Here is a 55629-nt window from a genome sequence, read left to right on the forward strand (position 1 = left end):
GGGTCGGGGCGGCGGGGTGTCGGCGGGGCGGGAGCGCTTCTCGCGCTGTTCGCCGCGCGTGCGGATGCGCGGCGCACCCCGGCGCCCCCGCCCCGATCCGCCACCTCGGGCCCGGCCCCGGCGCCTAGGCCCGCTGAGGGCTCACGGCGCGCACGTGCAGGGCGCGGGATCCGCCGACGGGCCGCCAGTCGGACTGGACCTCGGTGAAGCCCGCCTCCTTGAGGGCGGGCAGCAGGACGTCGTCGTAGTGGGGACCGGCACTGCCACCGTCGTGCAGCACCGCCTGTTGGAGGACCGAGACGGCCAGACGGCCGCCCGGGCGCAGCACTCGGCGGACCTCGGCCAGGGAGGCGTCGAGGGGTTGCCAGAGCTGGACGCTGTTCGTGGCGCAGACTCCGTCGAAGGTGCCGTCCGGCCACGGCAGGTCGTCGGCGGTGGCCTGGCACAGCTCTATGCGTTCGCGAACCCCGGAGCCCAGCCGCCGCGTGCGGCGGCGGGCCGAGGTGAGCATCGGCTCCGAGGGATCCACCCCGGCGACCAGCAGATCCGCCGCGGCTCCGGCAAGCACCGCGAGCCCCAGGCCAGGGCCGAAGCCGATCTCCAGGACGTGCTCGCCCGCCGCCGGGGCGAGGTCGGCGACGCAGGCCCGGATCTGTGGGCCGTGCCGACGCGCCATCAGCGCGCCGACGAGAGCGCCGCCCAGGCCGCGGGGGAGAGCGAACTGCTGGTCCAGGTCCATGCCGACAGCCTGCACCGAGCCGGATGCCCGGCGCGGCTGTTCTGTCCGAAGCCGGGGTTCGATCAGGGTTGGCCCCTACGGGATGCCGTGTGGACCCCGAGGACGTCTCCGCGCCGCGTCGACGCCCCTACGCCCCTTGCGGGGCCTGCGACGGGCAGCGCGGCTCGGCACGCAGTCGGCGCGACACCTCGCCCAGGCCTGCCGCGATGTGGCCGAGCTGCTCGGGGGTGAGCACGTCGATCAGCGCCTGGCGCACCGCCTCGACATGGCCGGGCGCGGCGGACCGCAGCGCCTCGCGGCCCTGGTCGGTGATCTCCGCGAAGACCCCGCGCACGTCGCTGGGACAGGACCGGCGGGAGACCAGCCCGGCCCGCTCCAGCTGCGTGATCTGGTAGGTCAGGCCGCTCTTGGAGGTGACCAGCCGGTCGGCGAGCTCGGTCATCCGCAGTGCGCCGTCCGCTGCGGCGTTGAGCTGGACCAGCACCTCGTACTGGGTGTGGGAGAGCCCCGCGTCATCCTTGAGCTGCTGCTCCAGCCTGCGGTTGACCAGGTTGGTGGCGCTGAGGAAGGCGATCCAGGCGGCTTTCTCGCCCTCGTCGAGCCAGCGGGGTTCAGTCATGTGTCGACCATACTCCGTTGTTAAAATTTGAACCACCGGCGCGCGTGGTCCCCACGCGCCGCGGTCGGGCCGCCTCCATGGTGTCACCTTGATCCTGTCGCTTGCTGATTCCCGTTGTTCAAATTTGAAGCACGGTGTAGTGTCGGGGCGTCGCTTGGTTCAAATTGGAACGAAGCCAGAACGAGCGGAGCCCTCCATGACTGTGATCCCCGAGGCGACGGTCCGTACCCGCGTCCGCGTTCCGCTGCGGTTCGGCGACGGGTACAGCGTCGACTCCGAGCTGGTCACCTTCCACGGTCTGGCCGACGGTCAGGAGCACCTCGCCGTGGTCCTCGGTGATCCTGACGCCGCCGCGACCCCGTTGGTCCGGCTGCACTCCGAGTGCCTGACCGGCGACGTCTTCGGCTCCGCGCGCTGCGACTGCGGCCCCCAGCTGCGCGAGGCGGTCGAGCGCATCGCCCAGCGCGGCGGCTACCTGCTCTACCTGCGCCAGGAGGGCCGCGGCATCGGCCTCTACAACAAGCTCGACGCCTACGCGCTGCAGGACGAGGGCTACGACACCTACGCCGCCAACGCCGCCCTCGGCCTCCCCGAGGACGGTCGCGACTACACCGCCGCAGCGCAGATGCTCGCCGCCCTCGGGGTCGACAGCGTCGACCTGCTCTCCAACAACCCCGACAAGGCCGCCCAGCTCCGCGAGCTCGGCGTCCCGGTCCGCGACCGGGTTCCCACCGGCGTCCACGCCACCCCGCACAACCTCCGCTACCTCCGGGCCAAGTCGACGGGAACCGATCTCTCGTCGGCCCACGACCTGCTGGCAGGCCGCATCGCCTGACGGTCGCCGCCGGGGAGCCGGCGTGATCAGGGGGTGGCGCCGGGGAAGTCCGCCATCGGGCAGTAGGTCGGCTGGCTCGGATCGTACTGGTGGATCCCGATCGCGATGCCCGCCTGCGAGCTGCCCGTCAACGGGGTGTCCCCGACGAGCACCAGCGCGTGCCATCCGGTCTGCTTGGCCGTGTAGAGCGTGCAGTTGTCGACGACCTTGGTGCTCTGCGCGGCGGCGGCCGCGCTCCGGCCCTGCACGTAGGTCGACGACAGGCCCGGGGTGGCCTCCAGCAGGTACAACTCCTGCGCGGCGGTGGACGTCGAGGCCCAGAACGACTCTCCAGCGGTCAGGTAGAGGTCCGAGACGGTCACCACCTGGTTGCCGGGGAGCACGGAGAAGGCGATGTCCGGGTCGCCCGCCCCCGTCGTGCCGTGGTGGGTCGGCGTGGGGATGGTGGTGATCTTCGCGCCGTACTGCGCCTCGGCCCAGTAGGAGCCGGCGGTGTGCGGGACGATCTGCGTGTACCAGGTGCCGAACGGCTCCGTGCCGGAGTTGGAGTCAACCGCGACGAAGTTCGTCCGGTCCTGGCCCACGTCGCTGCCGCCCGCGAAGCCGCCGCCCGCGTTCAGCAGGGTGAGCCCGTCGTTCGCGCCCGAGGACGGCTGGACTGCGGACACGGACCAGTAGTCGTACGACGTGGTGTAGGCGTACCCCTGGGCCGCCGTCGAGGAGACCGCGGTGCCGTTCGGGAGCACGCCCCCGGCCCAGGCGGTTCCGGTGAAGCCGACGGCGAAGGCCGTCGCCAGCGCGCCGGCCGTCAGCCATCGTCCGGTCTTTCTCACATACACGAGCGCCTCCGGGCGCGTAGAAACGAAATGCCGTGGGAGAAGGTACGGACAGGCGGCCGACCGCGAATGAGTACTCACTACTCCACGCGGCTCGGCATCAGACCGCGCCGCAATTGTGAGTACCGATTACTCACGCAAGGCGACGACGGGGAGTCCTACGTTGAGGCGTCTTCCGCAGGGCCGCGCGTCCTGACCCCTCCACTCCTCGAACGGAGACCGTTCTTGCTCCCCGGGAAACCTCTACAGCGTGCCCGCGAAATCCTGACGGCCCTCTGGCGAAACGATTCCCTGCGGACGCTGGTCTGGGCCACGGGCACCATGCTCGTCGTCGTCCTGGTCGTCGCCGTTCGCATCTGAGGCACTCACATCATGCAGAGGGATCGCCGGCGATCCCCAGCGCGTGGGCGAGATCCTGGCGGCTTGCGATTCCGAGCGTCACGTAAGCGCGCTGGAGTTGGTTCTCGACGGTGCGCACCGACAGGGACAGCATTTCGGCGATCTTCTTGTTGGTCGCGCCGTTGGCCGCGAGCAGGGCGATTTCGAGCTGGCGACCGCTGACGGCCGTGTTGGTCTCGGCCGGAAGCAGCAGCGGAGTGCGCGCGCCTTCGCACTGCGCCGCCCATGAGCTCGCGCGACGGGCTGCCGCGGTGGCCGCGCGGGGGCGGCCGGCGCGGCGCAGGGAGACAGCGGCGGTGTTGGCGGCCTCGGCGGCCTGCAGGTCGGCGCCCAGGTCATGGAGCTCCGCCGCTGCGGCGAGCAGCAGCTCCGGGTCGTCGGCGGCCAGCGCCGAGGCCAGGGCCAGCCGCGCGCCGGGCCAGGCTCCCTGGCAGGTCGAAGCCAGCTCGCGCAGTCGGTCGACGACGTCGTGCGCGCCACCCAGGCGGGCGACGTCGGTCAGCAGCACCGCCTCGGTGGTCAGCATGCCGGCACCGGCGGCCTCGGCCGCCCCCTGTCGCAGAATGCGGCGGGCGGTGGCCAGTTCCCCGCTCGCCGCGGCCGTCCAGGCCCGGGCCAGGTACTCCGTGTCGCGGTACAGGGGCAGTCCCGTGTGGGTGTCCGCCTCGTTCAGGATCCGCCGGGCGGCCGCGCCGTCGCCGAGGACGGCGACACAGGCCGCGATGCCGTTCAGCGCCGTGTGCAGGGCGTTGGTGCTGCGCTGTGCGCGGGCCCGTGCGGCGGCCTCGGCGTACCAGCGTCGGGCGGTGGCTGGTCGCCCGGCCAGCCACTCGGTCAGGCCGAGGTTGACCGCGAGCCAGGTGGCGGGCACGGAGATGTCCGCCTCGGTCAGCTGCCTGAACGCGCGCTCGCCGACGCTGCGGGACTCCGACAGCCGCCCCAGGCTGCGCAGCGACGCGCTCAGGCCGATGAGCTGGGAGGCAGGGTGCGGATACAGGCTGCGCTGGTCGAGTCGCCGGTGGTGCTGGTAGACGCTCTCGGCGAAGGCGCAGGCCTCGGCGCTGCGGCCGGTCATGTCGAGGCCGGCCACCTTCATCATCGCCCCCGCCAGCCACGCGGCCGGGTCCGAGCCGCCGCCGTCCGGCCGGTCGCCGTCGCGATGGTCGCCCTCGTACGGATCGCCTTCGTGCTGGTCGATGTCGGGTTGCAGGTCGTGCAGCAGTTCCAGACCGCGCACGGGCTGACCGGCCGGGATGCGGACGGCGGCCTCGCTGTAGCGCAGCATCCGCAGCGCGTGCTCCCCGATGACCCGGGCCTGGGCCCGGGCGTTCACCGCCAGCGCCTCGTCGGTGCGGCCCGAGGCCCAGAACAGGTTCATGGTGCGCGCGATGGCCACGGCCACGACGTCGGGCTCGCTGGTGGCGGCGGCGTCGGCCTCGGCGAGCACCCCCTCGGCCTCGACGGTGTCGCCCAGCTCGAACAGGACCTCCCCGAGCATGTGCCGGGAGGCGACCGATCGCGGTCCCTCGACCTCGGCTGCGCGCAGCAGCTTGGCGGCCAGGGGATAGTCGTGCGCGTAGCGGGCCAGCGACGCGGCCTCCAGGAGCAGCGCGGGATCGGCGGTGCCCGTGGCGGCGAGCTGCCACGCGGCCAGACGACGCCTGTCGTCGCGACGGCGCGCGCCGCAGGCGGTGGTGCGGTCGATCTGGGTGAGGAGGTGGTGGCGTCGCCGCAACGGTGGGATGCCCGCTCGAAGGAGCTCCCCGTACAACGGGTGAGCGAGGGTGACTTCCGTTCTGCGCCGGTTCATGGCGGTGTGGATGATGCCTGCGGCCTCCAGGTCGGCCAGGACCGGTAGTTCGGCCAGTTCCTGCGCGTCCGCCAGCGGCACCGGTGCGCACAGGGCCAGCAGCTCCAGCACGGCACGCCCCTGCGTCGGCACCGCGCTCAGACGGGCGTCGACGAGTTCGGTCAACCGCGACGTCGTCTGCGGTTCCGCACCGGTGAGCGACCACAGCTCGCCGTCGAAGCCCAACCGGCCCGCTGCCGACGCCCCCTCGACCAGCTCGCGCAGGAACAGCGCGTTGCCGCCGGAGACGCGGTGCAGTTCCCAGACGGTGCGCTGCGCCGCCGGCGCGCCCAGAGCCTGCTGGAGCACCGCGTCCGTCTGCTGCGGCGTGAACGGGCTCAGGTCCACTCGACGGACCGAGGTGTCGCCGCACAGCGCGACAACGGCGGCACTGAGCGGCTGCCCGGTCCGGATGGTGCCGAGCAACCGTACGACGCCCGCATCCATCAGCTGCCGCAGCAGCACGGCGGAAGCCGAGTCCAGCAGGTGCAGGTCGTCGATCAGGAGCGCGCAGCGGCGTTCACGTCCCGGACCGGCCGCCAACCGCCGCGCCACCGCCGTGAACCCGGCCACCGGATCGGACAGGTCCACCCCGGGCGGAATCAGATGGGCGATCGCCGCCAGCGGCATCTCCGCGGCCGCGGCCGTCGCCGTCGCCCGACCGCCCCGGAATCCCGATCGCACCGCGCGCGCCAGGAACTCCTCCGCCAGCCGCGTCTTGCCGACACCGGCCGGGCCCGAGACCACCAGTCCCCGGCACGAGTTCCACGTCGCGTCGAATTCGGCCAACTGCTGTTCGCGCCCGGCCAGCGGCCACAGTGGGGCCCCGATGTCCATGAACCTCTCCTGAGCGGCTCGTGCGCACGCCACCGGTCCGGCTCCACGACTCGGCATCCCGGCCCCGCACGGTCCGGATCGAGCCACTGCCCGGTGACGTCGGGGCCGAGTGTACCGAGGCGGGCGACCTGGCACGCGTGTTGCCAAGCCGCCCCGCCTGACCGAAGGTGTGGGGATGGACGACCTGCCGGTGACGGATCCCGACGGCTGCACGAACGAGCGTGCGCCCCGCCCCGGGGCGGCGAACTGATGGCCACGCCGCACATCGGCGCCGAGCCCGGTGACTTCGCCCCCTGCGTGCTGATGCCGGGCGACCCGCACCGGGCTCGTCGCATCGCCCACGACCTGCTCACGGACGTCCGGCAGGTGACGGACGTGCGCGGCATCCTCGGCTTCACCGGCCGCTACCTCGGTGAGCCGATGTCCGTGATGGCCTCCGGCATGGGCGCGCCGTCCATGAGCATCTACGCCACCGAACTGTTCCGGTTCTACGGAGTCGAGCGCATCGTCCGGGTCGGCACGGCGGGCGCGCTCCAGGACTCGCTGAGCCTCGGTGACGTGATCGTGGCCTCGGCCGCGCACACCGACGCGACGACGGCCACGGCCCCGGTGCCGGGCGTGACCCTGTCCCTGGCGCCGTCGCCCCGCCTGCTGGTCGACGCGATCGCGGTCGCGGGTGACGCGGCCCGGGTGGGACCGGTGCTCAGCTCCGACTACTTCTACCTCGACCGTCCCGAGGTCCTCGACCGGCTCGCAGCGCTCGGCACCCTCGCGGTCGAGATGGAGGCCGCGGGCCTGTACGCGGTCGCCGCCGCCGAGCGGCGCGAGGCCCTCACCGTCCTCACCGTCACCGACCAGCTGCGCACCGGCGAGGCGATGGACGCGGCCACCCGCGAGACCCGCTACCAGCGAATGGTCGACATCGCCGCCCGCGCACTCCTCGCCCGCCCGTTCGGCGGAGCAACGGAACCGCACAAACCGGCCCAGGGGTGAGTCCGCTCGTCAAGGGCCGTGTTCTCGCGGACGGCCGGACCGAGCTGCTGGAGGTCAACGCGCGACCTGGGGGCCGCATCTACCGGGCCGCGATGCTCCACTCCTGCGGCGTGGACCCGTTCTGGGAAGCGATCATGATGGCGCTCGACGACGGCTACACGACGAACTGCGAGGGGATCGCGCAGAGCGCCAGCCCGGTCTTCGGGATGCGGCCCTTCGAGATCCAGGAGATCGGCCGGGTCGCCGAGTCCGTCACGCTGGGGGAGTGGGAACGGATCGACGGCGTCGACTTCGGCTACGTGCACGAGGGCTTCGTGGTGACGTCGCTGGCGAAGGAGAACGTCTTCGGCGAGGTTCTGCTGACGGCGTCGAACCTCGCCGAGCTGCGCGAGGTGGAGGCGCGGGTCGAGCAGAGGTTCCACGCCCGGGTGGAGCCCTTCGCCACCTGAGATGCCGAGTCCGGTGCGGGTCGGGTCGGCGCATTGGCCCTGGCCTGGTCGGATCGGGGAGACTGCCCGGGTGAACCCCGCCTGGCTCGACCTCCCCGTGCGCAGTGCCGTCCCCGCGCTCCGGCGTGCGCTGGGGTCGCGCGGGACGGCCGTGCTCGCCGCGCCGCCCGGGACGGGCAAGACGACGCTGGTGCCGCTGGCGCTCGCCGGGCTGGTGGACGGGCTGGTGGACGGGGGGCCGGCTCGGCGGGTGCTGGTCGCGGAGCCGCGGCGGTTGGCGGTGCGCGCCGCGGCGCGGCGGATGGCGTGGCTGCTGGGTGAAGCGGTGGGGGAGCGGGTCGGGTTCACCGTGCGCGGGGAGCGGCGGGTCGGTCCGGAGACCGTCGTCGAGGTGGTCACCACCGGCGTGCTGTTGCAGCGGCTGCAACGGGACCAGGAGCTCGCCGGGGTGGACCTCGTCCTCCTGGACGAGTGTCACGAGCGGCACCTGGACGCGGATGCCGCGCTGGCCTTCCTGCTGGACGTGAGGGCGGCGCTGCGCCCCGAGCTCGAGGTCGTGTGCGCCTCGGCGACCTCCGACACCGCCGCCTGGTCGCGCCTGCTGGGCGGTGAGAGCGACGAGCCCGCGCCCGTCGTCGAGGCGCACGGCATCGCGCACCCGGTCGAGGTGGTCTGGTCGCCGCCGCCCCGGCCGGTCCGGCCGCCGCAGGGGCTGCGCACGGATCCGGCCCTGCTGGAGCACGTCGCCGCGACCGTGCGGCGCGCGCTGCGCGAACGCGACGGCGACGTGCTGTGCTTCCTGCCCGGAGCGGGCGAGATCGCCAGGGTGGCCAGTCTGCTGGGCGCCCTTCGGGACACCGCGGACGTACTGCAACTGCACGGCCGGGCCGACCGCTCGGTGCAGGACGCCGCCCTCGCCGCCGGGCCCCGCCGCCGGGTGGTGCTCTCCACGTCCGTCGCCGAGTCCTCGCTCACCGTGCCCGGTGTGCGCAGCGTCGTCGACTGCGGGCTGGCCCGCGAGCCACGCACCGACCACGCCCGGGGCCTGGCCGGGCTGGTGACCGTCCGTTCCTCGCTGGCGACCGGGCGGCAGCGCGCCGGCCGAGCCGGTCGCGAGGCGCCAGGCGCCGTCTACCGTTGCTGGGCGGAGGCCGAGGACGCGCTCGCCCGTGCCCTGCCCACGCCCGAGATCCTTCAGGCCGACCTCACCGCTTTCGCGCTGCAGAGCGCCTGCTGGGGAGCGCCGGGCGCGCGCGGCCTCGCGCTGCCCGACGTGCCTCCGGCCGGTGCGATGGCCGCGGCGCTCACGACGCTGACCGCCCTCGGAGCCGTCGACGCCGAGGGCCGCGCCACCGCGCGGGGTGTGCGCATCGCCCGCACCGGCCTGCACCCACGGCTCGGCCGGGCGCTGCTGGACGGTGCGCCGCTCGTCGGCGAGCGTCAGGCGGCCGAGCTCGTCGCGTTGCTCTCCGAGGAGCCGCCGCGTGGGCTCGGCGACGACCTCGCCGCAGTCCGCCGCGCGGTGCGCACGGGCAGGGACCCCTACGCGGCGTACGCGGCGCGCTGGCGCGACGAGGTCCGACGGCTGCGCCGGCACCCGGATGCCGACGACCCGCCGCAGCAGGTCGGCGACACCGAGGCGGCCGGACTGATCGCCGGTCTGGCCTTCCCCGAGCGCCTGGCCAGGGCGCGCGGGCCCAAGCCCGAACCGGGCGCCGGGGCCGCCTACTTGATGGCCTCCGGCACGGCGGCCGCGACGACCACGGGCTCCGCCCTGTCGGGCGCCGAGTGGATCGCCGTGGCCGTCGCCGACCGCCCGGCGGGTTCGCCCTCGGCCCGTGTCCAGCTGGCCGCCGTCACCGACGAGGCCACCGCCCGGCGTTGCGCGGCACCACTGCTGACGGACCGTGAGGAGGTCCGCTGGGCCGTGCCGCCCGGGTCGCGCCGTGGTGACGTGGCGGCTCGCCGGGTCGCGGCCCTCGGCGCGGTCGAGCTCGCCGCCGAGCCCCTGACCGCGCCGGACCCGGCGCTGCTGCGGGCGGCCCTGCTGGAGGGGCTCGCCGCCGAGGGCGCCACCGAACTGCTGACCTGGTCCGCCGAGGCCGCCGGCCTACGGCAGCGGATGGCCTTCCTGCACCGCGTCATCGGCGAGCCCTGGCTCGACGTGGACGACCGCGCCCTCCTGGACCGGGCCGAGGACTGGCTCGAACCCGAGCTCTCCCGGGCCCGCCGCCGTGCCGACCTGGAGCGCCTGCCCACCGCCGCCGCCCTGGCCCGACTGCTGCCCTGGTCCGACGGCTCCGCCGGACGCCTCGACGAACTGGCCCCCGAGCGGATCACCGTCCCCACCGGCTCCCGGATCCGCGTCGACTACTCCACCGACCGACCCGTCCTCGCCGTCAAGCTCCAGGAGCTGTTCGGCTGGCAGGCCGCGCCCTCGCTCGCCGACGGCCGGGTCCCGCTGACGATCCACCTGCTCTCCCCGGCGGGACGCCCCGCGGCCGTCACGGCCGACCTGGCCACCTTCTGGCGCGAGGGCTACCGCGCCGTCCGCGCCGAACTCCGCGGCCGTTACCCCCGCCACCCCTGGCCCGAGGACCCCACCGCCGCCGAACCCACCCGCCGCACCAACCCCCGCCGCTGATCCTCTGCCTCGCCGGTCCGGCGTCAGTGCGACGGTCCCGGTCCGTTCTCGCTCAGGGGCGCAGGATGAGCTTGGCGCCCGGGGAGGCGGCCTGGGCGGTCCAGGCGTGCTCGATGTCCGCCAAGGGGTGGACCGAGAGGGAGGGGTGCAGGGCGCCGCTCGCGGCGAGGGCGGCGAGCTCGGCGTAGGCGGTGGCGATGCGGTCGGCGGGCAGGGCGGTGGCACTGAAGCCGGAGAGCCGCAGGTGGCGGTGGCGCAGTGCGGCCGCGTCGAGCTCGGCGGAAGCGCCTGCGGACTGGGCGAGGTTGACCCAGCGACCGGCGGGCCGCAGGGCCGCCTGGGCCAGTCGGGCGTGCGGGCCCCAGAGCAGGTCCACGACGACGTCGACCGCGCCGCCGACCTCGGCGACGGCCTCCGCGAGGGAGGCCGGGTCGAGCGCCGACGGGCCGTCCTCCAGCAGCAGCGTGAAGTCCGCCGCGTCGCCCAGCGCCTTCAGCCGGTCCGGGTTGCGCCCGGCGGCGACCACGGGGTCGGCGCCGAGGGCGCGGGCCAGCTGGACCACGGCCTGGCCGAGTGCGCCGGTGGCGCCCAGGACCAGGACCGACTCGCCCGGGCGCAGCCCGGCCTCCTCCCGCAGCGCGAGCAGCGCGCTCACGCCGACCACCCCGACGGCGGCGGCCAGGTCGTCGTCCAGGCCGTCCGGCAGCGGCAGGCAGGCTTCGTCGGGGACGGAGACGAGCTCGGCGAGGGTGCCGTCGACGAAGCCGCCGGGCACGGCGACGCGGACCCGGGCGCCAGGGGCGAAGCGGCCGCCCGAGACGACGGTGCCCGCCGCCTCGATGCCGGGCACGTACGGGACGGCCGGCGCGCCGGCCGGGTGGCCGCCCGAGGCGATGTGCAGGTCGACCGGGTTGAGCGCGGCCGCGGTGACCCGGACCAGGGTGTGGCCGGGACGCTCGGCCGGGTCAGGGCGCTCGCCGGGACGGGGTGCCTGTCCGAGCTGGTTCACGATCGCTGCGCGCACGGCGCTCTCCTTCGTCTCTGTACGCCTTTGTCGCCGTCCCGGCAGGGCCGGACGGCGCGCCGTCCCGGCAGGGCGGCGGTCGTGGCGAATCTGAATGACTGACCGGTCGGTCACCGTAGCGCAGGCTGCCGCGGCGCCGCCAGAGGGGGTCGTAGACTCCGGGCATGACCTCCCGAGCCGCCGCAGCCGAGCGCACCCGAGAAGCCCTGCTCGAAGCGGGGCTGGAGATCGCCGGTCGGCACGGGCTCGCGGCGATGAGCGTGAACCGCGTCGTCGCGGCCGCGGGCGTCGCCAAGGGCACCTTCTACGTGCACTTTCCGGACCGGGGAGCCTTCCTGGGCGCCATGCACGGGCGCTTCCACGCGCAGGTGGCCGCCGCCGTCGGCGAGGCGATGGCCGCGCTGCCGCCCGGACGGGAACGGCTGCGCCGGGGCATGGAGACCTACCTGGACCTGTGCCTCCGTCACAACGGTGTGAAAGCGCTGCTGCTGGAGGCCCGCAACGATCCCGACCTGTCCGACCAGGTCGCCATGCGGTCCGAGACCTTCGTCGCGCAGGCCGAACCGGACCTGCGGGCCATGGGCTGGCCGGACGCGGTCTCCGCCGCCCGCCTGGTGGTCGCCATGTCGGCGGAGCTCTCCGTCGCCGAGACCACGGGCGGCGCCGAGGACACCGCCGGCCGCGCCACCCTCTGGACGTTCCTCGACCGGCTCGACCTCAGCCGCTGACCCGACCGACCCGGGGGAGTGGCCGAACGGCACTGCCGCGCCCGGAGGTTCGGTCATCCCGCCCAGGCGCGCCCCTCGGTGGGCGCCGCGCATCGGTCGTATCGTGGCAGGGCGCCCGACCGGCCCACCGCCCGCGCACCGGCCGGTGCACCGACCCGGACGCCCGCGACGCCCGCGACTACAGAGACGCCAGAGACGCCAGAGACGACAGAGAGGCGGAGCCGGCATGTGCCGTCTGTTCGGCCTGAGCAGTGCACCGCGCCGCACCCGCGCCACCTTCTGGCTGCTGGACGCGCCGGACAGCCTCAGCGACCAGAGCCACCGTGACCCCGACGGCACCGGGCTGGGGTTCTTCGACGCCGACGGGACGCCGCAGGTGCACAAGGCGCCCGTCGCCGCCTACGAGGACCGCGCCTTCGCGGAGGAGGCCAGGACCGTGGAGTCGGCGACCTTCGTCGCCCACATCCGGTTCGCCTCCACCGGGGCGCTGGAGGTCCGCAACACGCACCCCTTCGAGCAGGACGGGCGGCTGTTCGCCCACAACGGCGTGATCGAGGACCTGCCCCGGCTCGACGCGCACCTCGGGCCGGACCGGTCACTGGTCGAGGGCGACACCGACTCCGAGCGCTTCTTCGCCCTGATCACCCGTGAGACCGCCGCCCGCGGCGGCGACGTGACGGCGGGTATCGAAGCCGCCGCGCGCTGGGCCGCGCAGAACCTGCCGATCTACGCCCTCAACATCATCCTCACCACCGCGGACCAGCTGTGGGCGCTGCGCTACCCGGACACCCACGACCTGTACGTGCTCCAGCGCCCTGCGGGCGGCCGTCACGGCGACCGCCATCTCGACCACAGCGGCACGGCGGGACGCCTGCGCGTCCACTCGACGGACCTGGCCGGCCACGGCGCGACCGCGGTCGCCAGCGAGCGGATGGACGACCACCCCGACTGGCAACTGATGGAGTCCGGGGAGCTTCTCCACGTCGGCCCGGACCGCACCACCACGCGCCGCATCCTGTTGCCCGACGAGCCGGTGCACCGGCTCACCCTCGCCGACCTGCACCCGGCGGCCGCCGCCTCCCAGGCCTCCGCCTGAGCGGTAGGGCGTGGGGCGGAGCGATGTTGACGCGACGTCAGGTGGCAGGTCAGTCGGCGCCCTGGTCGAGGGTGATGCCGAACAGGTCGCGGAGGGCCTCGGCGCCGCCGGTCGTGACCCGCAGGGCACGGCCGGTGCCGACGCGGCGGAGCCAGCCCGCGTCCATCGCATGCGTGCACAGTGCCGCGCCGAGCACCCCGGCGAGGTGCGGGCGGCGCTCGGTCCAGTCCAGGCAGCTGCGCACCAGCGGGCGGCGGCCGTGGCGCAGCGCCTCCACGTCGACGCCGACGGTGGTGGTGAGCCAGGCCCGGCCCGGCACGGTCACGGCCAGCCCCGCCTCGTCGGACACCACGCCGCGCGCCAGCAGGGAGTCGGCGACCGCGACGCCGAGCCGGCCGGCGAGGTGGTCGTAGCAGGTCCGGGCGCGCGCCTCCGCGCTGCGGCGGACGCTTTCGCGCAGGTTGCGCGGCGCGGGCGCGGGCGTCGCCGCGGATCCCGGCTGCGTCGCCGCGAACGTGGCCAGGTCCTCGACCAGCGCGGCGGTGCCGGGACCGGCCAGTCGCAGATAGCGGTGGCGGCCCTGCCGCTCCTCGACCAGGAGGCCTCCCGCGACGAGCCGGGACAGCTGTTCGCTCGCCGTCGACGCCACGATGCCCACGTGGTGGGCCAGTTCGCTTGCGGTCCAGGCGCGGCCGTCCAGCAGGGCGAGGCAGATCGCGGCGCGGGTGGGGTCGGCCAGCAGCCCGGCGAGCCGCGCGAGGGGTTGTGCGGACATGTGGCCATGATGCCCCCGCGACGGTTCGGCGCCCGCCGAAGTGTCCCGCGCCTAGCGTGGCCGTATGACGATCTCCGAACCGTCCTCGCGTCCGCCTCGTCCGGCAGGCGTCAGCGGCACCTTTGGGCCTTCCGGCGCGGCTCGCTTCCGCGCGCTGCACCGGCCGTCCGGCGTGCCCCTGCTGCTGCCGAACGCCTGGGACCACGCCTCCGCCGCCGCGCTGGCGGCGGCGGGCTTCGAGGCTGTGGGCACCACCAGTCTGGGGGTCGCCGCCGCGGCCGGGCTGCCGGACGGGACCGGCCGCACCCGGGCGGAGACCCTCCGGCTCGCCCGCCTGATCGGCGATGGCGCCTTCCTGCTCTCGGTCGACATCGAGGGGGGCTTCAGCGACGACCCGGCCGAGGTGGCCGACCTCGCCCGGGAGCTCGCCGAAGCGGGCGCCGTCGGCGTCAACCTGGAGGACGGCCGCGCGGACGGCGACCTCACCCCGCCGCGCCTGCACGCCGCGAAGATCGCCGCAGTCCGGGAGGCCGTGCCGTGGTTGTTCGTGAACGCGCGCACCGACACCTACTGGCTCGGGCAGGGCGGCGAGGCGCAGACGGCATCCCGGCTCGCCGCCTACGCGGACGCGGGCGCGGACGGCGTCTTCGTGCCGGGCGTGACCGACCCGGCCGGCATCGAGGCGGCGGCAGCCGCGACGGAGCTGCCCCTCAACGTCCTCGCCTCTCCGGACGGGCCCGCACTCGCCCGCCTCGCCGAACTCGGCGTCCGCCGCGTCAGCCTCGGCTCGCTGCTCTTCCGGGTCGCCCTCGGCGCGGCGGTCGACACCGTCACCGCCCTGCGCACGCACGGCGCGGTCCCACCCCTCCCACAGGTGCCGTCCTACGCCTCCGTTCAGGACCTCACCGCATCGAACTGAACGGCATCACCCGGCGCGGGCGGGGAGCACGCGCTCGCCCGCCGTGCAGTGATAGCAGCGGGCGACGCGCCCGTCGTGGTTGAACCACTCGTGCGCTCCGCAGTCGCGCGGGCCTTTGCCGAGGAAGCCCCGGTCGACGAGGAACCAGGGCAGGTGCCTTCGCACGCGCGTGCGCCATCGGTAACGCCCGGTCCCAGCCATCCCTGGAGGGTACCGGCGGCGCCTCGCGGCGGACGGGCGCGCGTCAGCCCGGGGCGCTGCCGTCCCGTGCCGCGGCGGCGAGGATCGGCTGGAGGCGGCGGGCCACGTCGACGTGGTCGCCGGTCCAGATGACGCGCACGGCCGTCGCGGTGGCCTGGCCGTCCGGGTCGACGAGGTCGGTGCGGACGGACTCCACGAGGCGGGCCGCCGCCTCCGGACGCAGCAGGACCGGGGCCGGGACGGGCGTGTGGTCGGCGAGGCTGCCGGCCAGGCCGCGGTACCAGTCGGTGACGCGGGTGGTCAGGCCGAGGATCGCGCGGTGAGCCTCGGTCTGGTCGGCGTTGGTGCGCGTGAGGGCGCACTGCTGCCAGAGGGAGACCACGGCGTCGGCCGCCAGGCGGAGGCCGACGACGCCGGTGACCAGGGTGGTCGTGTCGGCCAGCGACAGCGGTTTCGCTCCGCGTTCCGCCAGGTAGCTGCGGAACGCGTCGTCCAGGCGGCGCGCGGAGGCGGCCGCCTCGCGGCTCTGCCGCACCGGCTCGTCCGGAGGGGCCGCGAGGTCGGGGGCGCCCGGGGCGCCGCAGTGGCCGAGGGCGAAGTCGACGGCGCCCGACAGGTAGCCGGCGCTGTCGTTGTACGCCTGCGCGAGGGCCCGGTCGACGGCGGCCCCGGCGCCGCGCGGCCAGAAGAACAGGGCGACGAGGATGCTGACCGCGCAGCCCAGCGCGATGTCCTCGACCCGGAGCAGCGCGATGTGCCAGTCCGGGTTGTGGCCGATGTTGAACAGCACGACCAGGGTGACGGTGAACGCCGCCTGCCCGGCGGCGAAGGAGATCGCGGCGGGCGCGATCCCGGCGAGCAGGATGGCGAGCGGCAGCACGAACCACAGCACGGTGCCGTGGTGGCCGATCAGCACCAGCAGCCCGGCGCCGACGAACGAGCCGACCACCGTGCCGAGGACGGCCCGCACCGCGTTCTCCCCGGTGTTGAGGGCGTTGGAGCGCAGCACGGACAGCGTCCCGAGCAGCACCCAGAACGAGTGCTGGAGGCTGGTCAGGTCCGCCAGGAACACCGCGATGCCCAGCCCGACCGCGCCGCGCAGACTGTTGTGCAGCCACACCGAGCCCCGGCCCAGATGCGCGGCCGCTCGCTCGCGTGCCGAGGCCAGCGGTGCGGTCAGCGCCCCGGGCTCGCGGCCGAGCAACCGCGCGGGCCAGCTGCGCTGCCAGGCGGTGGCGGCCAGGTCGACGTTCTCGGCGACCTGCTGGACGGCGAAGCCCAGTTCCTGCGCGCGGAAGGAGAAGTCGAGGGTCGCGATGAAGCCGTAGACCTCCTCCGAGCTCTCCCCGGGAGGGCCTGCCACGGGCAGCCGGGCCGTGGAGCTGTCAGCCATCGCGGCCATGGTCACCCGCAGGTCCTGCACGGCGTCGCGCAGCGGGCCGACATCGCCGCGCAGGTCGGTGAGCAGGTCGGCGGCGCGGTCCAGGACGTCCGCGGCGGCGAGGCGCACGGTCCGGGCGGCCGGATCGCAGGCCGGCGGCTCCTCGGTCCAGGCGGGCCGGTCCGCGAGGATCGCGCTGAGCCAGGTCAGCTCGTCGACGAGGCGGACCAGCGTGCGCGAGGTGATGGACAGGCCGGTCGGCCGGTAGGGGGTCGCGTCGAAGGCCCGACGCAGCTCCGCGCTCGCCGTGGACGTCCGCTCCGCCACGGCACGGCACTGGGCGGCGTCCGGACGTAGTCCGGCCTCGCCGTGGCGCGCGGCGTCGGTGCGCAGCCGCGCGGCCGCCGCGCGGCAGACGCGTGCCGCCGGGGCGCCGAGCGGATCGGCGACCGGGCGCGGCCACAGCAGGGCGATCGCGGGCAGCGCCGCCGCTGCCGCCAGCCCCGTGCCGGCGAGCCGGTCGGGAAGCTGGGACAGCGGCACCGGCGTCGCGACCGGCAGCACGAACCCGAGCAGCAGCGCCGTCGTGCTCCCTGCGAGTACCGAGCTGACCACACCGGAGAAGAGCACCACGAAGGCGACCACCAGGGTGACCAGCACGGCGAGCCAGGTCCGGTGCGCCGCCAGCGTGCCCAGGCAGAGCAGCGCGGCCCAGGCGACCGCGAGCTCGGCCTGGGCGCGCAGCCGTTCCACCATCGGGCCGGAGTAGTCGACGAGCAGCAGCATCGAGAAGGACCCGAACGCGGCGAAGCTCGCCGTCGCCGGGGCGTGCAGCACCTGGGTGCACAGCGCGAAGAGGGCCGGCATCACGATGGCGGTGCGCCCCGCCCGACGCGTCGCCGCGAGCCCGGGGTCGTGTGTGCGCAGCCAGCTCAGCAGCCGCGACCCGGGCCGGGGCCGCGCCCGGACCGGGGGACCGGCGTCGGACCGCGACCGGGGCTGGGGCCGGCGGAGCGGATCGCGCAGGGACATGCGCACCTCCCGTGGACACGGCAGCGGCGGGCCCTGGCGCCGCACTTCGTTCACCACCATTGGCCTGCACCGCGGACGGACCCGCCACACCAGCTTATTTCGAGGTTGTTCCGACCTCAGTCCAAGGGCCCGCAGGCCCCGGAACCGGAAAACGGGTTGGGCGGGTCGCGCTTCGCTGATAGCGTGCGAGGCACCGTGACAGGACGCGAGGAGGTGAGACCCGTGAAGAAGGTTTTCCAGTGGGTGCTCCCTCATACCCTCACGGCGGGCGAGTGACGTAGGTGTCCTCAGGAGTGCCTCCGACAGCACGGCACTCTGCAAAGGGGATACGCCATGAACTCTTCACCTTTTTCTTCCGCTTTCCCTTCCGGCACGGGCAGTCGTCCCGTGACGGTTACGCGGGCCGCGCCGACGCAGTGGCTCGCCCTCGCCGACGGCCAGAAGCTCGGGAGGGGCGACGCCTCGCGCAGGCCCGACGGGCGGATGTTCGTCAGCATCGACACCTGGCACGAGGACGTCTTCGACCGTCTTGCCGCCGCCATGCCGGCGGAGCTGCCGGGGCCGCTGCACGCGGTGGTCCACGAAGGCGACTCCGACACCAGGGCCGCCTGGGAGCGGGCCGGCTTCACGGTCGCCCGCCGCGAGCGGGAGTACGTCCTGCCCACCGACCCGCGGGTGACCGGCCTCGACGCCGTGCGGCCGCCGTCCGGTGTGACGGTCGTGCCGCTCGGCCGGGCCGAGGAGGGCCCGCTGCGCCTCCTGGACCGGGCCGTCCGCGCCGAGGTCGAGGCCACCGTCGGCTGGCGGACCATGCCGGCCGAGGTGTTGCCGCGACCCGACGGGGTCACCGTCGTGGACCCGTCGACGTACGCGGTGGCGGAGCTGTCCGGCCGCTACGTCGGACTGGTCCGGGTGGTGTCCCGGGGGCGCGAGGCGCGGATCGGGCTCGTCGCCGTCCTGGCCGAGCAGCGGCGCCACGGCATCGCCCGGGCCCTGCTGGCCGACGTCCTGCGCGCGCTGCACCACTCCGGCGTAGCGGCGGCGCGGGCCGAGGTGGACGAGTCCAACAGCGGTGCGGTGCGCCTCTTCGAGGGCCTCGGCGGCCAAGGCCGGGACACCATCCTCGAGTTGGTGCGCCCCTGAGCGTCACCGACGCGCCACCTGGACCGAACGATCACATGCACACCATCACCGACTCGACGAAAGAGTGAACTTGCCGAAGACATCGAACGGCATCGAAATCGAGGGCATCGTCACCGAATGCCTGCGCAACGCCACCTTCACGGTGGAGCTGCAGAACGGGCACAAGGTGCTCGCCCATATCAGCGGGAAGATCCGGAAGAACTACATCAAGATCCTTCCGCAGGACCGGGTGCTCGTGGAGCTCAGCCCGTACGACCTCACCCGCGGCCGGATCCTGTACCGGTACCGGACGTGAGCACTCTCACCCGCTTCCGTGCAGGTCGGGCGAAACGGGGCGATTAGGCTGGCTTGATGCGCTTGACAACCATCCTCCGCCGACGTTCGAAGCTCCCCGTTCCGCCCGATCTGGCCCGCCTCCAGGCTCGGGCCGCCCACCTGCGCGGGGAGATCTTCTACCTCCGTCCGGCCTACACCCAGCAGCTGCGCTGGGTGTAGGCCGGACTGGAGCGTCGCATGCAGGAGATGGAGGCTGCCGCCCTCTCGGCCCTGCCGATGCAGGCCGGCCCGGTCGACTGACACGCCGCGGAGCCAACATCCGGACGACGTCCGGATGTTCGTTCCCATCCTGGGCCCACCGCTGCGGTGCGGCATGTAACAGAACGTCTACAGGCCAGGGGCAGGACCGGAACATTCCCGGAGGTCACATACGATCTCCTTGCCGCCGTTCCGTCCAGCTCCTCGGGGAGATCATGCAGCGCGACCTCGACACGCCCACCTGGTCGGGGAACCAGCCCGTCGGGCCGGAGCCCACGCCGCCGGGCCGGAACCGGAAGTGGCTGATCGCCGCGGTGGCCGGGGTCGCCCTCGTCGGGGCGGGCAGCGCGGCCGTCTACGCCTACGCGGGCTCCTCGAAGTCGACGTCCGGCCCCGACGCGCAGAAGCACGTGCCGGTGATCACCACGCCGACCGTCGCGCAGGCCACGGCCGCGACCCAGCACTTCCTCACCTCCTGGGCCGCCGCGGACCTGAACGGGGCCGCACAGACCACCGACCAGCCCTCGTCCGCGCAGTCCGCGCTCGGGACCTTCGCCTCCGGCCTGCACGCGTCCAAGATCGCCTTCACCGGCGTGGCCGCAGGCCCCGCGGACCCGGCCGTGGCCCACGCGCTGCGCACCACCTTCCACACCACCGCGACGCTCACCGGCGGCGGCAGCTTCGCGTATGCGGGCTCCGCGGACGTGCTGGTCGTCGATGGCAAGCCGGAGGTGCACTGGGCGCCGTCCGTGCTGTACCCCGGACTGAAGCCCGGCCAGACGCTGGCCTTCGGCAGCATCCCGGCCACCACCGCCAAGGTCGTCGACCGCCACGGCGCCGCGCTGACCGGCCAGACCTTCCCCTCCCTGGCCGGCGTCATCAGCGAGCTGCAGACCCGCGACGCGGGCAAGGCCACGCGCACCAAGGGCCAGGGCGTGGAGATCGCCGACGCGAGCGGCAAGACCGTCAAGGTCCTGCACGTCGTCCAGCCCGCCGTGGCGGGCACGATCCGGACCACCCTCGACGCCGGTCTGGAGGTTGCGGCCCAGAAGGCGGTCAAGGACTCCCACATCGGCACCATGCCCTCGGACGTGGTGGCGATCGACTACACCACCGGCGAGATCCGCGCGATGGCCTTCCGCGGCGGCGACGCGGCCTTCAACGGCGCGGCAGCGCCCGGCTCCACCATGAAGATGATCACCTCGGCCACGCTCTTCGACAAGGCCGGGATGCGTCCCTCCGACAAGTCCGCGTGCGTGAAGCAGACCGTGATCAACGGTCAGACCTTCCACAACTTCCAGAACGAGAGCGACCCCAACGCGGACCTCACCAAGGACTTCGCGATCTCCTGCAACACCGGGTTCATCGACGCGGCGACCAAGAACCTGCACTCCGGTGACCTGCGCGAGGAGGCCCGCGACGTCTTCGGCATCGGCGACTGGAACATCGGCGTGCCCACCACCGACGGCAACGTGCCCGACGAGAAGGGCAGCACGAACCAGATCGCGGCCCAGTCCATCGGGCAGGGCCAGGTCACGATGAACACCCTCGCCATGGCCTCCGTCGCCGCGACCATCGCGGACGGCGCGTTCCACCAGCCGATCATCGTCCCGGGCCTGCCCCAGCAGGCGGCCGCCCGCCCGATCTCCGTCGCCACCGCGACCGCGCTGCGCCAGATGATGACCGTCACGGCCAACGCGCCCTACGGCACCGCCGAGCCCCGCATGACCGGCATCCCCGGCGGCGCCAAGACCGGCACCGCCGAGACGGCGAAGGGCACCAACGGCTGGTTCGCGGCCTACGACACCACCAACCACCTCGCCGTCGACGCCCTCGTCATCGGCGGCAAGGAAGGCGTCCTCTCGGCCGGCTACGTCGCCCGCGACGTCCTGACGGCCGGCTGACCACCGAACCCGCGTGCGCGGGCCGGGGCTGAAGCCGCCGTACGCACGGCAGACGGCCCTGGGCCCCGGCACCGCTCGCGCGTGATCCGGTGCGGCCTTTCTGGCAGCATGGCGACCATGGAGCGTGTCGTCATCCTCGGCCGTGGCGGCTCAGGGAAGTCAACCCTGGCAGCCATGCTCGGCACGGTTACCGGCCTTCCCGTCATCGAGCTCGACAAGCACTTCTGGGGACCGGGCCTTGAAGCGACTCCACCCGAGGAGTGGGCCACCGTCCAGGGTGAGCTCGCCCGGGCGGACCGATGGATCATGGACGGCGATCTCGGCCCCTACGACGTCCTCGACATCCGCCTGCGGCGAGCCGACACCGTCATCCTGCTCGACTATTCATTCTGGCCCTGCGCCTGGCGAGCCGTGCGCCGCTCACGGGAGCGGCTCGATTTCTGGCTCTGGCTCTGGTCATGGCGGCGTCGGAGTCTGCCGCTTCTGCTGAAAGCAGTCGCCGGTCCGGCCGGTGACGCCACGCTGCACGTGCTCCCGAACCCCCGCGCAGCAGCAGCCTTCATTGCGGTGGTCAAGGCTCGCCAGGAGGCAGAGGCAGGCACTTCATGACGACAGCAGCCTCGCCGGTTGGCCTGAGCTGGTGATCGAACTCAGGGAACCGATGGCCGTGGCGGAGATCCGCTGGCTGCCGGAATCGCAGGGCGGCCGCGACTCGGGCCCACCGACCGCACCCGTCTACGCGGCGACGGCCACGTTCCCAGGTTCCAGCGCGGCGCTTCACAGCATCCTGGTGCAGCACACCGGTTTCCTGCCTGACGGCTTGGCTCGCGCCAACATCGGCTTCTCGTCCCCGAGCTGGCCGGACCGCATCTCTGCGTCGGAAGTGAACTCCTGATCACTGAAGGCCCCACGATCGTCGCTCACGCTGTCATCTGCGACTTGCTGCCCACCCGGGGCTCGCAGATCTGACACGGCAGCAGTTCCTTCGCGGCACGCCTCAGTACGGGGTCGCGCTGCAGATGGACTGGGACCAGGGCGAGACGCCGTGCGAGTTGACGGCGCGGAGCCAGAGGCAGATGTCGTCGCCGGACATCTGCGAGCTGATGGTGCGGCTGCTCGCGTCGCCCGCGGAGATGACGGTGTCCGTCTTGTCGTTGGGGTTGCCCTTGCCGTCGTTCGTGTAGTGGATCTGATAGCTGGTCGCGCCCGCGACCTGGGTCCACTTCACCAGGAGCGGGTACTGGCAGCTGCCGAAGCAGTAGCCCTGGAAGTACGCGCTCCAGGCCGTGACCGTACCCGGCGCGGAGCCGGACGGCGGGTGGGTCTGGCTGCCGGAGCCTGAGCCGCCGGAACCCGAGCCGCCCGAGCCGGAGCCGCCGCCGTTGCCTGCCGAGGCGCCCTCCGAGGCGCCGTGCGTGGTGCCGGAGGAGCCGCCCGCGGCATGGCCGTTCGTGCCGGGGCCGGCGCCGGTGCCGCCGGTGCTGGGGGATGCCGTCGGGGTGAGGGACGGCCGCGCGGTCGCGGAGGTGGACGCTCCGGCGGACGCGGTCGGCGGGAGGGCGCCGACGGGAGCCGAGGTGAGGGCGGAGGCGGAGGCCGACGGGCTGCCGCCCGCGCTCGCCGACGGCGAGGAGACGCCGGGCACCAGCTCCACCGCGACCGTCGCGCCGGTGGCCAGCACGACCGGCAGCATCACGAAGAGCAGCCGCGAGCGGCGGCGCGGACGCTCGGCGGACCCGCCCATGCGTACGAACGTGGTGTCGCCGACCTGCCCGGCCACCTCGGCCGCCTGCGGCACCTCCGCCACGGCCGGGAGCGGGATCTCCGGTGCTTCGAGTCGAGCGAAGGCCGAGCGCCGCTCCAGGGCCTGCATCACCGCCTGCGGCCAACCGGGCTGCGGCGCACCGCACTTCTGGCGGCCCAGCTGGTGCAGCCGGTCCGCACTGGGCCGGGCGAGCGGGTTCTTGTCCAGGCAGGCGGCGACGACCTCGGCCAGCTCCGCGTCGAGCGCCCGCAGTCGCTCCAGATCCGGCTCGGTGTGCACGATGCGGTAGAGCAGGTCCACGCCCGAGCCCTCGCCGAACGGCGGCTCGCCGGACGCCGCGTACGCGATCAGCGCGCCCAGCGCCCACACGTCCGTCGCGCCGGTGAAGTGCTTGGAGCCGTTGGCCTGTTCCGGGGACATGTAGGCGGGCGTGCCCAGCATCATCCCGGTGCGGGTCAGCCGGCTCTGGTCGGCCGCGCGGGCCACGCCGAAGTCGATGAGGGTGACGCCCTCCTCGGTGAGCATCACGTTCGACGGCTTGAGGTCCCGGTGCACCATGTCGAGCGCATGGACGGCCTTGAGTCCGGCGGCCGTCTCGCGCAGCAGCAGCCACAGCACCGGGACGGACAGCGAGCCGCCGTGCAGTTCGATGACCTGGCTGAGGGTCAGGCCCGGGATGTAGGCGGTGGCGAACCACGGCGGGCGCCCCGCGCGTTCGCTGGCCAGCAGCGGCGCGCTGACCTCCGCCGGAAGCCGGCCGAGGTTGTCCAGCTCGTGGCCGAAGTGGCGCAGGAAGTCCTGGTCCTCGGCGAAGGCGGGCAGCACCTGCTTGACGGCGGCGTAGCGGCCCTCGAACACCCCGAGGTAGACGCGGCCCATGCCGCCGGAGCCGAGCCGGCCCAGCAACGGGATTCCGCCGATCACGCGCGGGTCCTCCGCCTCGAGCGGTACGGCCCCGCTCCCGGAGAGGTCGAACCGCGTCTCCCCGTTCCCCGTTTCAGCCACGCAGCGTGCTCTCGCAATCCAGGACGGACAACCGACCTCGCAGACTCGGCCGCGCCCCCGAGGGCACGACAAGAACGGCCAGTTGCGGTTGTGTCAGCTGGCCGTTCCTGCCAAGTCTTGCACGAAGCGATGCGGTGCCGCTGTGATCCCGACAAGGGGAGCGGGGGATTCAGCTGGGCAGGGTCCACTGTTGGTTGGCGTTGCCGGAGCAGGTCCAGATCTGGGTCTGGGTGCCGGGGGTGGTGGACCAGTTGGTGTCGTCCAGGCACTTGCCCGACTGGGGGTTCAGCAGGGAGCCGTTGGCCTGCGGCTGCCAGATCTGGGCGCCGGTGCCGTTGCAGTCGTACAGGTCCACGGTCGTGCCGTCGGCGGTGCCGGCGGCGTTCACGTCCAGGCACTTGCCCAGCACCCGCAGCGTCCCGTCCGAGCCAGGAGTCCACTGCTGTGCGGCGGTCCCGTTGCACGTGTACACCTGCACCGGGTTGAAGTTCGCCGTCGAGGCGGACCGGTCGTCCAGACACAGACCCTGATACCCCGTCACCTGACCGGTGTGGCTGCCGCCGCCACCGCTGGAGCCGCCGGTGAGGGCGTTGAAGGTGGAGGCGAACTGGTACGTGCTCTGCTGGGTGCCGCTGCACGTGTCGGAGTAGGTGCCGACGGAGGCGCAGGCCTGGTCGCGGCCGAGGGACCAGTAGGAGAGCTCCTGGATCCCGTTGGCCTGGGCGAAGCTCTCCAGGCTGGAGGCGTCGCCGGTGGTGAAGACCTCGTTGGTGGAGTCGTTGACGCCGAGCATCGGCGTGTTGCCCTCCATGGCCCACAGTTGGGCGGAGCTCTTGCCGGTCCAGATCTGGCCGAGCTGGCTGTGCAGGCCCTGCGCGGCGCTGATCGCCGCCTGACCCATCTCCTCGTTGGGGCCGTAGTCCATGGTCATGATGTTGACCAGGTTGACGTTCACCCCGTGGCTCTTGGCGTTGTTCAGCAGGCTGAGCGCGTCGGACTCCAGGCCGGTGGTGTCGACCGGCAGCGTGTAGTCGACGGTGAGAGTGCGGCCCTGCGAGGCGTAGTACGACTGGAGGTTGGCCAGCGCTTGGTTGCGGCGGTCGTTGGCGGCCGTGTCGTCCAGGGTGGCCCCTTCGACGTCCAGGTCGATCCGGGTCAGGTTCAGCGTGTCGACGACGCGCTGGTACTGGGCCTGGAGGGACGCCACCGAGGTGCAGGCCTCGGCGAGTTCGGTGCCGGAGGCGCCGCCGAAGGAGACGATGGCGTCCCCGCCCGAGGCACGCAGCGTGTTGACCGCGCCGGTCCAGCCGGAGTCGCTGATCGCGGTGTCGCCGTTGAAGGTGGCGTTGCAGCTGCCGTTGCCGTTGATGACGAAGGCGAGCGTGTAGTACTTCAGGCCCGTCGCCGACTCCGCCGCCGCGATGGCGCCCGGGGAGTTCCAGGTCTCCACGTAGGGCGCGGCGTAGTGGGCGGGGAAGCCGGGGCCGGGGTTGGCCGCGGCGTGTGCCGTCGGCGCGGCGAGCAGCATCGCTGACGCGGCGGTCAGCAGTACGGCGGACGGTGCGCAGGCATGCCGAAGACGCATGGGGACTCCGTGGGGTGGGGCCGGAACGTGGGGGAGCGGCCGGACGACGGGAGTCAACTAGAGGTCATGACAGGGCGTCAAGAGAGAACATTAGTAAACCTTCCTGACGAACTGTGCGGCCAGGAGTCGGATGTGCACATCCGTCATGTCTGACCTCTGTCTTCGAGTTCTGATCACAGGAGAGCGTTCTCTCAAATTCTGCACGTGCATTGACGTTGCCATGACTTCAAGAGTTCAATCAGCGAGCTTCCACCAACCCCCACCGAGAGGTCTCGCCATGCTGTCTTCCCGCGGGCGTCCACGCGGCCGCCGCCCCGTGATCGTGGCCGCCGCTGCCCTGCTCCAACTCCCGCTCGGGGCCGTCGCCCTGCACCCCGCCGCCGCGGCCGCGCCGGGCGGGACGGGTCAGGTGACGGGGTATCAGGGTCTGTGTCTGGACGACCGGTCCGCCTCGACGGCGAACTTCAACCCGGTGCAGGTGTACACGTGCAACGGGACCGCCGCACAGCAGTGGACTCCTGGCTTCGGACGGGACGCTGGCGGGTGCTGGGCAAGTGCCTGGACGTGAACGCCGCCGGCACCGCCGACGGCACGACCGTGGACCTGTACGACTGCAACGGCACCGGCGCCCAGGATCTGGCAGCCGCAGGCCAACGGCTCCCTGCTGAACCCCCAGTCGGGCAAGTGCCTGGACGACACCAACTGGTCCACCACCCCCGGCACCCAGACCCAGATCTGGACCTGCTCCGGCAACGCAAACCAACAGTGGACCCTGCCCACCGGGACGACGTCGGGCAGCAACCCCTTCGGCCCCAACGTGCTGGTCTTCGACCCCTCCATGTCCGCTGCCACCATCCAGAGCCAACTGGACTCCGTCTACAGCCAGCAGCAGTCCAACCAGTTCGGCACCAGCCGCTACGCGCTGCTGTTCAAGCCGGGCAGCTACAACGTCAACGTCAACGTCGGCTTCTACACCCAGGTCCTCGGGCTCGGTCAGTCGCCCGACGCGACGACCATCACCGGCGGCGGCGTCCACGCCGACGCGCAGTGGAACGGCGGCAACGCCACCGAGAACTTCTGGCGCGGCGTGGAGAACCTGGACATCGACCCCAGCTCCGGCAGCACCGAGTGGGCCGTCTCGCAGGCCTCGCCGATGCGCCGGGTGCACATCCAGGGCAACGTCGTCCTCGACGACAACGGCGGCTGGTCCAGCGGCGGCTTCCTGGGCGACGCCAAGGTCGACGGGCAGGTCAACTCCGGCAGCCAGCAGCAGTGGCTCTCCCGCAACGACGAGCTCGGCAGCTGGACCGGCTCCAACTGGAACATGGTCTTCGTCGGCGACACCGGAGCGCCCGCGCAGAGCTTCCCCAAGCCGCCCGACACCACCGTCGGGCAGACGCCGACCAGCGTGGAGAAGCCCAGCCTCTACGTCGACGGCTCCGGCAACTACAACGTCTTCGTGCCCGCCCCGCGCAGCGACTCCACCGGCACGGACTGGAGCAACGGCCGGACCCCGCCCGGTACCTCGCTGCCGCTCAGTGCCTTCTACATCGCCACCCCGTCGGACACCTCCACGACGCTGAACGCGGCGCTGGCCCAGGGCAAGAACCTCATCTTCACCCCGGGCGTCTACCAGCTGAGCTCCACGCTCCACATCACCCGCGCCGACACCGTCGTCCTCGGTCTCGGTCTCGCGACGCTGGTGGCGGACAACGGCGCGACCGCGATCAGCACCGACGACGTGGGCGGCGTTCGCATCGCCGGATTGGTCGTCGACGCGGGCACCGCCAACTCGCCCTCGCTGATGCAGATCGGCCCGGCCGGCGCCTCCGCCGACCACGCGGCCGACCCGAACGTGCTCTCCGACGTGTACTTCCGCGTCGGCGGCGCGACCCTCGGCAAGGCGACCCAGACGCTGCAGGTCAACGCGAACAACACCATCGGCGACGACCTGTGGCTGTGGCGCGCGGACCACGGCAACGGCGTCGGCTGGACCAGCAACACCGCGAACAACGGCCTGGTCGTCAACGGCAACGACGTGACGATGTACGGGCTCGCCGTCGAGCACTACCAGCAGTACCAGGTGCGGTGGAACGGCAACGGCGGCCGGACCTACTTCTACCAGTCCGAGATGCCCTACGACCCGCCGAACCAGGCCTCCTGGATGAACGGGAGCAGCGACGGCTGGGCCTCCTACGAGGTCGCCCCCGGCGTCACCGACCACCAGGCCTACGGCCTCGGCGTCTACTGCTACTTCAACGCCAACCCGAGCGAGGTCGCCGACCACGCCATCGAGGTGCCGAGCACCTCGGGCGTCGCCCTCCACGACTCGATGGACGTCTCCCTCGGCGGCACCGGCACCATCGACCACATCGTCAACGGAAGCGGCGCGACGGTGAACAGCGGCAGCACCGTCGCCGACCTGACGTCGTACCCCTGAACGGCCAGACTGGAGGGGTATGGCGAGGTCGGTGAGGCGGTGGTGAGGAGATGGCGCGGCTCACGGTCGACGACGACGCGCTCGTGCTCGTCCCGGGCCTGCGGGACAGGCTGGCGACCCGGGTCGGGAAGCTGCGGGTGCCGCTGGCCTGCGTGGTGAAGGCCGAGGTCCTCGCGGAGCCGTGGCGCTGCCTGCGCGGGCGGCGCGAACACGGACTGGACGTGCCCGACGTGGCGTGGAAGGGCGTGTGGCGGCATCCCGGCGGACGGGACCTGATCCTGGTGCGGCCCGAGCACGGGCCGTGCGTGCAGGTCGACCTGCGGGCCCCGGCGGACTTCGCACGGATCGCCGTGACCGTCTCCGATCCGCAGGCCGTCGTGGAGCGGCTGCGCTCGGCCCTGGGCGCGTGGGAGGTGCGGCAGGCGGCGGCGCGTCACGCGGCCTGAGCCCACAGGCCCTACCGCGAGGGCGGCCGTTCGACGAGGGTGTAGCGGGCCGGTTCGCCCGCGGCCAGAACCCGGCCGAAGCCCCAGTCGGCGTCCCCGGCCGCGCAGGCGGCAACCGTGACGTAGCGGGTTCGGGCGGCCCAGTCGCCCGTGTCGGCGAGGTCGCCGGTGACGTCGAGACGGTGGACGCGCGTCTCCTCCACGGGCGGGAGGTAGACCGGCGCGCAGTCGTACAGCTGCGCCCGGAACACCTGACCGCCGGGAGTGATCCGCACCGAGCCGACGGCGGCCAGGCCGAGCGCGGCCGGGCTCCAGGCGGTCAGTCCGGTGTCGTCGAGCCGCCGCGAGGCGCCCCGGAATCCGGGTTCCTGGTAGAGGACGACACCGGGCTCGTCCATGGGCTCTCCCCTTTCGGGACTCCGGGATTCCGGGGCTTGGGGCTTCGCGACCGCGGGAATCCGGGACTCCGGGATGTTCGTCAGTTCGCGACCCGTCCTGCGCATGACCGCGCCGGGCGCGGGCAAACGCACGTCGGTGGTGTCCGGGCACCCACGGAGGGGTCGCCCGGGCAGACGCGGAGGAGACTGGAAGGAGCGCGTGCGAGCAGGCCGCAGGCCAGCCGAGGAGGGGGAGGAGGCGCGATGGATCGGGACGGCGGTTCCCCGCACGGACCCGGCGCGGAAGACGTCGGCAGGCTCGCCATCAGGGCCTCTCTCGATCTCGCCGAGGAGCTCACCCGTACTGAGGGCCGGCATCTGCTCGATGTCGCCATCGGTGTGCTGGTCGCCCAGCAGGCGGTGGAGCCTTCGGTCGCGGCCGAGTCCCTCGAACGGCTGGCGGCCGGCGCCGGGCTCACCCCTGCGGATCTGGCCGCCGACATCATCAACGCCGCCTGCGGCGCGGAGGTCGAGCAGCCCGGACAGCGCACACCCGCGCTGCCCGGGCCCCGCGTCCGACGACAGGTCGCCAGCGCTGCCGAGGCCGGTGTCGACCTGGACGAGGTCGCCGCGACCGTGCTCGAGGAGCTGCGGCCGCTCGGCGTCCGCGGGTTGCTGCTGTGGCGTCGCACGGCCAGCGACTGCCTGCGTCTCGTCGCCGCGGCGGGGTTCTCGCCCCTCGAGCGTGCGCAGTGGGCGCAGATCCCGCCGCAGTGGCGGGCGCTGCCGCAGCAGGTGCTCTCGGACGAGGCCCCGCGCTGGCTGCCGGGGGGCGTCGCCGACGCACGCGAGCTGCCGGGACCCGACCGCGAGGCGGCGCGTGCCCTGCTGCCGCTGCGGTTCGAGGGCCGTTCGGCGGGGGTGGCCCTGCTCACCTGGTGCGAGCCGCGGGAGCTGGACCTCGAGCTGCGGCGCCGGGTCGTCAGCCTGCTGGAGGTGCTGGCCCGCGTGCTCGCCGGTTTCGAGCACCTCACCGATCCGGGAGCCACGCTGCCGGTGCTGTCCGCCGCCCTCGACCTGCTGGCGGAGCCGGCCATGACCCTGCGTCGCAGCAAGGGCGCGGTCGACGGCGAGGAGCCGCCGCTCTACGTCGAGCACATGAACGCGGCCGCACACCGGATGAGCAGCGGCGTGCCGAGGCCGGTCGGCCGCCCGCTGGCACACGTCCTGCCGGCCACGGCCGACGACCTGTCCGCGCTGGTCGCCGACGCGTACCGGCAGGGGGCCGTCAGACGCGCCGAGCGACTGCCGACGGTGCGGCAGCGCGACGGCGCCACGGTGCCGCCGATGCTCAACGTCCGGGTGCTCGCGGTGTCGTCCGACCGCTGCGTCGTTCTGTGGCATCCCGAGGGCCGCGACCACACCTTCTCCGTCCTCAAGCGGGCGGGCCGCCTCGGCTCCCTCGCCGCCTTCGAGGACGACACCGCGCGCGGCATCACCCAGTGGAGCGAGCAGGTCGCGCCGCTGCTCGGCCTGCCCCACGACGCGGAGCCCGTCTCGCTGGAGCGGATCGCCGGCCTGCTCGTCGCCGACGACCGGAGCGTGCTGACACACATGCTGGAGGCGCTGACCAGGCGACTCGAAGGCGTGAGCGGGGTGCTGCGGGTGCCGCGGCCCGACGGCGGGGTGCGGCATGTCCGGCTGATCGCCGAGCCGCTGCTCACCCACGGCACCCTGACCGGCCTGACCGGCTTCTTCCAGGACGTCTCCCAGCAGCATCAGACGCAGGCGGCGCTCGCCGCCACGTTCGACGCCCTCGGCTCGGTGCAGGAGCAGGCGGCGATCCGCCACCGTCTTGCGCTCCAGCTGCAGCAGGCGATCGTCCCCGAGCAGTCGGACCTCGGGGCCTTCGACGGCCTGCAGGTCGCCGCCCGCTACCGGCCCGCGGCGGAGGAGTACCGGGTCGGCGGCGACTGGTACGACGTGCTGAGCCTGCCCGACGGACGGGTGATGATCGCGGTGGGCGACGTCGCCGGCCACGGCATCGACGCGGCGACCGGCATGGTCGCGCTCCGCAACGCCCTGCGCGGGCTGGCCTGCTCCGGCGACGAGCCCGGCCCTCTGATGCACACCCTCAACGAGGTGGCGCTGCGCACCAGCGGCCGTCCGACGGCCACGGCCCTGTTCGCCCACTACGACCCTGCCGACCGGTCGCTGCACTGGACCAGCGCCGGCCACCTGCCCGCGCTCCTGCTGCGCGACGGCCGGGCCCGGCTGCTCGAGTCCGCGCCCAACCTGCTGCTCGGCGCCGTAGCGCAGACCCACTACGCGGAGTCACGGATGGCCCTGCACTCGGGCGACCTGCTGCTGCTCTTCACCGACGGACTGATCGAGCGTCGTCATGCCTCCCTCGACGACGCCCTCGCGCTGCTCGCCCACTCCGTCGAGGCTCTGGAGCCGGGCTCCGACCTGGAGGCCCAGGCGGACGCGCTCGTGGCGACGGCTGTCGGCGACACCGACGACGACGCCAGCCTGGTGCTGGTCCGGCTCGACTGAGCGGCTGTCGGCGCGGCCGGACCGAGCGGTCCGGCCTCACTCGCCCTGTGGCGCCCCGCCGCCCGCGTCGTCGAAGGGACCGTGGTCCGGACCCTCCAACGAGGGCCAGGTCCACGCCTTCTCCCGCAGGTGGCGCAGGGCGGAATCCATCTCCTCCCGAAGCCGCCGTGCTGCGGCGTCCAAGGAGTCGTCGCCGGCCCGGTCGGAAGCCCGATGGCTGTGGGCGTTCACCCCCGTCGCTCCTCTCACCCGTTCACGCGTCGCATCGCGCGAGCGTCTACCCGGCTCTTCCGGAGCCATGCCTGTCTCCTGTCACAGCTCACGGCGGAGCCCGGCCCACTCATCCGGCCGGGGCGCTGCGCTGCAGGATGCCGTGGTCCTCGTCCCACGCCGCCGTCGCCGCCGGGGACCCGGCCGCCTCGCCGTCCCAGACGCGGACCTCGACCCGGTACGGCATGGGCCGTTCCTGCACCCAGCGTCCCTGGAGCTCCGCGAAGAGATGCTGGTTCGCACAGCCCTGGGCGGTGGCGAACGATTCCTCGTCCGTGGTCGGGGCCAGGACCCGGACCGCGTCGCTGACGCGTTCCTCGGTGATGCGCACCTCGCTGTGATACGTCATGGTCGCGACCTCCGATCGACGTCCTCGGTGTTCCCGGGCTACTGCCCCGGAACACCCGTCGCACACGTTTCTGGTCGAAGCCGTGTTTGAGGCGGCGGATCCGGGTGAGAAGCAGAGCGCACCGCCCCGCGGCTCACCGGTGGCCACGGGGCGGTGACCACTGCCCGACGACCGGGCGAAGCTCAGCGCAGATGGCGGTGCACGCGGTCGAGCAGCTCGTTCGAGTCGACGGGTTTGACCAGGTAGTCGGTGGCGCCGGCGGCCAGGATCTCGTCGCGGTCGCCGGGCATCGCCTTCGCGGTGACCGCGATGATGGGCAGGTCGACGAAGCGCGGCATCGCCCGGATGCGTCGGGTGGCCTCGTAGCCGTCCAGACCGGGCATCATCAGGTCCATCAGCACCACGTCGACGTCGTTGCGGTCCTGGAGCATGTCGACGCCCTCCTGCCCGTTGGCCGCGCGGACGACCCGGGCGCCGTGCAGCTCCAGCACGCCGGAGAGCGCGACGACGTTGCGCTCGTCGTCGTCCACCACCAGCGCCACCCGGCCCTGGAGGTCGTCGCCCAGCCGGGCCTCCCGCTCGGAGGCGGCCGGATCGGCGGCCTGTTCGCCGGGGGCCGGGGCGGGGGCGTCGGGGGAGCGGACCGGCAGCAGCAGGGTGAAGGTGCTGCCCTGGCCGAGGGTGCTCTCCGCCCGGATGACGCCGCCCAGCAGATGCGAGATCTGGCGGCTGATCGACAGGCCGAGGCCCGTCCCGCCGTAGCGGCGGGACGTGGTGCCGTCCGCCTGCTGGAAGGCCCCGAAGATCGAGCCGAGGTGCTCCTGGGCGATGCCGATCCCGGTGTCCTCCACCCGGAAGGCCACCACCGGCGCCCGCCCCGCGAGCTCGCGCGGCAGCACCTCCACGGGAACCGTCTCGACCCGCAGCTCCACGCTGCCGGTCTCGGTGAACTTGACCGCGTTGGACAGCAGGTTCCGCAGCACCTGCCGCAGCCGCTGCTCGTCGTTGACCAGATCGGCAGGCAGGTCCGGGCCGGTGCTGACGCGGAACTCCAGGGCCTTGTCGGTGGTCAGCGGCCGGAAGGTGTTCTCCAGCGAGTCCAGCAGCGGCCGCAGCGCGAACCGTTCCGGGCTCACGTCGAGCTTGCCCGCCTCGACCTTGGACAGGTCGAGGATGTCGTTGATGAGCTCCAGCAGGTCCGACCCCGCGGAGTGGATCACCGTGGCGTAGCCGACCTGCTTCTCCGTCAGGTTGCCGCCGGGGTTCTGCGCCAGCAGCTGCGCGAGGACCAGCAGGCTGTTGAGCGGCGTGCGCAGCTCGTGGCTCATGTTGGCCAGGAACTCCGACTTGTACATCGACGCCGTGGACAGCTGCTGGGCGCGCTCCTCCAGCTCCTGCCGGGCCAGTTCGATCTCCAGGTTCTTCGCCTCGATGTCCGCGTTGCGGTCCGCGAGCAGGCCCGCCTGCTGCTGGAGTTCGGCGTTGGAGCGCTGCAGCTCCTGCTGCCGCTCCTGAAGCTCGGCGGTCAGCCGCTGCGACTCGGCGAGCAGCTCGTCGGTGCGGACGCTGGACAGGAGCGAGCCGACGTTGACCCCGAGCGCCTCGGTCACCTGGTTCAGGAAGTCCCGGTGGACCTGCGCGAAGGGGTGCAGTGAGGCGAGTTCGAGGACGCCGAGCAGCTGCTCCTCGGTGGCGATGGGCAACAGCAGGAGCGAGGCGGGGGCGGCGCTGCCGGCTCCGGAGGCGATGGTGAGGTAGCCGTCCGGCAGGTTCTCGACCATCAGCGTGCGGCGGCTGCGGGCGCACTGGCCGACCAGGGACTCGCCGATGCGGTAGCTGAGCTTCTGCCCCTCCGGTGCGCCGTAGGCGCCGACGCGGATCAGCCGCGTCCCGTCGGCGGTCTCCCGCGCCAGGTAGAACGCGCCGTACTGGGCATCGACCAGCGGCGTCAGCTCGTCGAGCACCAGCTCGGCGATGGCGGCCAGGTTGCGCGGCCCCTGCATCAGGGCCGAAACGCGGGCCAGGTTGGACTTGAGCCAGTCCTGCTCGAGGTTGAGGCGGGTGGTCTCGCGCAGCGATTGCACCATGGCGTTGATGTTGTCCTTGAGCTCCCCGACCTCGCCGGGCGCCTCGACAGTGATCGAGCGGGTCAGGTCGCCCTCAGCGACGGCGCTGGTGACCTCGGCGATGGCGCGCACCTGCCGGGTGAGGTTCCCGGCCAGCTCGTTGACGTTCTCCGTGAGCCGCTTCCAGGTGCCGGAGACGCCCTCCACCTCGGCCTGGCCGCCGAGCTGGCCCTCGGTGCCGACCTCGCGGGCGACGCGGGTCACCTCGGCGGCGAACGAGGACAGCTGGTCGACCATCGTGTTGATGGTGGTCTTGAGCTGCAGGATCTCACCACGTGCATCGACGTCGATCTTGCGGGTCAGATCGCCGCGCGCGACGGCGGTGGTCACCTGGGCGATGTTGCGGACCTGGTTGGTCAGGTTCGTCGCCATCGAGTTGACGTTGTCGGTCAGGTCCTTCCACGTGCCGGCCACGTTGGGAACGCGGGCCTGGCCGCCCAGCACGCCCTCGGTGCCGACCTCCCCGGCGACGCGGGTGACCTCGTCGGCGAAGGCGGAGAGCATGTCGACCATGGTGTTGATGGCGTCCGCGAGCGCGGCGACCTCGCCGCGGGCCTCGACGGAGATCTTCCGGGACAGGTCGCCGCGCTCGACCGCCTGGGCGACCTGCGCGATCGAGCGGACCTGGCCGGTCAGGTTGGACGCCATCACGTTGACGTTGTCGGTCAGGTCCTTCCAGGTGCCGCCCACGCCGCGGACCGTCGCCTGGCCGCCGAGCTTGCCCTCGGTGCCGACCTCGCGGGCCACGCGGGTGACCTCGTCGGCGAAGGCGGACAGTTGGTCGACCATCGTGTTGATGGTCTCCTTCAGCTCCAGGATCTCCCCGCGCGCGTCGACGGCGATCTTCTGGGTCAGGTCGCCGCCCGCGACGGCCCCGGCGACCTGGGCGATGGCCCGCACCTGGCTGGTCAGGTTCCCGGCCATGAAGTTGACGTTGTCGGTCAGGTCCCGCCAGGTCCCGGCCACCCCAGGCACCCGCGCCTGCCCGCCGAGCCGGCCCTCGGTGCCGACCTCGCGGGCGACGCGGGTGACCTCGTCGGCGAAGGCGGAGAGCTGGTCGACCATCGTGTTGACGGTGTTCTTCAGGGCGAGGATCTCCCCGAGCGCGTCGACCTCGATCTTCTGCGTCAGGTCGCCCTTGGCCACCGCCGTGGTGACCTGGGCGATGTTGCGCACCTGGTCGGTGAGGTTGCGGGCCATGCCGTTGACGGAGTCGGTCAGCTCCCGCCAGGCCCCGTTCACACCGGGCACCTGGGACTGACCGCCGAGGCGGCCCTGGCCGCCGACCTCCTGGGCGACGCGGGTCACCTCGGAGGTGACCAGGGTCAGCTGGTCGAGCATGCCGTTGAACACCTGGGCGATCTCGCCCAGCAGCCCGTCGGCCAGCCCGTCGGCGCCGGGCGACAGGCGGGCCGAGAAGTCGCCGTCGCGGACGGCGGTGAGGCCTGCCAGCAGCTGGCGCAGCCCCTCCTCCGCGCGCTCGCCGTCGCCGCGTTCGTCGTTGCCCTGGGAGGGAACCCGGCCTGTCGGATCAGGTGACGAGGGAACCTGCATACCCGCCTCTCCACCACTCGCGCGGACCGCCGGCCTGCTCGGCGGGCCTGGGCGTCAGAGCTTGGCCCACCATTCATCGTTCCACTCGGGCGGCGCGGATGCAGCCGTCTCCGTGTTCTTGGGAACCGCCGTGTTCCCGGAGGACTGGCGCGTTCCGGAAAGCCGCCGCCGGGCTGCATGCCTCGCGGCCCGCTGGGCAGACGCGCGTCGACACGGACACGGCACCGGCACGCGCAGCGAGGAGGTGCGTCGTGGAGGCCAGGCACGGCCCAGGACTCTCCGAGCGCGAGCAGCAGGCGCTCACCGGCATCGAGGAGACACTGCGTGAGGACCATGTCCTCGACCAGCGACTGCGGACGATGCGGCCGCACCGCCTGCGACGGCTGCGCTGGGGCCGGCGACGCGACATCGGCGGCCGCGGGAGTGCGGGCGGGAGCGTGGGGACATGAGCCCGTCGCAGCCCCCCGAAACATGGCAGCCGGAGACGGGCGGCGACCGCTTCACGGTGACGCACGACCCGGGCGCGGGCGAGTGCGTGCTGCGGCTGCGCGGGGAACTCGACCACGACACCGCGCCGGCCCTGCGGGCCGAGCTCAGGCGGTGCGAGGGGGCCGGGTCCACGCGCGTGCTGGTGGACTGCTCCTCCCTCGGATTCTGCGACTCCACCGGGCTCAGCGTGCTGCTGGACGCGAGGGCGCGGGCCAACGTGCGCGGGGCGGCGATCGTCCTGGTGGGCCTGGCCCCGGTGGTGGCCCGGATCTTCGAGATCACCGGGGCGGACTCCCTGTTCCCCCGGTACCGGACCGTGGCGCAGGCCCGCGCAGCGGGCTGATGGCCGGCGGGCTGAGGGCAGGCGGGCACGAGCCAGCGAGGCGACGTGCGGCGGACTGCGTAAGGAGGCGGGGCACGGTGGAACGGGTGGTCGTGGACCGACTGGTGTTGACGGGCGCTTCCGGCCCGGTCGGGCGCTGTCGTGACTTCGTACGCGGCGCTCTGAGCGCGCGCAGCTGGCTCGACGTCGGGGCCGACGACGATGCGCTCGCCCACCCTGCGCTCGCCGACCCTGTCTTCGACGCTGCGGTCGCGGACCGGCGCGCGCTGGTCGAGGACGTGGTGCTGATGACCTCCGAGCTGGTCACGAACGCCTGTCAGCACGCCGGGGGACCGGTCGAGCTGACGGTCTCGGACGCGGGGCGGCGGCTGCGCGTCGAGGTCGTCGACGCGAGCCCGCAGCCCCCGCGGCTGCGGCCGCTCACGACCGCATCCCGGCCCGGCGGCCACGGGCTGCGCGTCGTGCAGGCGCTGGCGTGCCGGTGGGGGAGCGAGGCCCGGCCCGCGGGTAAGGCGGTCTGGTTCGAGGTGTCGCGGCCCGGGACCGGTCGGGTGGAGGCGATCGGATGAGCCCTTACGAACTCATGGCGGAACACCACCCCGGAGAGCTGGCCCCGAACCGGCGCCGCTGGCACGTGGTCCGCCGCGGCCGGGTCACGGGCCTGTGCGGGCTGCTGCTGTCGCCGGTCGGCGAGACGGGTCCGCTGGTCGCCTGGGCCGACCTGGCGCAGTCCGGCCGTTGCCTCGCGTGCTGGAGGGCCTACCGTGGGCGGGCCACGGCCGCCTGACGATGCGCGAAGGTGAGGACTCCCGCCCCACCCACCGCCTGTCGGCGCGTCAACGGCAGGCGGTCCTGGCCCGGCCGACGGCGGGATTCCGGCTCTTGCCGGACGAACATAGCAGTCCAGAGTGCGGACACGTGCAACGCGACTCCGTCCGACACCAAAACACCTCCAATCATGCACAACTGATTACCAGTCAGGCGTCCGGGGTGGAATCCGGAATCGCCCGTGTGATGTGATGGACGTGTCATTAGTTGTGCTTGCTTCCAACGCGCATGCTGCTGCGCCGAACAGTGGGGATACGTGTCCACACCGAACACCCCTGAGGCCATAGCCGGCGGCGCTGCCGTGTTCCTTCTGCTGGTGCTCCTGGCCTGGCAGCTGCGGACCCGCAGAACCAACCGGCGCGAGCTGGCCGCCCGCAACTCCGCGATGGACGGGCTGCGCCGCGCTTATGACGACCTGGAACGCGCCTTCGGGACGGCGCAGCAGCACAACGCACGGATGACGCAGGAGCTCGAGGACGCCGCCGAGGAGCTGCGGCGCAGCCGCAGCGAGGGCGGCGAGGTACTCGCCAACCTCGCGCTGCGCTCCCTCGCCCTGGTGGAGCGCCAGCTCGGCAGTCTGGAGGGCCTGGAGGAGATGGAATCCGACTCCGTCCGGCTGGAGCAGCTCTACGGACTCGACCACCTGGCCACCCGGATGCGCCGCAACAGCGAGAACATGCTGCTGCTCGCCGGGGCCGAGCAGCACCGGGCCGGCCGGCCCGGCGCGCCCGCCGCGCTGCTGGACGTGCTGCGCGCCGCCCTGTCCGAGATCGAGCGGTACGAGCGCGTCCACCTGACGGCGCTTCCGCAGGTCTTCGTCCGGCCCGAGGTGGCCGACGACCTCAGCCACGTCCTGGCCGAGCTGCTGGACAACGGGACCGCCTTCTCCCCGCCGACCGAGGCCGTCACCGTCACCGCCTGGCACCTCGACAGCGGCGAGGTCATGGTGTCCGTCGCCGACCGCGGCATCGGCATGACCGACACGATGATGCGTCAGGCCAACGCCGCGCTGGCCGAGCAGGGCGACGGCCGCCAGGTCGGCCACGGCACCGGCCGCTCCCTCGGCCTGCGCGTGGTCACCCTGCTCGCGCGCCGCCTCGGCCTGCGCGTCCAGCTGCGCGCCAGCGCCAGCGGCGACGGCACCACCGCCCTGGTCGCCCTGCCCGCCGGGCTGCTGACGGAGGCTCCGGTCGCCTCCACGCAGCAGCTCCCGGCCGGTATCCCCGTCCCGGCGTCCGCCACACCGACCCCGGTCGCGGGCCGCCCGCGCGGCCCCGGCCTCGCCGCCGTCCCGCAGCCGGCCGGGGGCGTCCGGACGGCGGTCCGGGCCCCCGCTGCCACGCTGCCCAAGCGCGTCCCCGGCGAGAGCGGCCAGCTGGCACAGATCACCGACCCCGCCCCCGGCCCGGAGGCTGCGACCACCGCCCGGCCGCAGAGCGCCGGTTCCGCCGCCGACGAGCTCCGACGCCGCCTCGGCGGCTTCCAGAACGGACTGCGCGCGGCCGCAGCCCCGCGCAAGGAGGACGAGAAGGCATGACCCAGGCGAACCCGCAGCTGCGGCTGCGCTGGCTGCTCGGAGACGTGCTCATGGGCACGGCAGGTCTGCGCGCGCTGGCGCTGGTCTCCACCGACGGACTGCCCCTGGTCGCCGTCGACGAGAACTGCCCCGCCGAGGAGCTGGCGACCTTCGTCGCCGGCATCAACGGACTGGCCGGCGGTCTGACGGCGCTGCTGGACTACGGGCAGCTCAAGCGGACCGTGGTCACCCTCGACGAGGGCACGCTCATCCTCATGGCCGTGGACCGGACGGCCTGCCTCGCCGCCTACACCGCCGCCGACTGCGACCTGAGCGTGGCGGCCTTCCAGATGGCCCGGCTCGTCGACCAGGCCGGCCATGTGCTGACCCCGCACGTCCGCTCAGAGATCTCAGAGGTCCAGGAGGCGATCCGGTGACTGTCCCCGCGCGCTCGCTCCGCGTGCGTCCCTACGCGTTGACCGGCGGCCGGACCCGCTTCGGCCAGGTGCTCCTGGTCGAGACCCTGATCTCGGCCGTCGAGCAGGGGTCGGCGTACCCCGCGTGGCAGGCGCAGGCCGCGTCCACGATGCCCGAGCTGGAGCGCATCTGCGCCCTGTGCGAGGGTCAGATGCGGTCCATCGCCGAGGTCTCCGCCCTGCTGAGACTGCCGCTGGGCGTGGTCCGCGTCTGGGTCAGCGACCTCATCGACGCCGGCCGGATGCGCGTCCACGGCGGGACCGTCGCCATGGGCTCCTCCGGCTCGCCGATCGGCGTTCCCGGCCGCCCCAACCGCGTGGTGCTCGAAAGAATCCTCGGAGGCCTCCGTGACCTGGCCTGACACCCGCACCGACGTCGCGCCCCGGGTCGGCGCACAGGGCGTCGGCGCACCCGGCGGCGCGGTGGCCACCCCCGGCATACCGCTGACCGAGCTGCCGGTCACCTCCGCGAAGATCGTGATCGCGGGCGGCTTCGGCGTCGGCAAGACCACCATGGTCGGCTCGGTCTCCGAGATCACGCCGTTGCGCACCGAGGCGATCATGACGGACGCCGGCAGCAGCACCGACGAGCTCGCACCCGACAGCGGCAAGACCACCACCACCGTGGCCATGGACTTCGGCCGCCTGCGCATCGCCGACGACCTGATCCTCTACCTCTTCGGCGCGCCCGGCCAGCGGCGCTTCTGGTTCATGTGGGACGACCTCGCCCGCGGCGCCGTCGGCGCGGTGGTCCTGGTCGACACCCGCCGGCTCGCGGACGCCTTCCCCGCGGTCGACTACTTCGAGAGCAGCGGCCTGCCCTTCATCGTGGCCGTCAACGAGTTCGACGGGGCCCCGCTGTACCAGGAGGCCGACATCAGGGACGCCCTCAGCCTCCACGACGGCGTGCCGCTGCTGCACTGCGACGCCCGCTCCCGCGCCTCCTCGGCGCAGACGCTGGCGGCGCTGGTGCAGCACACCCTCTCCGTCACGGACATCTGACCCACCATCGCGGAACCATCGACACCTGGAGCACAACTTGGCGAGAATACTCGTCGTCGGCGCCGGCCAGGCCGGCCTGCAGATCGCCCTCGGCCTGCAGAACGACGGCCACGACGTCACGGTGATGACCGACCGCACCCCGGACGAGGTCCGCGCCGGCCGGGTGATGTCGACCCAGTGCATGTTCCGCACCTCGCTCGCCCACGAGCGCGACCTGGGCATCAACCTGTGGGAGGCGGACGCCCCCAAGGCCCTGGGCCTGGGCGTCTCGGTCAGCGGCCCCGAGGCCGCCCGCGTCATCGACTGGGTCGGCCACCTCGACGGCTTCGCCCAGTCCGTCGACCAGCGCGTCAAGATGCCCGGCTGGCTGGAGCTGTTCGCCCAGCGCGGCGGCAAGGTCGTCGTCAACGGCGTCACCGTCTCCGACCTCGACTACCTCGTCCGCGGCTACGACCTGACCCTGGTCGCCGCGGGCAAGGGTGAGCTGGTCTCCATGTTCGCCCGCGACCCGGAGCGCTCCCCGTACAGCGCGCCGCAGCGCTCGCTGGCCGTCTCCTACGTGCACGGCCTCGGTCCGCGCCCGGAGCACGACTTCCCGGCCGTGCGCTGCAACCTGGTGCCCGGCGTCGGCGAGTTGTTCGTGATCCCCGCCTACACCCTCTCCGGCCCGTGCGACATCCTCTTCTGGGAGGGCATACCCGGCGGCCCGCTCGACGTCTTCGAGCCGGCCCTGGAGCCCGAGGAGCACCTGAACCGCACGCTGGACCTGATGCGCACGTACACCCCGTGGGAGTACGAGCGCGCCCGCGGCGTCGAGCTCACCGACGCGCGCGCCACCCTGGCCGGCCGCTACGCCCCCACCGTCCGCAGGCCCGTGGGCGAACTGCCCGGCGGCGGCGTGGTGATGGGCGTCGCCGACGTCGTCGTCGCCAACGACCCGATCACCGGCCAGGGCTCCAACACGGCGTCCAAGTGCGCCGCCCACTACCTGGACGCGATCCGCGCCCACGGCGACGGCCCCTTCGACCGCGCCTTCATGGAGCAGACCTTCGAGTCCTTCTGGGCGAGCGCCGCGGGCGACGTCACGGCCTGGACCAACGCGATGCTGGCCCCGCCGCCGGAGCACGTGCTCAACCTGATCGGTGCGGCCGGTCAGATCCAGCCCGTGGCCGACCGCTTCGCCAACGGCTTCGACAACCCGTCGGACTTCCCCAACTGGTTCTTCACCCCGGACGCGGCCGCCGCCTACCTGGGCTCCTTCACCCAGGCCTGAGCCCGCTCCACGTCACGACCCGTCGGCCCGGCCCGGCCCCGCCCACAGGCGGCGTCGGGCCGGGCCGACGGCCATACGGTCGTCTCCGGCAGGAGCACAGCGGGCTCGCTGTGCAGACCCACACCGGAGGGGCCACGTCACCGTGCACACAGGTCCTTCGCTTCACACGCAGTCGTCCAGGGTTGCCTGCCTCCGGAGGATTGCCCCGGCGCACCGTGCTCGGCGATTCTGATACTGCCTCACCGCCCTCGCCTGCTTTCGGCGACGGGCGCCAGACGGACGGGGGGACGTCGAGGATGGATCGACCTGAACACTTCGCCTACGCGGAAGACCACTGCGCGCTGGATCTTCGCCTGCTGGCCATGGGTCTCTACGGACCCGTCGCTCTGTTCGTCCTGTGCCTGGTCCTCGGTTTCACGGCCGGCTCGAACTGGTTCGTGTACGCGGCCTTCGCTCCGGTCTTCTGCATGGTCAACATCTCGTTGCTGTACCGGAACTGGGCGACCGGCATCAGGGTGGACGAGCGGGGCGTCCGGATCGGGGCGGTCGCCTCGAAGGGGGCGGAACGCCGGAACCCGACTGTCACGCACCAGAACTGGGCGGTGTTCTCGTGTCCCTGGTCGGGCGTCCGCGAGATGTTCGTGGTCACCGATCCTGGCCAGGTGAGGCGTCTGCGCACGTCACCCGAGTACTACACGCTCAGCAACCGGTGGGCGAAGCCGAAGACCATGGTCTGGTGCATGGCGGGCGTGCTGGTTTCCCCGCTCATGCGGTCGGCGCTGGTGGTACGCATCGACCCTGCTGTGGCAACCGTGCCCACGTTCCGGTCCGCCCTGTTCTTTTCGAACTACACGGATCCCAGTGACCCGCACCTCAGCCGCCGTCTCCAGCCCAGAGTCGGCGACACGTGGGTGGTGCCGACCCGCCACCCGGAACGTCTTCGAGCGCTGATCAAGGACCAGCTCCACCCTGTCGTCCCGACGCCGAAGCAGAAGCCGCAACAGCTGTGAGCTGATCACTCGCCCCGGTTCCACACGCCCGCGACCTGACGACCGGAGTCGTCAGGTCGCTGCCGTCGGAGAAAACCCCGCGGGGCGTCGGCAGGGTGAAGCAGCCTCAGGGCGTGACGACCGGCTCCTCCTCGGCGGAGCCGGGGGGCGTGGCGGACGCGGCTCCCTGCCGGCGGTCGAGCCACGAGGCCATCTCCGCGTAGGCGTGCTCGCGGGCGTCGAGGTCGGAGAGGACGACGTCGTGGCGGGCGCCCGGGATCGGGACGACGGTGGTCTCGTGGCCGAGGCAGCCGGACCAGCGGGCGATCTGGTCGACGTCGAGGACGGTGTCGGCGCGGTTGGCCTGCTCGGACCAGGTGGAGGCCCAGTGGCTGCTGTCCGAGCGCAGCACCAGCGAGGGCACGCCGACGTCCAGGCCCCGGTGCAGGCGGGCGTGGCCGCGGCGGACCGCGTTCAGCCAGCCGTGGGTGACGGGGAAGCCCGTGAGCGGTTTCAGCTCGGTGTCGAAGTCCCACTCGCCCTTGCGCCCGGCGTACACCGAGTCGCCGTAGACGGTGCTCGGCGGCAGCTTCAGCGGGCGCATCGGCGCCACCCGGGCCAGCACGCGCAGCGCCTGCGTCAGCGGGCCGCGCTGGAAGGCCTTGCCCTGAAGGTCGAACCACGGGCTGTTGAGGATCAGCCCCGTGACGGGCGCGACGCGGCCGGCCGCGCGGCGGCGGTCCAGCCACAGCGGCAGCACCAGGCCGCCGGTGGAGTGGGCCATCAGGACGACCGGCAGGTCGGGGTGCGCGGCGGCGACGACCGCCAGCGAGCGCTCCAACTCGGCGTCGTACAGGGCGAGATCGGAGACATAGTGCGCGGTCTGGCCGGGACGGCGCGCGCGGCCGCACTTGCGCAGGTCCAGCGCGTAGAAGGCGAGGCCGCGGGCGGCGGCGAAGTCGGCCAGCGCCGTCTGGAAGAAGTAGTCCGAGAAGCCGTGCACGTACAGCATCGCGCCGCGCACGTCCTCGTCGGCCCGTGGCTCGCGGCGCACCAGCACCGCGGTGACCGGGCCCTCGCCGTCCGGGTCGCCGCCCAGGTCGAGAGTGGTCTGGGCGTAGCCGTCGCCGAGGATGTCCGGCTGCCAGTCGGGTCCGTGCATGAAACTACCTCCGGGGAGTTGAAACCGGGTTCACTTTGGCCGACCGGCGGCCTTCAGGACAAGGCCCAGCAGCGTGGAGTAGCGGGCGGGGAACAGGCGGGCGACCAGATCGGGGACCCGGGCGCTCAGTGCGATCAGCAGGCGGGGCCGGCGCCGCTCCACGGCGGCGACGATCTCCTCGGCGGCCCGCTCCGGGGGATAGGTGAGCAGCCGGTTGAAGCCCGAACGCGCCGCGGCCTGCTCGGCGGTCGGCACGCTCGCCGCGAAGCGGCTGCTCTCGGCGATCCGGGTGCGGATGCCGCCGGGGTGCACCACCGTCACCCCGACCTGGCCCGCGAGCTCCGCTCGCAGCGCCTCGGTGAACCCGCGCACGGCGAACTTGCTGGTGGCGTAGGCGACCTGGCCCGGCGGCGCGATCAGGCCGAACAGGCTGGAGAGATTGACCAGGTGCGAGCCCGGGTTGGCCCGCAGCACCGGCAGCAGCGCCCGCGTCAGCGTCACCACGGCCCGGTAGTTGACGGCCATCAGCCAGTCGAACTCCTCCTCGCTGACCTGCTCGAAGGTCCCGCCGAGCGCCACGCCCGCGTTGTTGACCAGCAGCGCGGCGTCCGGGTGCGCGGTCGCGAGCGTGTCGCCGAGAGCGTGCGTGGCCGCGTCGTCGGAGAGGTCGACGACGTAGGTCGCGACGGGGCGGGCGGAGATCTCGCCGACCGCCTTGGCCACCCGTCGCAGCCCCTCGGCGTCGCGGTCCACCAGCGCGAGCGCGCTGCCGCGCCGGGCGAGCGCGTGGGCCAGCTGCTCGCCGATGCCCCCGGCCGCGCCGGTGACCACGGCGGTGCCCCGGGTGAAGTCGAAGCGCTCCATCAGGCGGAGACCTCCTGGGAGGCGCGGGGACCGGCGACGGGACCTCCCGGGCTCACGCTGAACCGCAGCTCCGGGTCGGTGACCGGCAGGTGCCGCAGCAGCTGCACGTCCCCGGCGTAGTTCATCGAGGTCAGCCAGGGGGTGCGGTCGCCCTGGCGGGGCAGCTTGTCGATGGCGCGCTGGATGTAGCCCGCGCCGAAGTCGAGCAGCGGTCGGGTGGGCATGGCCGGGTCGGCGAGGACCGGCACGGCCGTGTCGTAGCCGAGGGAGTCCATGTGGGCGAGCAGTCGGCACAGGTGCTCGCAGAGCAGGCCGACCTTGAGCGTCCAGGAGGAGTTGGTGTAGCCGATCGAGTAGGAGAAGTTGGGCACGCCGGAGAGCATCATGCCCTTGTAGGCGACGGTGTCCGCGAGGCTCACCGGCCGGTCGTCGACGGTCAGTGAGATGCCGCCCATGGCCTGCACGTTCAGGCCGGTCGCGGTGACCACGACGTCGGCCTCCAGCTCCCGGCCCGACTCGAGGAGCACACCGCCCTCGGTGAACGTCGCGATCCGGTCGGTGACCACCGACGCCCGGCCCTGCCGGATCGCGCGGAACAGGTCCCCGTCCGGGACGGCGCACAGCCGCTGGTCCCAGGGGTCGTAGGGCGGGTTGAAGTGCTCGTCGACGGGATAGCCCTCGGGCAGCTGCTTGGCGTTGACGCGCCGGATCAGTCGGCGCGCCGCCTTCGGGTACTTCTGGAACAGGCGCCAGATCACCTGCTGGCGGGCGATGTTCTTGCGCCGCGTCAGCGCGTAGGCGCGGCCCTCGTCCAGGAGCCGGCGCAGCAGGTTGGCCACCTTGTCCTGGGCGGGCACCGGCATGATGTACGTCGGCGTGCGCTGCAGCATGGTCACGTGCGCGGCGTCGGGGGCCAGCGCCGGGACCAGGGTGACGGCGGTGGCGCCGCTGCCGATGACGAGGACCCGCTTGCCGGAGGTGTCGAGGTCCTCGGGCCAGTGCTGCGGGTGCACGATCGTGCCCGAGAAGCGCTCGCGTCCGGGGAAGTGCGGGGTGTAGCCCTCGTCGTAGCGGTAGTAACCGGCGGCGGCGAAGAGCCAGTTGCAGGTCAGCGTGGCCCGCTCGCCGGTGTCCTGGCGTTCGGTCTCCACCGTCCAGCGCGCGTCGGCCGAGCTCCAGGAGGCGCCGAGGACACGGGTGCCGTAGCGGATCCTGCGGTCGATGCCGTGCTCGGCGGCGGTCTCGCGCAGGTAGGCGAGGATCTTGTCGGCGCCCGCGATCGCGTCCTTGTCCCGCCACGGCTTGAACGCGTAGCCGAAGGTGTGCAGGTCCGAGTCGGAGCGGATGCCGGGGTAGCGGAACAGGTCCCAGGTGCCGCCGGACGCGTCGCGGGCCTCCAGGATGGCGTAGCGGCGTCCCGGGTGTTCGCGCTGGAGGTAGTAGCCCGCGCCGATGCCGGAGATCCCCGCGCCGATGATCAGCATGTCGAACGACGTGGCCCGCTGGTCCGGGGTTTCCTCTGTCGTGGTCTCGTCTGTCGCGGCCATGGCGCGGGCTCCCGTCGGCGTGGTGCGGAACTTCCGATGGCGATCATCGTCGGCGATGCGCGCGGCCCCGGCTATGGGCAGGTTGCACCTGAAGCGCTCCGATGTGCAGCACAGTGCACCAGCCCCGCCGTAGGGTGGGCGCATGCTGTGGGAACCGCCCTCGGAGAGGGTACGCGAGCTGATCCGCCAGGGCGCGGAGCTGGCCGTCCGGCCGCCCGAGGACTGGCTGCGGGAGCTCGACGCGGCCACGCTCTCCGGTCCCCACAACCGGCAGCTCGCCGACGACCCCGTGATGGCCGCCGCCACCCGCCGGGCCAACCGCTCGAACCTGCTGTTCTGGGCCGCCGCCAACGTCCAGGCCCCGGGCCACCGGGTGCCCGCCAACGTCGGCCCGCCGCAGCTGGACATCGCCCGCGACCTGGTCCGACGCGGCCTCAACGAGACCGCCCTGGACGCCTACCGCTCCGGGCAGGCGGTGGCGGTACGCCGCTGGACGGAGATCTGCTGCGGTCTCACCACCGACCCCGCCGAGCTGCGCGAACTGCTCGACGTCTCCTCCCGCTCCATCGCGGCGTTCGTCGACGACACCATCGCCGCCATCGCCGAGCAGATCGCCCGCGAACGCGAGGAACTCACCACCGGCAGCCACGCGGAGCGCCTGGAGACGGTCAGCCTGCTCCTCGACGGCGCCCCGATCCCGGTCGGCCGCGCCGAGCAGCGCCTCGGCTACCCGCTCGCGGGCGAGCACACCGCGGCCGTCGTCTGGACCGACGGCCCCGAGGTCGACCTCGCCGCCCTGGACCGGGCCGCCGAGCTGGTCGCCGCCGCCTGCGGCGACCGCCGTCCGCTCACCGTCCCCGCCGGGGCGGCGACCCGCTGGGTGTGGGTGCACGGCCGCCCCGACCCGGAGCTGCTGCGCACCCGCGCCGCCGCCCTCCCGGAGGTGCGGATCGCCGTCGGCTCGACGGCGGAGGGCCTCGACGGGTTCCGGCGCGGCCACCTCGACGCGCTCGCCGTCCAGCGGATGCTCGCGCGGCTCGCCTCACCGCACCGGGTGGCCACCCACGAGGAGGTCGAGCTGGTCGCCCTGCTGACCGCCGACCCGAAGAACGCCGCACACTTCGTGCGGCGCGTCCTCGGCGCGCTGGAGACGGCCGAGGCGGAGGTCACCGACGCCGTCCGCGTCTTCATCGCCGCCCAGTGCAACGCCTCGCACGCGGCCGCCCTCCTCTACGTCCACCGCAACACCCTGCTCCGCCGCCTGGCGCGCGCCGACCGGCTGCTGCCGCGCCCGCTCGCCGAGAACGTCGTCGAGGTGGCAGCCGCCCTGGAGGTCCTGCGCTGGCGTGCGTGACAGCGCCCGCGGTGGGTGGGCGCGGCGCGGCGCAGCAGCGGCGACCTGTGCAGCGACTTGAACGGCGACTGGAGTGGCGACGCCGTCGCGCATCGGTGAGGCTGGAGGCGCACGCGGCCGCGACGAGGCGAGGGACCCCGATGACCCAGGCAGAGAGCCGGACCGTCCGGGACGTGATGACCGCGGACGTGGTGACCGCGACGGGCCGGACGCCGTTCAAGGAGCTGGCCCGCCTGATGGACGAGCACCGGATCAGCGCCCTCCCGGTGATCGACGGAGCCCGGCACGTCCTCGGCGTCGTCTCCGAGGCGGACCTGCTGCTCAAGCAGGCCGGCCGCCGCCAGAAGCTGGGCATGCGCAGCGCCCTGCTCGACCCCGACCAGGCCGCGCGGCTCACCGCCCTCGTCGCCGACGACCTCATGACCGCTCCCGCCGTCACCGTCGGCCCCGACCAGACCGTCGCCGGTGCGGCGCGGATCATGGTGCAGCGCGGCGTGAAGCGCCTGCCCGTCGTCGACGACGCACGCACGCTCCTCGGCATCGTCAGCCGCGCGGATGTGCTGCGGGTCTTCCTCACCGACGACGCCGCGCTGGAACACGAGATCCGCGCGGCGCTGTCCCGCACGATCGGCGCCGAGGCGGCGGCCGACCTCACCGTCGCCCTCGCGGACGGCGTCGTCACCATCGGCGGTGTGCTCGGGGACTCCTCCCGGATCCCGGCGGTCGCGCTCGCGGTGGGCGGCGTCGACGGCGTCGTGGATGTGACCTTCGCCTTGCAGGGCTGACAGGGTCGCTGATTCGGGTGACTTGACAAGAAGCCAGTCCGTACCTGTTACTATGGAACGCAGCGGAGTGGATCTCCTCCGCCAGGCTCCCGCTCCCGCGATTCTGACCGCGGTAGAGCAAGCAGAGCAAGCAATCAATTGAGCACCTGAGCACCGCACCACGTATGACACCACGTCGTGCATCGCGTGACGACCCACCGCGATGCGCAGGTCCCTGGCGTCCACGCCCGGACCTCTCACACCACCTCAAGAAGTGGATCCCACCATGACCACCACACTCGAACCCACCACCAACGTCACGACACCCGGCAGCGTCGCCGCACCCGTCCTCGACGTGGACCTCGACCTCATCCAGGTCACCGGGGTCCTCGACCTCCGCGACGGCCACGCCTTCCTCCGCACCTCGGGCTACCAGCCCGGCCCCGCCGACCTGCACGTGTCGACGGCTCAGATCCGCGACCTCGGGCTGCGCCCCGGCGACACGATCACCGGGGTCACCCGAGCCATCGGCGGCGCCGGCGGCAGCAGGGGCAGGGGCGATCGCCGCCCCTCCCTCACCCGTGTCGACGCCGTCAACGGTCTCGCCCCCGAGCGGGCCCGCAAGCGGCCCGTGTTCGGTGAGCTGACGCCGCTTCACCCCGACGAGCAGTTCCGGCTGGAGACCGAGCCCGGCGTGCTCGCCACCCGCGTCATCGATCTGGTCGCCCCCGTCGGCAAGGGCCAGCGCGGCCTGATCGTCGCGCCGCCGAAGACCGGCAAGACGGTGGTCGTGCAGACCATCGCCGCCGCGCTCGCCCGCAACCACCCCGAGGCCCACCTCATGGTCGTGCTCGTCGACGAGCGCCCGGAGGAGGTCACCGACATGCAGCGCTCGGTCAGGGGCGAGGTCCTCGCCTCCACGTTCGACCGGCCCGCCCGCGAGCACATCGCCCTGGCCGAGCTGGCCATCGAGCGCGCCAAGCGGCTCGTCGAGCTCGGGCAGGACGTCGTCGTGCTGCTCGACTCGATCACCCGCCTCGCCCGCGCGTACAACACCGCCGCGCCCGCGACGGGACGCACCCTCACGGGCGGCGTCGACGCCACCGCCCTCCACCTGCCGAAGAAGTTCTTCGGCGCCGCCCGCAACATCGAGGACGGCGGCTCGCTCACCATCGTCGCCACGGCGCTCGTCGACACCGGCTCCCGGATGGACGACCTGATCTTCGAGGAGTTCAAGAGCACCGGCAACATGGAGCTGCGTCTCGACCGCAAGCTCGCCGACAAGCGCGTCTTCCCCGCCGTCGACGTCAAGGCGTCGGGCACCCGCCGCGAGGAACTGCTGCTCGGCCCCGAGCGCACCTCCGCCACGTGGACGCTGCGGCGGGTGCTGAACGCCCTCGACACGCAGCAGGCCACCGAGTTGCTGCTCACCCAGCTGAAGCAGTCCCCGACCAACGCGGACCTGCTCGACCGGGTCGCCGCCGGCCGACCGAGCGCCTCGTGACGTGCGCCATCGCCGCACACCCTGTGCCCGTCCGGGCGCTCAGTCGCCCAGCCGCCGCTCCTGGAGGACGATCCACTGCGTGGGCACGAAGTACGCCCACAGGCCCCAGACGGGCTGCGGGTGGCAGACGAAGCCGACCAGCTCGCCGTCCGCGACCATGAACCCGCGCCCCGGGCTCTTGCGCCGTCCCGCGCCGCGCAGCAGCAGAGTGTGGTGTCCGGGTTTCAGCTCCAGCTCCAGCCGCCCCCCGACCTGGATCGTCGCGACCTCCTCGGCGTCGAGCACGACCTTCCACGGGCCGCGGTCCCACACCGCGTAGGGGAAGATGCGCTGCAGCCTCAAGGTCGCGGTCATGGCCACCAGTGTGCGGGCCCCACCCCCTGGAACCGCCGCGCCGCGCCGGTACGCTGAGTGAGCCTCAGCCCCTCTCGCGGAACGGACCGGTCGATGGATCTCGTCTTCTCCGGCTGCGTGATCGAATGGCGCGGCCCGGCTCCTTACTACTACGTCCCCGTCCCGCAGGAGCAGGCGGCCGACATCCACGAGGTGGCTGCCCGGGCCAGTTACGGCTGGGGCGTCATCCCCGTATCGGCCCGCATCGGCGACACGGCCTTCACCACCTCCCTCTTCCCCAAGGACGGCGGCTACCTCCTTCCGCTCAAGGCCGCGGTCCGCCGCCCGGAGGGCCTGGCCACGGGCGACGTCGTGGCGGTGGAGATGACCGTCCGGCTGTAGCGGCCGGGGCCACCACTCCAGGTCATAGCCGGTTCGAGCCCGATTCCCCACGGCCGATGCTGCGTCGGGTCTCCGCGAGGTGCAGGCCGACGTAGCGCGCGAGCGAGAGCGCGTCCTGCGGGGAGTCGGCGCGGAAGCTGACGCGCCGCAGCAGAGTGACGGAGTCGAGCGTCACGCCCTCGCGGGCGAGGACGAAGACGACGGTGAGGAAGGCGGCGCGGGCATTGCCGTCGTCGAACGGGTGGAAGAAGCAGACATCGAGGCAGGCGCGCGCCGCTCGGGCGGTCAGCGGGAGCGGCTGCTTCAGGCCCGCCGCATCAGGTGCGCTCTCGGCCAGGCAGGCGTCGAGACGCGCGTGGGTGTCGGCGTCGATGCCGTAGCGTTCCCGCCCACCCTTGGCGAATGCAGGAAGGGCGCGGAACGGCGGCGGTTCGGTTGCCGGCGTGCCGAGCACGTGCCGCTGCCAGCGGCGCAGCGTCTCGAAGTCGAGCGTGGCGCCGCGAGCCGCGTCTGCCCGCACCGACTCCAAGGCGGTGAGCAGACCTTGTGCCCGGACGGGGTCGAGCGCTCCGTCGAACGCGCGGATGTCCTCGGCAGCGCCGTCGCGCGCGGGGATGAGCGGCTCGCCCGGGGTGGTGCCCGAGTCCGGCGCATCGTGCCAGGCGACCTCCTCGCGCACCGCGAGCCAGCGCCGGAGATGGTCCGGCGGGTCGAGCGGCGCCGCACCGGCTGTCGCCCGGGACATCGCCGTCACCGGCGCCTCGTCCGGCGCCGGCAGGGTCCTGGCCAGACGCTCCGCGACCTCCTCGACGGTGACGGCATCAGGGCCGCTCCAGCTCCGGAACCGGCCGCCGACCGCCTCGGCGACCAGCCCCTCCGCGACGTCGGAAGCGACGCCCCATCGGTTCAGGAACCAGCCCAGCACCTGTCGGCAGTGCCGGTGCCAGCCGCTGCCGCCGCCCGTACGATCCGCCACCTGAAGGATGAGCTTGCGAGCTGCCAGCTCCCAGAGGATCCGGTTCTCGACGGCGGACGCCAGGTCGAGCGGGTACGCGTCGAACGACCCCGCCAGGTCTTCCAGCCAGCCGCGCCATTCCAGCAGAGCGGCGAGCACACGTGGCAGCGTCTCCTGGGGGTTCGTGACGGAGTCCCGGGGGCAGCACCAGTTTCCGATCGGCCCGCCGTCGAAGTCCCCCTCGTCGTGCGACCAGCGCCAGCCGACGGTCCAGCGGCCGTAGCGCTCGACGAGCGCGTGCGACATGGCGTCGGCCCAGGGCTTCGCTGTGTCCGACGTCCACGCCGCCATCACCGGGTCCGCGAAGCGCACATCGGGTCGGCGGGGCACCCGTCGGGCCGGTCCGAGCGAGCGGATCACGTGCTCGGCGGCCGAGCCGTCGAAGGGATGTCGGGTCGGATCCACCTCGTCCCAGCTCAGGCGGCCGGGGGCAAGTTCGAACATCACCGCGCCAGCCTGCCCGCGCCGCAGCCCGCGTTTCAACGCGATTTCGGCCGGAGGAGAGGAGTAGGCTCGGAGATGTAGTTCAGATTTGAACCAGGAATGAGGAGAGTCATGACCACCGCCGCCCCGGGGCGCATGCCCGCCCTCTACCTGGGCCACGGCGCGCCGCCGCTCGCCGACGACGCCCTGTGGACGGGCCAGCTCGCCGCCTGGTCGGCGGAGCTGCCCAAGCCCAAGGCCGTGCTGATGATCTCCGCCCACTGGGAGGAGGCTCCGCTCGCCATCGGGGCCACGACCACCCTGCCGCTGGTCTACGACTTCTGGGGCTTCCCGCAGCACTACTACGAGGTCACCTACGCCGCCCCCGGGGCGCCCGAGCTCGCCGACTCCGTCCGCAAGCTGCTGCGCGGCGCCGGCACCCCGGTGCAGGACATCCCCGACCGCGGCCTCGACCACGGGGCCTACGTGCCGCTCGTGGAGATGTACCCCGACGCCGACGTGCCCGTGCTCCAGGTGTCGATGCCGACGTTGGACCCGGTCGAGCTGATGCGGATCGGACGCAGGCTCGCGCCCCTGCGCGACGAGGGCGTCCTCATCGTGGGCAGCGGCTTCTTCACCCACAACCTGCGCGCCCTCACCCAGGACGGCAGCGTCCACTCGATCATGACGGAGTTCGACGACTGGGGCCGCCGCGCCCTGGAGGCCCAGGACGTCGACGCCCTGCTCGACTTCGAGCGAAAGGCCCCCGCCGGCCACCTCGCCCACCCGCGCACGGAGCACTTCGCGCCGCTGTTCGTCACGCTCGGCGCGTCCGAGAACGAGCTCGGCTCCGGCCGCAGCGTGATCGACGGCTTCTGGATGGGCCTGTCCAAGCGCTCCCTCCAGTTCGGCTGAGCCCGCCGACCGCCGTTGCGAGCGCTCGGCGCCCGTCGTTCGCCCACCGCGCAAATTCTTCGCCCAGCGCAGAGCAGGTTTACGCCACGCCGGTCCGCCGAACAGACTTCTCGTCATGAAACTTCTCGTGATCGGTGGATCGGTGTTCGTGGGGCGGGCCTTCGCCGAGGAGGGCGTCCGGCGCGGCTGGGAGGTGACGGTCTTCAACCGGGGGCAGAGCCAGCACGACCCGGCGGGCGTCCGCTCGCTGCGCGGCGACCGGACCGACGAGGCCGACCTCGCCTCGCTCGCCGCCGCCGGCCCCTACGACGCGGTGGTGGACGTCTGCGGCTACGTCCCCACCGAGGTCGCCAAGTCCGCCGCCGCGCTCGCGCGCAGCGCGGACGCGTACCTGTTCGTCTCGACGATCAACGTCTACCCCGGCTACCCCGCCGAACCGACCGACGAGCTGTCGCCACGCCAGGGCGGCCGCGCGGACGCCGGCCCGGACGACGGCGACTACGGCTGGTTGAAGGACGGCTGTGAGAAGGCCGTCCGCGCCGCCTTCCCCGGCCGCGTCGTCGTGCTGCAGCCGGGCCTCATCGTCGGCCCGCACGACCGTGCCCGCCGCACCACCGCCTGGCTCCGGCGTGCCGCGCAGGGCGGCCGGATGGCCGTCCCCGGTACCCCCGACCGCGCCCTGCGCCTCATCGACGTGCGCGATCTCGCCGCCTTCGGTCTCGACCTGGTCTCCGCCGCGCCGCGCGACGAGGTCGAGGACTACATGGTCCCCGGGGCGCCGGACAACGGCAGCTGGGGCGACTTCCTCACCGCCTGCGTGGCCGCCACCGGCGGCAAGGCGGAGCTCGCCTACGTCGACGACCAGATCTTCGTCGACCACGAGGTGGAGCCCTGGACGGAACTCCCGCTGTGGCTTCCGGCCGGCCGCGAGGACTGCGCCGCCACCTGGGACGCGTCCAGCGAGAAGGCGCTGGCCGCAGGCCTGCGCTGCCGCCCGATCACGGACTCCGTCCACGAGACGGCCGAGTGGCTCTTCGGCCCCGGTGGCGAGCAGGAGGCCTTCGAGGACTACGGCAAGTTCAGCGCCTGGACGCCGTTCCTGTCCGCGGAGAAGGAGCGGGCCATCCTGGCGGCTCACGACGTCGAGAGCGCCTGAGTGCCGAGCGGGGCGCGGGAGACCGTGCCCCGCTCTCTGTGCCCTGCACCTGCGGACCTGCGGGAACGCCCCCGCGACCGCTACACCGGGAACGCGTTCGCCTTGGCGCGGTTCAGCTCGTTCGCAATCGCGACGAACGCGCGGCGCTCCGCGCGGGACAGCGCGACCTGCTCGTCAGGGTCGATGCCGACACCGCTGACGCCGACCGCCCACGGGCGGAACGCGGCCAGCCAGACGGCGCGCACGCCCATCAGGGTCCACAGGCCCGCGACGCCCAGCAGCGTGTACAGGGCGACTGCATGGAGGGGAGTCAGCTGCTGGTGCATACCCTGGACCGTCCTCTCGGAGCCGGACACGAGCGGGACACAGGCGGCTGGTCCGCGCTTCCGGCCTAGTTAACACCCCGTTCCGGATCTTCGGAACCTCGGGGTCGGCCGCGACTCGAGGACGGCGCGAGGACGGCTCGGGTTCAGGCGGTGCCGGTGATCGGCGACGAGGCCGCCTCCGGCCCGGTCGCGGTCCAGCTGGCCAGCAGGCGCAGGGCCTCAGCCGAGGGGGAGCCCGGCTCGGCGGCGTAGGTCACGAGCATCTGACCGGCGTCGGCGGGCAGCACCAGCGACTCATTCACCAGGGTGAGGCGGCCGACGAGCGGGTGGTGCAGCTCCTTCGTGCACGGGCCCGTGCCCCGCACGTCGTGCGCAGCCCACCACTGCCGGAACAGGGGGCTCTTGACCGACAGCTCGCCGATCAGCGCGGCCAGGCGCGGGTCGTCGGGGGAGCGGCCGGCGTGCATCCGCAGACCGGCCACCACATCGCGCGCCTTGCCCTCCCAGTCGAGGTACAGGTCGTGCGAGGCCGGATCCATGAAGACGATCCAGGCCATGTTCCGCTGCTCCGGCGGCCGCGCCTCGAAATCGCCGAGCAGCGCGCAGGCCATCCGGTTCCAGGCGAGAATGTCGCAGCGACGGCCCAGCACGTAAGCGGGGACGGAGTCCATCGCGTCCAGCAGGTGCTGCAGCTGCGGGCGCACCCGCTCCGGGCGCACCACCGCCGTCCGGCCGCGGCGCGGCGCGGGCTTGGCGAGGTGCTCAAGGTGCTCGCGCTCGGCGCGGTTCAGGCGCAGCGCGTCCGCGATGGCCTCCAGCACCGCCGCCGAGACGTTGTGCGCGTTGCCCTGCTCCAGCCGCGTGTAGTACGCGACGCTCACCCCGGCCAGCTGCGCCAGCTCCTCGCGGCGCAGGCCCGGCACCCGGCGACGTGCCCCGAAGTACGGCAGCCCCACGTCCTCCGGCTGCAGCCGCGCCCGCCGGGTCCGCAGGAACTCGCTCAGTTCGGCGCGCGGGTCGAGGGGAGCGGGCGTGTCCTGCACGGCGGCGGGGTCCGTCGGGGCGGTTTCGGGGCTCATGTCAGTCAAGTATGCGGGCCATCGTGCCTACCAGGGTGACCCTCCCAGTGGTAGGAACCGCAGGCATACGTTCACGGAGGGTCTGGCTGCGCCATGGCGAACCCGGCAGGCTGTCCACCATGACTACGAGCACGATCCCCGCGTTCGCCGCCCCGGCCGCCAAGGCCCCGCTGGAGCGCACCACCGTGCCGCGCCGCGAGCTCGGCCCGCACGACATCCTCATCGACATCGCCTACGCAGGTATCTGTCACTCGGACATCCACCAGGTCAACGAGGAGTGGGGTCCGGCCATCTTCCCGATGGTGCCCGGCCACGAGATCGCGGGCACCGTCGCCGCGGTCGGCTCCGCCGTCACCCGCCACCAGGTGGGCGACCGTGTCGGCGTCGGCTGCCTGGTCGACTCCTGCGGAGAGTGCGAGCAGTGCAAGGCGGGCTTCGAGCAGTTCTGCTCCGGCCCCG

The 55629-nt window shown here is 73.0% G+C and carries 54 protein-coding genes and 2 pseudogenes (1 of these 56 cut by a window edge); 35 read left to right on the forward strand and 21 right to left on the reverse strand.

Features of this window, described 5'->3' with window-relative positions; translation table 11 throughout:
• Positions 1-124: 124 nt before the first annotated feature.
• Positions 125-739: a class I SAM-dependent methyltransferase gene (locus tag TR49_RS11025; protein WP_042380721.1), complete on the reverse strand. Its 615-nt coding sequence runs from the start codon at positions 737-739 to the stop codon at positions 125-127.
• 127 nt (positions 740-866) lie between these two features.
• Positions 867-1358, reverse strand: a complete 492-nt coding sequence (locus TR49_RS11030; RefSeq protein WP_042380293.1) for a MarR family winged helix-turn-helix transcriptional regulator — start codon at positions 1356-1358, stop codon at positions 867-869.
• A gap of 196 nt (positions 1359-1554) precedes the next feature.
• Between TR49_RS11030 and TR49_RS11035 the strand changes: the two genes are divergently transcribed.
• Positions 1555-2193, forward strand: a complete 639-nt coding sequence (locus TR49_RS11035) for a GTP cyclohydrolase II (protein WP_042380294.1) — start codon at positions 1555-1557, stop codon at positions 2191-2193.
• A 26-nt stretch (positions 2194-2219) separates the two neighbouring features.
• Here the strand turns inward: TR49_RS11035 and TR49_RS11040 are convergent, their stop codons facing one another.
• Positions 2220-3026: a hypothetical protein gene (locus TR49_RS11040; RefSeq protein WP_042380297.1), complete on the reverse strand. Its 807-nt coding sequence runs from the start codon at positions 3024-3026 to the stop codon at positions 2220-2222.
• A 373-nt stretch (positions 3027-3399) separates the two neighbouring features.
• On the reverse strand, positions 3400-6114 hold the full coding sequence (locus tag TR49_RS11045) for a helix-turn-helix transcriptional regulator (protein WP_042380300.1): 2715 nt from the start codon (positions 6112-6114) through the stop codon (positions 3400-3402).
• Between the two features lie 249 nt (positions 6115-6363).
• On the opposite strand from TR49_RS11045, the gene TR49_RS11050 reads away from it, so the two are divergent.
• Genes TR49_RS11050 through hrpB form a run of 3 tightly spaced genes read left to right on the forward strand, consistent with a single transcriptional unit; the run spans position 6364 to position 10200 of the window.
• Positions 6364-7107, forward strand: coding sequence for a purine-nucleoside phosphorylase (locus TR49_RS11050; RefSeq protein ID WP_042380302.1), 744 nt, complete (start codon positions 6364-6366; stop codon positions 7105-7107).
• Complete coding sequence (locus tag TR49_RS11055; RefSeq protein WP_042380304.1) at positions 7104-7556, forward strand: hypothetical protein; 453 nt, start codon at positions 7104-7106, stop codon at positions 7554-7556. Before TR49_RS11050 ends, TR49_RS11055 begins: the two co-directional genes overlap by 4 nt.
• Position 7557: 1 nt before the next feature.
• Positions 7558-10200, forward strand: coding sequence for an ATP-dependent helicase HrpB (gene hrpB / locus TR49_RS11060; protein ID WP_084724788.1), 2643 nt, complete (start codon positions 7558-7560; stop codon positions 10198-10200).
• 52 nt (positions 10201-10252) lie between these two features.
• Here hrpB and TR49_RS11065 read toward each other — a convergent pair whose 3' ends face one another.
• Positions 10253-11224, reverse strand: coding sequence for a quinone oxidoreductase family protein (locus tag TR49_RS11065; RefSeq protein WP_042380309.1), 972 nt, complete (start codon positions 11222-11224; stop codon positions 10253-10255).
• A 164-nt stretch (positions 11225-11388) separates the two neighbouring features.
• On the opposite strand from TR49_RS11065, the gene TR49_RS11070 reads away from it, so the two are divergent.
• Together TR49_RS11070 and TR49_RS11075 are read left to right on the forward strand one after the other, a co-directional pair.
• Positions 11389-11952: a TetR/AcrR family transcriptional regulator gene (locus tag TR49_RS11070; protein ID WP_042380311.1), complete on the forward strand. Its 564-nt coding sequence runs from the start codon at positions 11389-11391 to the stop codon at positions 11950-11952.
• Between the two features lie 226 nt (positions 11953-12178).
• Positions 12179-13048, forward strand: a complete 870-nt coding sequence (locus tag TR49_RS11075; protein ID WP_042380315.1) for a class II glutamine amidotransferase — start codon at positions 12179-12181, stop codon at positions 13046-13048.
• Positions 13049-13097: 49 nt separating this feature from the next.
• On the opposite strand, the gene TR49_RS11080 is transcribed toward TR49_RS11075, so the two are convergent.
• Positions 13098-13823 carry an ArsR/SmtB family transcription factor gene (locus TR49_RS11080; protein ID WP_042380317.1) on the reverse strand — a complete coding sequence of 242 codons (726 nt, stop codon included), beginning with the start codon at positions 13821-13823 and terminating at the stop codon, positions 13098-13100.
• 64 nt (positions 13824-13887) lie between these two features.
• Between TR49_RS11080 and TR49_RS11085 the strand changes: the two genes are divergently transcribed.
• Positions 13888-14742, forward strand: coding sequence for an isocitrate lyase/PEP mutase family protein (locus tag TR49_RS11085; RefSeq protein ID WP_084724789.1), 855 nt, complete (start codon positions 13888-13890; stop codon positions 14740-14742).
• A gap of 6 nt (positions 14743-14748) precedes the next feature.
• On the opposite strand, the gene TR49_RS43710 is transcribed toward TR49_RS11085, so the two are convergent.
• Both TR49_RS43710 and TR49_RS11090 read right to left on the reverse strand, forming a co-directional pair.
• Positions 14749-14907 (reverse strand): hypothetical protein, encoded by a 159-nt coding sequence (locus TR49_RS43710; protein WP_160311571.1) that lies wholly within the window; start codon positions 14905-14907, stop codon positions 14749-14751.
• Positions 14908-14986: 79 nt separating this feature from the next.
• The gene (locus tag TR49_RS11090; RefSeq protein WP_084724790.1) at positions 14987-17356 is read right to left on the reverse strand and encodes an FUSC family protein; all 2370 of its coding nucleotides are present in this window, start codon (positions 17354-17356) and stop codon (positions 14987-14989) included.
• Positions 17357-17689: 333 nt separating this feature from the next.
• Between TR49_RS11090 and TR49_RS11095 the strand changes: the two genes are divergently transcribed.
• The 6 genes from TR49_RS11095 (at position 17690) to TR49_RS11115 (ending at position 21832) form a co-directional block, all read left to right on the forward strand.
• Positions 17690-18499: a GNAT family N-acetyltransferase gene (locus tag TR49_RS11095; protein WP_042380319.1), complete on the forward strand. Its 810-nt coding sequence runs from the start codon at positions 17690-17692 to the stop codon at positions 18497-18499.
• Positions 18500-18569: 70 nt separating this feature from the next.
• On the forward strand, positions 18570-18794 hold the full coding sequence (gene infA, locus TR49_RS11100; RefSeq protein ID WP_042380728.1) for a translation initiation factor IF-1: 225 nt from the start codon (positions 18570-18572) through the stop codon (positions 18792-18794).
• Between the two features lie 56 nt (positions 18795-18850).
• Positions 18851-18994, forward strand: a complete 144-nt coding sequence (locus TR49_RS43715; protein WP_160311572.1) for a hypothetical protein — start codon at positions 18851-18853, stop codon at positions 18992-18994.
• 254 nt (positions 18995-19248) lie between these two features.
• Positions 19249-20937, forward strand: a complete 1689-nt coding sequence (locus tag TR49_RS11105; protein ID WP_052434194.1) for a penicillin-binding transpeptidase domain-containing protein — start codon at positions 19249-19251, stop codon at positions 20935-20937.
• Positions 20938-21054: 117 nt separating this feature from the next.
• Positions 21055-21546, forward strand: a complete 492-nt coding sequence (locus tag TR49_RS11110; RefSeq protein WP_042380746.1) for a P-loop NTPase family protein — start codon at positions 21055-21057, stop codon at positions 21544-21546.
• A 58-nt stretch (positions 21547-21604) separates the two neighbouring features.
• Positions 21605-21832, forward strand: a complete 228-nt coding sequence (locus tag TR49_RS11115) for a hypothetical protein (protein WP_152627196.1) — start codon at positions 21605-21607, stop codon at positions 21830-21832.
• A gap of 102 nt (positions 21833-21934) precedes the next feature.
• On the opposite strand, the gene TR49_RS11120 is transcribed toward TR49_RS11115, so the two are convergent.
• On the reverse strand, positions 21935-23707 hold the full coding sequence (locus TR49_RS11120; RefSeq protein ID WP_052434195.1) for a serine/threonine-protein kinase: 1773 nt from the start codon (positions 23705-23707) through the stop codon (positions 21935-21937).
• 169 nt (positions 23708-23876) lie between these two features.
• A complete protein-coding gene (locus tag TR49_RS11125) occupies positions 23877-25292 on the reverse strand; it encodes a chitinase (RefSeq protein ID WP_042380327.1) in 1416 nt (471 codons plus the stop codon).
• Positions 25293-25569: 277 nt separating this feature from the next.
• Here TR49_RS11125 and TR49_RS45455 point away from each other — a divergent pair, with 277 nt between their 5' ends.
• The 4 genes and pseudogenes from TR49_RS45455 (at position 25570) to TR49_RS11135 (ending at position 28178) form a co-directional block, all read left to right on the forward strand.
• A complete protein-coding gene (locus TR49_RS45455; RefSeq protein WP_236653323.1) occupies positions 25570-25860 on the forward strand; it encodes a ricin-type beta-trefoil lectin domain protein in 291 nt (96 codons plus the stop codon).
• Positions 25861-25956: 96 nt separating this feature from the next.
• Positions 25957-26064: pseudogene (locus TR49_RS46375) on the forward strand (RICIN domain-containing protein); the annotation flags it as partial.
• Positions 26065-26130: 66 nt separating this feature from the next.
• Positions 26131-27732, forward strand: coding sequence for a pectate lyase-like domain-containing protein (locus tag TR49_RS11130; protein WP_236653324.1), 1602 nt, complete (start codon positions 26131-26133; stop codon positions 27730-27732).
• Positions 27733-27782: 50 nt separating this feature from the next.
• Positions 27783-28178, forward strand: a complete 396-nt coding sequence (locus TR49_RS11135; RefSeq protein WP_042380329.1) for a hypothetical protein — start codon at positions 27783-27785, stop codon at positions 28176-28178.
• A gap of 11 nt (positions 28179-28189) precedes the next feature.
• Here TR49_RS11135 and TR49_RS11140 read toward each other — a convergent pair whose 3' ends face one another.
• Complete coding sequence (locus TR49_RS11140) at positions 28190-28576, reverse strand: hypothetical protein (RefSeq protein WP_042380332.1); 387 nt, start codon at positions 28574-28576, stop codon at positions 28190-28192.
• A gap of 243 nt (positions 28577-28819) precedes the next feature.
• Between TR49_RS11140 and TR49_RS11145 the strand changes: the two genes are divergently transcribed.
• A complete protein-coding gene (locus TR49_RS11145; RefSeq protein ID WP_052434196.1) occupies positions 28820-31111 on the forward strand; it encodes a PP2C family protein-serine/threonine phosphatase in 2292 nt (763 codons plus the stop codon).
• A 36-nt stretch (positions 31112-31147) separates the two neighbouring features.
• On the opposite strand, the gene TR49_RS11150 is transcribed toward TR49_RS11145, so the two are convergent.
• The 3 genes from TR49_RS11150 to TR49_RS11160 all read right to left on the reverse strand — a co-directional run bounded on the left by TR49_RS11150 (position 31148) and on the right by TR49_RS11160 (position 35410).
• Positions 31148-31342 carry a hypothetical protein gene (locus TR49_RS11150; RefSeq protein WP_042380335.1) on the reverse strand — a complete coding sequence of 65 codons (195 nt, stop codon included), beginning with the start codon at positions 31340-31342 and terminating at the stop codon, positions 31148-31150.
• A gap of 109 nt (positions 31343-31451) precedes the next feature.
• Positions 31452-31730 (reverse strand): hypothetical protein, encoded by a 279-nt coding sequence (locus TR49_RS11155; RefSeq protein ID WP_042380338.1) that lies wholly within the window; start codon positions 31728-31730, stop codon positions 31452-31454.
• A 182-nt stretch (positions 31731-31912) separates the two neighbouring features.
• Positions 31913-35410 carry a HAMP domain-containing protein gene (locus TR49_RS11160; RefSeq protein ID WP_042380341.1) on the reverse strand — a complete coding sequence of 1166 codons (3498 nt, stop codon included), beginning with the start codon at positions 35408-35410 and terminating at the stop codon, positions 31913-31915.
• A gap of 251 nt (positions 35411-35661) precedes the next feature.
• Here TR49_RS11160 and TR49_RS11165 point away from each other — a divergent pair, with 251 nt between their 5' ends.
• The 10 genes from TR49_RS11165 to TR49_RS11210 all read left to right on the forward strand — a co-directional run bounded on the left by TR49_RS11165 (position 35662) and on the right by TR49_RS11210 (position 42347).
• Positions 35662-35859 carry a hypothetical protein gene (locus TR49_RS11165; protein ID WP_042380344.1) on the forward strand — a complete coding sequence of 66 codons (198 nt, stop codon included), beginning with the start codon at positions 35662-35664 and terminating at the stop codon, positions 35857-35859.
• The gene (locus tag TR49_RS11170; RefSeq protein WP_052434197.1) at positions 35856-36242 is read left to right on the forward strand and encodes an STAS domain-containing protein; all 387 of its coding nucleotides are present in this window, start codon (positions 35856-35858) and stop codon (positions 36240-36242) included. The genes TR49_RS11165 and TR49_RS11170 overlap by 4 nt, the downstream gene beginning before the upstream one ends.
• A gap of 77 nt (positions 36243-36319) precedes the next feature.
• Complete coding sequence (locus TR49_RS11175) at positions 36320-36811, forward strand: ATP-binding protein (RefSeq protein WP_052434198.1); 492 nt, start codon at positions 36320-36322, stop codon at positions 36809-36811.
• A complete protein-coding gene (locus TR49_RS11180) occupies positions 36808-37029 on the forward strand; it encodes a hypothetical protein (RefSeq protein ID WP_152627198.1) in 222 nt (73 codons plus the stop codon). The genes TR49_RS11175 and TR49_RS11180 overlap by 4 nt, the downstream gene beginning before the upstream one ends.
• A gap of 297 nt (positions 37030-37326) precedes the next feature.
• Entirely contained in the window at positions 37327-38607 is a 1281-nt protein-coding gene (locus tag TR49_RS11185) for a sensor histidine kinase (protein WP_152627199.1), read from the forward strand.
• Positions 38604-39023 carry a roadblock/LC7 domain-containing protein gene (locus TR49_RS11190; RefSeq protein WP_042380348.1) on the forward strand — a complete coding sequence of 140 codons (420 nt, stop codon included), beginning with the start codon at positions 38604-38606 and terminating at the stop codon, positions 39021-39023. The genes TR49_RS11185 and TR49_RS11190 overlap by 4 nt, the downstream gene beginning before the upstream one ends.
• Entirely contained in the window at positions 39020-39424 is a 405-nt protein-coding gene (locus tag TR49_RS11195) for a DUF742 domain-containing protein (RefSeq protein WP_042380350.1), read from the forward strand. The genes TR49_RS11190 and TR49_RS11195 overlap by 4 nt, the downstream gene beginning before the upstream one ends.
• Complete coding sequence (locus TR49_RS11200) at positions 39411-40064, forward strand: GTP-binding protein (RefSeq protein WP_084724791.1); 654 nt, start codon at positions 39411-39413, stop codon at positions 40062-40064. The genes TR49_RS11195 and TR49_RS11200 overlap by 14 nt, the downstream gene beginning before the upstream one ends.
• A gap of 37 nt (positions 40065-40101) precedes the next feature.
• Positions 40102-41337, forward strand: coding sequence for a styrene monooxygenase/indole monooxygenase family protein (locus TR49_RS11205; protein ID WP_042380353.1), 1236 nt, complete (start codon positions 40102-40104; stop codon positions 41335-41337).
• Positions 41338-41633: 296 nt separating this feature from the next.
• Positions 41634-42347, forward strand: coding sequence for a hypothetical protein (locus TR49_RS11210; protein WP_042380355.1), 714 nt, complete (start codon positions 41634-41636; stop codon positions 42345-42347).
• 106 nt (positions 42348-42453) lie between these two features.
• Here the strand turns inward: TR49_RS11210 and TR49_RS11215 are convergent, their stop codons facing one another.
• Genes TR49_RS11215 through TR49_RS11225 form a run of 3 tightly spaced genes read right to left on the reverse strand, consistent with a single transcriptional unit; the run spans position 42454 to position 45899 of the window.
• Positions 42454-43488 carry an alpha/beta hydrolase gene (locus TR49_RS11215; RefSeq protein ID WP_042380357.1) on the reverse strand — a complete coding sequence of 345 codons (1035 nt, stop codon included), beginning with the start codon at positions 43486-43488 and terminating at the stop codon, positions 42454-42456.
• Positions 43489-43518: 30 nt separating this feature from the next.
• Positions 43519-44352, reverse strand: coding sequence for an SDR family NAD(P)-dependent oxidoreductase (locus tag TR49_RS11220; RefSeq protein WP_042380359.1), 834 nt, complete (start codon positions 44350-44352; stop codon positions 43519-43521).
• Positions 44352-45899, reverse strand: a complete 1548-nt coding sequence (locus tag TR49_RS11225; protein ID WP_042380361.1) for a flavin-containing monooxygenase — start codon at positions 45897-45899, stop codon at positions 44352-44354. Before TR49_RS11225 ends, TR49_RS11220 begins: the two co-directional genes overlap by 1 nt.
• A gap of 142 nt (positions 45900-46041) precedes the next feature.
• On the opposite strand from TR49_RS11225, the gene TR49_RS11230 reads away from it, so the two are divergent.
• From TR49_RS11230 to rho, 3 genes and pseudogenes are all read left to right on the forward strand, one after another.
• The gene (locus TR49_RS11230; RefSeq protein ID WP_042380363.1) at positions 46042-47253 is read left to right on the forward strand and encodes a PucR family transcriptional regulator; all 1212 of its coding nucleotides are present in this window, start codon (positions 46042-46044) and stop codon (positions 47251-47253) included.
• A gap of 140 nt (positions 47254-47393) precedes the next feature.
• Positions 47394-48038, forward strand: a complete 645-nt coding sequence (locus TR49_RS11235; protein WP_042380365.1) for a CBS domain-containing protein — start codon at positions 47394-47396, stop codon at positions 48036-48038.
• Positions 48039-48351: 313 nt separating this feature from the next.
• Positions 48352-49521: pseudogene (gene rho, locus TR49_RS11240) on the forward strand (transcription termination factor Rho); the annotation flags it as partial.
• A gap of 39 nt (positions 49522-49560) precedes the next feature.
• Here rho and TR49_RS11245 read toward each other — a convergent pair.
• Entirely contained in the window at positions 49561-49875 is a 315-nt protein-coding gene (locus tag TR49_RS11245; protein WP_042380367.1) for a hypothetical protein, read from the reverse strand.
• Positions 49876-49968: 93 nt separating this feature from the next.
• Between TR49_RS11245 and TR49_RS11250 the strand changes: the two genes are divergently transcribed.
• On the forward strand, positions 49969-50256 hold the full coding sequence (locus tag TR49_RS11250; RefSeq protein WP_042380369.1) for a DUF1905 domain-containing protein: 288 nt from the start codon (positions 49969-49971) through the stop codon (positions 50254-50256).
• A gap of 22 nt (positions 50257-50278) precedes the next feature.
• Here the strand turns inward: TR49_RS11250 and TR49_RS11255 are convergent, their stop codons facing one another.
• Entirely contained in the window at positions 50279-51715 is a 1437-nt protein-coding gene (locus tag TR49_RS11255; protein WP_042380372.1) for a Fic family protein, read from the reverse strand.
• Between the two features lie 111 nt (positions 51716-51826).
• On the opposite strand from TR49_RS11255, the gene TR49_RS11260 reads away from it, so the two are divergent.
• Both TR49_RS11260 and TR49_RS11265 read left to right on the forward strand, forming a co-directional pair.
• Positions 51827-52609 carry a dioxygenase family protein gene (locus tag TR49_RS11260; protein ID WP_042380374.1) on the forward strand — a complete coding sequence of 261 codons (783 nt, stop codon included), beginning with the start codon at positions 51827-51829 and terminating at the stop codon, positions 52607-52609.
• A 115-nt stretch (positions 52610-52724) separates the two neighbouring features.
• Positions 52725-53765 carry an NAD-dependent epimerase/dehydratase family protein gene (locus TR49_RS11265; RefSeq protein ID WP_042380377.1) on the forward strand — a complete coding sequence of 347 codons (1041 nt, stop codon included), beginning with the start codon at positions 52725-52727 and terminating at the stop codon, positions 53763-53765.
• An 80-nt stretch (positions 53766-53845) separates the two neighbouring features.
• Here the strand turns inward: TR49_RS11265 and TR49_RS11270 are convergent, their stop codons facing one another.
• Both TR49_RS11270 and TR49_RS11275 read right to left on the reverse strand, forming a co-directional pair.
• Positions 53846-54091 carry a hypothetical protein gene (locus TR49_RS11270; protein ID WP_042380379.1) on the reverse strand — a complete coding sequence of 82 codons (246 nt, stop codon included), beginning with the start codon at positions 54089-54091 and terminating at the stop codon, positions 53846-53848.
• 143 nt (positions 54092-54234) lie between these two features.
• Entirely contained in the window at positions 54235-55170 is a 936-nt protein-coding gene (locus TR49_RS11275; protein ID WP_042380382.1) for a helix-turn-helix transcriptional regulator, read from the reverse strand.
• 119 nt (positions 55171-55289) lie between these two features.
• Here TR49_RS11275 and TR49_RS11280 point away from each other — a divergent pair, with 119 nt between their 5' ends.
• Positions 55290-55629 carry the 5' end (the start) of an NAD(P)-dependent alcohol dehydrogenase gene (locus tag TR49_RS11280; protein WP_042380386.1) on the forward strand. 713 nt of this gene lie beyond the right edge of the window, so the window shows 340 of its 1053 coding nt (coding positions 1-340); it begins with the start codon at positions 55290-55292; the stop codon falls past the right edge of the window.

It is taken from the genome of Streptacidiphilus melanogenes (assembly GCF_000787835.1).
GTDB classification, from domain to species: domain Bacteria; phylum Actinomycetota; class Actinomycetes; order Streptomycetales; family Streptomycetaceae; genus Streptacidiphilus; species Streptacidiphilus melanogenes.

Excerpts from the sequence above, each read along its gene's own strand:
- TR49_RS11025 (WP_042380721.1), bottom strand. The coding sequence starts at position 739 with ATGGACCTGGACCAGCAGTTCGCTCTCCCCCGCGGCCTGGGCGGCGCT.
- TR49_RS11030 (WP_042380293.1), bottom strand. The coding sequence starts at position 1,358 with ATGACTGAACCCCGCTGGCTCGACGAGGGCGAGAAAGCCGCCTGGATC.
- TR49_RS11035 (WP_042380294.1), top strand. The coding sequence starts at position 1,555 with ATGACTGTGATCCCCGAGGCGACGGTCCGTACCCGCGTCCGCGTTCCG.
- TR49_RS11045 (WP_042380300.1), bottom strand. The coding sequence starts at position 6,114 with ATGGACATCGGGGCCCCACTGTGGCCGCTGGCCGGGCGCGAACAGCAG.
- TR49_RS11050 (WP_042380302.1), top strand. The coding sequence starts at position 6,364 with ATGGCCACGCCGCACATCGGCGCCGAGCCCGGTGACTTCGCCCCCTGC.
- hrpB (WP_084724788.1), top strand. The coding sequence starts at position 7,558 with ATGCCGAGTCCGGTGCGGGTCGGGTCGGCGCATTGGCCCTGGCCTGGT.
- TR49_RS11070 (WP_042380311.1), top strand. The coding sequence starts at position 11,389 with ATGACCTCCCGAGCCGCCGCAGCCGAGCGCACCCGAGAAGCCCTGCTC.
- TR49_RS11075 (WP_042380315.1), top strand. The coding sequence starts at position 12,179 with ATGTGCCGTCTGTTCGGCCTGAGCAGTGCACCGCGCCGCACCCGCGCC.
- TR49_RS11080 (WP_042380317.1), bottom strand. The coding sequence starts at position 13,823 with ATGTCCGCACAACCCCTCGCGCGGCTCGCCGGGCTGCTGGCCGACCCC.
- TR49_RS11085 (WP_084724789.1), top strand. The coding sequence starts at position 13,888 with ATGACGATCTCCGAACCGTCCTCGCGTCCGCCTCGTCCGGCAGGCGTC.
- TR49_RS11090 (WP_084724790.1), bottom strand. The coding sequence starts at position 17,356 with ATGTCCCTGCGCGATCCGCTCCGCCGGCCCCAGCCCCGGTCGCGGTCC.
- TR49_RS11095 (WP_042380319.1), top strand. The coding sequence starts at position 17,690 with ATGAACTCTTCACCTTTTTCTTCCGCTTTCCCTTCCGGCACGGGCAGT.
- TR49_RS43715 (WP_160311572.1), top strand. The coding sequence starts at position 18,851 with ATGCGCTTGACAACCATCCTCCGCCGACGTTCGAAGCTCCCCGTTCCG.
- TR49_RS11105 (WP_052434194.1), top strand. The coding sequence starts at position 19,249 with ATGCAGCGCGACCTCGACACGCCCACCTGGTCGGGGAACCAGCCCGTC.
- TR49_RS11110 (WP_042380746.1), top strand. The coding sequence starts at position 21,055 with ATGGAGCGTGTCGTCATCCTCGGCCGTGGCGGCTCAGGGAAGTCAACC.
- TR49_RS11125 (WP_042380327.1), bottom strand. The coding sequence starts at position 25,292 with ATGCGTCTTCGGCATGCCTGCGCACCGTCCGCCGTACTGCTGACCGCC.
- TR49_RS45455 (WP_236653323.1), top strand. The coding sequence starts at position 25,570 with ATGCTGTCTTCCCGCGGGCGTCCACGCGGCCGCCGCCCCGTGATCGTG.
- TR49_RS11130 (WP_236653324.1), top strand. The coding sequence starts at position 26,131 with ATGTCCGCTGCCACCATCCAGAGCCAACTGGACTCCGTCTACAGCCAG.
- TR49_RS11135 (WP_042380329.1), top strand. The coding sequence starts at position 27,783 with ATGGCGCGGCTCACGGTCGACGACGACGCGCTCGTGCTCGTCCCGGGC.
- TR49_RS11140 (WP_042380332.1), bottom strand. The coding sequence starts at position 28,576 with ATGGACGAGCCCGGTGTCGTCCTCTACCAGGAACCCGGATTCCGGGGC.
- TR49_RS11145 (WP_052434196.1), top strand. The coding sequence starts at position 28,820 with ATGGATCGGGACGGCGGTTCCCCGCACGGACCCGGCGCGGAAGACGTC.
- TR49_RS11155 (WP_042380338.1), bottom strand. The coding sequence starts at position 31,730 with ATGACGTATCACAGCGAGGTGCGCATCACCGAGGAACGCGTCAGCGAC.
- TR49_RS11160 (WP_042380341.1), bottom strand. The coding sequence starts at position 35,410 with ATGCAGGTTCCCTCGTCACCTGATCCGACAGGCCGGGTTCCCTCCCAG.
- TR49_RS11170 (WP_052434197.1), top strand. The coding sequence starts at position 35,856 with ATGAGCCCGTCGCAGCCCCCCGAAACATGGCAGCCGGAGACGGGCGGC.
- TR49_RS11180 (WP_152627198.1), top strand. The coding sequence starts at position 36,808 with ATGAGCCCTTACGAACTCATGGCGGAACACCACCCCGGAGAGCTGGCC.
- TR49_RS11190 (WP_042380348.1), top strand. The coding sequence starts at position 38,604 with ATGACCCAGGCGAACCCGCAGCTGCGGCTGCGCTGGCTGCTCGGAGAC.
- TR49_RS11210 (WP_042380355.1), top strand. The coding sequence starts at position 41,634 with ATGGATCGACCTGAACACTTCGCCTACGCGGAAGACCACTGCGCGCTG.
- TR49_RS11215 (WP_042380357.1), bottom strand. The coding sequence starts at position 43,488 with ATGCACGGACCCGACTGGCAGCCGGACATCCTCGGCGACGGCTACGCC.
- TR49_RS11220 (WP_042380359.1), bottom strand. The coding sequence starts at position 44,352 with ATGGAGCGCTTCGACTTCACCCGGGGCACCGCCGTGGTCACCGGCGCG.
- TR49_RS11225 (WP_042380361.1), bottom strand. The coding sequence starts at position 45,899 with ATGGCCGCGACAGACGAGACCACGACAGAGGAAACCCCGGACCAGCGG.
- TR49_RS11230 (WP_042380363.1), top strand. The coding sequence starts at position 46,042 with ATGCTGTGGGAACCGCCCTCGGAGAGGGTACGCGAGCTGATCCGCCAG.
- TR49_RS11235 (WP_042380365.1), top strand. The coding sequence starts at position 47,394 with ATGACCCAGGCAGAGAGCCGGACCGTCCGGGACGTGATGACCGCGGAC.
- TR49_RS11245 (WP_042380367.1), bottom strand. The coding sequence starts at position 49,875 with ATGACCGCGACCTTGAGGCTGCAGCGCATCTTCCCCTACGCGGTGTGG.
- TR49_RS11250 (WP_042380369.1), top strand. The coding sequence starts at position 49,969 with ATGGATCTCGTCTTCTCCGGCTGCGTGATCGAATGGCGCGGCCCGGCT.
- TR49_RS11255 (WP_042380372.1), bottom strand. The coding sequence starts at position 51,715 with ATGTTCGAACTTGCCCCCGGCCGCCTGAGCTGGGACGAGGTGGATCCG.
- TR49_RS11260 (WP_042380374.1), top strand. The coding sequence starts at position 51,827 with ATGACCACCGCCGCCCCGGGGCGCATGCCCGCCCTCTACCTGGGCCAC.
- TR49_RS11265 (WP_042380377.1), top strand. The coding sequence starts at position 52,725 with ATGAAACTTCTCGTGATCGGTGGATCGGTGTTCGTGGGGCGGGCCTTC.
- TR49_RS11270 (WP_042380379.1), bottom strand. The coding sequence starts at position 54,091 with ATGCACCAGCAGCTGACTCCCCTCCATGCAGTCGCCCTGTACACGCTG.
- TR49_RS11275 (WP_042380382.1), bottom strand. The coding sequence starts at position 55,170 with ATGAGCCCCGAAACCGCCCCGACGGACCCCGCCGCCGTGCAGGACACG.